Origin of the sequence: Vogesella oryzae (genome assembly GCF_902829295.1) — a bacterium.
GTDB classification, from domain to species: Bacteria; Pseudomonadota; Gammaproteobacteria; order Burkholderiales; family Chromobacteriaceae; genus Vogesella; species Vogesella oryzae.
The window spans coordinates 57672-113437 of record NZ_CADEPL010000053.1; the positions used below are offsets into that span (position 1 = coordinate 57672).

Below are 55766 nucleotides of genomic sequence, written 5' to 3' on the forward strand. Positions count from 1 at the left end.
TGCTGTCAGCAATTCTTGCCGGCATCTGCCATTGCTTATTCGAACCTTCCGTCACCCCGAATACAAGCGAATGGCTGGCGCTACTGATCATCGGAATCGGCCCATTAGGCATGGCGTTTTTCCTGTGGGATAAAGCAATGAAGCAAGCAGACCCTCGCCAAGTAGGCGTGCTGGCCTACCTCACCCCCTTGCTGTCCACGCTCCTGCTTGCGCTGAGCGGGCTAGGCGAGATGACTAGCACCAGCTGGCTGGCCGGCGCACTCATACTCGGCGGCGCAACCATCGGCAGTCTGAAACTCAAACCGCGCCAACGGCTAACCACACTGCCCACTAGTCAGTAATACGGATTCAATCCTTGGAGGCGACAGAATAGCGTCCAGAGAGCAACACCAACGCGGCCAACCTGGCCGCGTGTCGTTTGAGCATTCTAATGATTTACAAACAGAACAAACACTGCAGTCACTACAGGGTTATTTACCCTGGTGATGATAGACACGCTGTACACCGCGCACTGCATGTAACGGCACGGTAGACAAGCGAGTAGAAGCGAAATGATGGATTTGACGCGAAGCACGGCTGGCAATCAGGCAACCGGACAAGCCGGCCTCCAGCGGCATGAAACAGGGCAAGACCTGTCGCGGCAAAACTGCAGTGTACTGTTGCCAGCTTTTCTGTTGCCGCCCCAGCCAGCGCTCGCCGAGCACCTGCAGATCATGATGCATATCCGCCGAGGCCCGTAACAGCGACGCGCCAGATGTCAGGGAGCTTTCCAGCTGCGATGACAAATGCTGGCGACTTCCAAATAATGGTTGCACGCGCCATAGCTGCTGCCAGTAATCACCATTAGCATCCAGCCAGCGCTGCTGGGCGCTCTGAAAAACATCCAGGTACTGCTGCAGCACATTTGCCATAGCGCCTCCTCTTGCCTACACATTCGCCATTCCAATGCAGCAACACCGATTGCTACAGTTCTGGCACCCTAATCTGCCACACCGGCTCCAGCTCGCCTACCAGCGCCTGCAGCACAGGATCTGCAGCCTTGTCGGCCGCAAAGACAAATTGCAATTCCGCCGTTTTAACCAGGTCCGGCCACAGCTCCAACTCTCCCGCAGCCTCGGCAGCCAGCGCATCCTCTTCCCGTAGCAGTGCGATACCGACCCCGGCTTTAATCAACTCCATCGAGGTCAGAAAGTAGTCGCTTTCGGCCACTTTCTTCGGCGAAATGTTCAGTTCACGCCACAATTCGCTGACGATCTTGGACAAGCTGGAAAACTGCGACACACCAACCCAAGGCAAGCGTCCAAGCTCCTTTGGATTGTCGACTTGCACGCGGGACAACCAGCCAAGCGGCATGGCGACGCGCAGCCGCATATTGTCGAGCAGGACCGTATGCACGTTTGCATACGGGTTCTTGCCCAGATAAAAACCGCCATCCAGTTCCTTCTTGCGCACGGCGTTGAGAACATCGCCGGTAACGCCCTGATGGAGGCAGATTTCAAGCAAAGGATAACGCTCGGTCAGGCGTGCCACCCAGGGGCCGATCCGCAGCAGCGCTGGCATCAGGGTAATACCCAGCTGAGCCTTGCCAGTAAGCTGTCCTTTCAGGCTGCGCGCCTGGTTCAGCAGCTGTTTGGCAGCGGCAAGAATCTCCTGGGCTTGCGGCAGCAGTTCCTGCCCTGCTCTGGTCAACACCACACCACCTGCGGTGCGTTCGAACAGCGGCATGCCAACCTCTTCCTCCACCGCCTTGATCTGGGCGGTCACTGCTGGTTGTGACAAATGCAGTACTTCAGCGGCCTGAGTCAGGTGCCCTTGCTGGGCCACGGTGACAAAGGTTCTCAGCTGATAGATTTCCATCCTGCTACCACCCTCCCGATGGGGCCTGCCTATATGTGGCGGCCTGCCAAATTATTGACACCCATTCTGTACAAGCCACCGGTTCGCGAAAAGGGAAACTACACAATATCTGGATAAGATTCACTTATACGCGGCATAAATAAAGCAAATGCTCGACTGCAAGCAATTGAATTTGCATCATTTTTTTGACGCGACAGACCAAACGTTATCCGCCACATCAAAAAAAACGATTAGCCCGACACTTTCCTGCGTCTTAATTTCCCAGCACGCGATCAAGGTCTTTCGGCCTGTCGCGATGACAAAGGAGGAAACAATGAACGAGGACATCCTGCAACGGGTGCAAGCCAATCCGAAGTTCGCAGAACTGGTACACAAGAAAACCAGCTTCGGATGGCTGCTCAGCATCATCATGCTGGCAATCTACTACGGTTTCATTCTGGTACTTGCCTTCTCCCCGGCCACACTTGGCGCCTCGCTTTCTGGCGGCGTGACTACCGTTGGCATCCCTGTCGGCATTGCCATCATCCTGTCGGCCTTTGTACTGACCGGCATCTATGTACGCAAAGCCAACACCGAGTTCGATGAACTCACCCAACAGATCGTTGAGGAGGCAAAGCAATGAACAAATGGCTGAAATTTGCAGCTTATGCCGCACTGGCCACCCTGCCCGGGCTGGCCATGGCCAGCGGCGCCATTGAAGGCGAGGTACAAAAGCAGGCCACCAACTGGACAGCCATTACGCTGTTTGTCCTGTTTGTCGGCGTTACCCTCGGCATCACTTACTGGGCAGCACGCCGTACCCGTTCCGCGTCCGACTTCTATACCGGCGGCGGCGGCATTACCGGCCTGCAGAACGGTCTGGCCATTGCCGGTGACTACATGTCTGCGGCATCGTTCCTGGGTATTTCCGCCATGGTGTTCGACAAGGGCTACGACGGCCTGATCTACTCCATGGGCTTTCTGGTCGGCTGGCCGATCATCCTGTTCCTGGTCGCCGAGCGCTTGCGCAACCTGGGCAAATTCACCTTTGCCGACGTGGCCTCCTATCGCCTGCAACAGGGACCAGTACGCACTTTCGCCGCCACCGGCACCCTGGTGGTGGTAGCGCTGTACCTGATCGCGCAGATGGTCGGTGCCGGCAAGCTGATCCAGCTGCTGTTCGGTCTGGAATACAGCGTGGCGGTGGTACTGGTAGGTGTACTGATGGTGATGTACGTGATGTTCGGCGGCATGCTGGCCACCACCTGGGTACAGATCATCAAGGCGGTGATCCTGCTGTCCGGCGCTTCTTTCATGGCCTTCATGGTGCTGGCTTCCGTTGGCTTCAGCCCGGAAATGATGTTCCAGAAAGCGACCGAAATTCACGCCAAGGGCATCGCCATCATGTCTCCGGGCAAGGCTGATCCAATCGACTCCATCTCGCTGGGTATTGCGCTGATGTTCGGTACCGCCGGCCTGCCGCACATCCTGATGCGCTTCTTCACCGTCTCCAACGCCAAGGAAGCCCGTAAATCGGTGTTCTTCGCCACCGGTTTCATCGGCTACTTCTACATCCTGACCTTCGTGATCGGCTTCGGCGCCATCATGCTGCTGCTGAACCAGCCGGGTCTGATGGAAACCGTGACCAAGAACGGCAAGGAAGTCACCCAACTGGTTGGTGGTAGCAACATGGCCGCCATCCACCTGGCTCACGTCGTGGGCGGTAACGTGTTCTACGGTTTCATCTCCGCTGTGGCCTTCGCCACCATTCTGGCAGTGGTTGCCGGTCTGGCACTGTCCGGCGCTTCCGCGGTATCGCATGACCTGTACGCTTCGGTCATCAAGAAGGGCAAGGCTGACGAGAAGAGCGAAATGCGCGTTTCCAAGATCACCACCCTGTGCCTGGGCGTGCTTGCCATCGTGCTGGGTCTGGTGTTCGAGAAACAGAACATCGCCTTCATGGTAGGTCTGGCGTTCTCCATCGCCGCCTCGGCCAACTTCCCGGTACTGTTCCTGTCCATGTTCTGGAAAGGTCTCACCACCCGCGGCGCGGTCATCGGCGGCTTCATCGGCCTGATCTCCGCTGTCGGCCTGATCGTGGTCGGCCCGACCGTGTGGGTAGACGTGATGAAGCACGAAGCTGCCATCTTCCCGTACAAGAACCCGGCACTGTTCTCCATGACCATGGCCTTCTTCTTCACCTGGCTGTTCTCGGTACTGGATACCTCCAAGGCCGCAGCAGAAGAGAAGCAGAAGTTTGATGCCCAGTTTGTCCGCTCCATGACCGGCATTGGTGCCTCCGGTGCGTCCAAACACTAAGTAAGCAATACGCAGTAATGGCCGCACCGTTCTCGGTGCGGCCAACCAAGAAAGAACAAAGGAGCCAAATATGTCTACCCTCGAATCGATCCTCAAGGAAACCCGCAGCTTCCCGCCCAGCGAAGACTTCCGCCGCAAGGCCAGCATCTCCGGCATGGATGCCTACAACGCGCTGTGCGAACAGGCTGACGATCACTACCTGTCCTTCTGGGGTGATTTGGCTCGCGAACTGATTACCTGGAAAAAACCGTTCAGCCGCGTGCTGGACGATAGCAACGCCCCGTTCTTCAAGTGGTTCGACGACGGCATGCTGAACGTGTCCTACAACTGCCTGGACCGTCACCTGAACGAGAACGGCAACAAGATTGCGCTGATTTTTGAAGCAGACGATGGCGATGTCACCCGCGTGACCTATGCCGAATTGCATCGCCGCGTCTGCCAGTTTGCCAATGGCCTGAAGAGCCTGGGCATCGCCAAAGGCGACCGCGTGGTGATCTACATGCCGATGGTGATCGAAGCCATCGTCGCCATGCAGGCCTGCGCCCGTATCGGCGCCATCCACTCCGTGGTGTTCGGCGGCTTCTCTGCCGGTGCGGTACGTGACCGTATCCAGGATGCCGGCGCCAAAGCCGTGATTACCGCCAATGAAGGCCTGCGTGGCGGCAAGACCGTGCCGCTGAAAGCCACCGTTGACGAAGCGCTGGCCCTGGAAGGCTGCGAATCCGTCGAGCATGTCGTGGTCTACCAGCGCACCAATGGTGGCGCCAACTGGACCGAAGGCCGCGACGTATGGTGGCACAAGCTGATCGAAGGCCAGGCCGAAACCTGCGAACCGGAATGGATGAATGCGGAAGACCCGCTATTCATCCTGTACACCTCCGGCTCCACCGGCAAGCCCAAGGGCATCCAGCACAGCAGCGCCGGCTACCTGCTGGGCGCCATGAACAGCTTCCGCTGGGCTTTCGACTACAAACCGAACGACGTGTACTGGTGCACCGCCGATGTGGGCTGGATTACCGGCCACTCCTATATCTGCTACGGCCCGCTGGCCAACGGTGCTACCCAGATCGTGTTTGAAGGCGTACCGACCTACCCGGATGCCAGCCGCTTTTGGCGCATGATCGAGCAACACAAGGTCTCCATTTTCTACACCGCACCGACCGCCATCCGCTCGCTGATCAAGCTGGGTGCCGACCTGCCCAAGCAGTTCGACCTGTCCAGCCTGCGCATCCTCGGCACCGTGGGCGAGCCGATCAATCCGGAAGCCTGGATGTGGTACTACGAGGTGGTGGGCGGCGGTCGCTGCCCGATCGTCGACACCTGGTGGCAAACCGAAACCGGCTCGGCGATGATCGCGCCGATCCCGGGCGCAGTACCGACCAAGCCGGGCTCCTGCACCCTGCCGCTGCCAGGCATCATGGCCGACATCGTCGACGAATCCGGCGCCCAGGTCGAACCGGGCCGTGGTGGTTTCCTGGTCATCAAGAAGCCGTTCCCGTCACTGGTGCGCACCATCTGGAACGACCCGGACCGCTTCAAGAAAACCTACTTCCCGGACGAGTTCAACGGCCAGTACTACCTGGCAGGCGACTCGGCCAACCGTGACGAGAACGGCTACTTCTGGATCATGGGTCGTATCGACGATGTGCTGAACGTATCCGGCCACCGTCTGGGCACCATGGAGATCGAATCGGCGCTGGTGGCCAACCCGCTGGTAGCGGAAGCCGCCGTAGTGGGCAAGCCGCACGAGGTGAAAGGCGAAGCCGTGGTGGCTTTCGTGGTGCTGAAAGGCGCCCGCCCACAAGGCGACGATGCCAAGAAGATTGCCGCAGAACTGAAGAACTGGGTGGCGCACGAAATCGGCAAGATCGCCCAGCCGGACGACATCCGTTTTGGCGAGAACCTGCCCAAGACCCGTTCCGGCAAGATCATGCGTCGTCTGCTGCGCTCCATCGCCAAGGGCGAGGAAATCACCCAGGACGTATCCACGCTGGAGAACCCGCACATCCTGGAGCAACTGCAACAGGCTGCGATCTAAACCGCACGGCGGCGGATGTTTCCCCTAGTTTCATCCGTCGCCACGGTAAACAAGTAGTACCCTGCTGAAGTAGTAGTAACAGTACCCTCCTTCGCCACACGCGTGCTGCAATCACCGTGTGGCGGTTTTTTTGGGGCTACTTGTCTCTGCACGATATAAATCCCGGTTATTAAAGATGCGGCCAACCTCGCCATGTCGGCATGAAGGTTGAAGCCATGCCAGCGAACACGGATAATTCGCGCATTCTTCGCTGGCAATGGCATCGATGGATTTCTCGCACTACCTGCTGATTCTGCTCAGCACCGTACTGGTCAACAACGTGGTCCTGGTACGCATATTGGGTCTGTGCCCGTTCATGGGGGTATCCAAGAAACTGGAGGCCTCCATCGGCATGGGCGCCGCCACCACTTTCGTGCTCACCCTGGGCGCCGGCAGCAGCCACCTGATCAACCTGTTGCTTGAGGCAGCCGGACTGGAGTACCTGCGCACACTGTCCTTCATCGTGGTCATCGCCGGCATCGTGCAGTTCACCGAGATGGTCATCCACAAGACCAGCCCGGTGCTGTACCAGGTGCTGGGCATCTACCTGCCGCTGATCACCACCAACTGCGCGGTGCTGGGCATTCCGCTACTCAACGCGCAGGAGGGCCATACCTTTGCCGAATCGCTGATCTTCGGCTTTGGCAGTGCACTGGGCTTTTCGCTGATCCTGATCCTGTTCAGTGCCATGCGCGAACGGCTGGAAGGTGCCGACGTGCCGGAAGCCTTCAAAGGCACACCGATCGCACTGGTTACCGCGGCGCTGATGAGCCTGGCCTTCATGGGTTTTGGAGGCCTGGTGAAATGACAACGCTGCTGCTTGCCCTGCTGATCATGGTTGCCCTGGCGCTGTTGCTGGGCGCGGTGCTGGGGTTTGCCTCGGTACGCTTTCGCGTTGATGGCGACCCGCTGGTGGAAAAGATCGACGCCATTCTGCCGCAAACCCAGTGCGGCCAATGCGGCCATCCTGGCTGCCACCCCTATGCCGAGGCGATTGCCGACGGCAGTGACGACATCAACAAGTGCCCGCCCGGTGGCGAAGACGGCATCAGGAAACTGGCCGAACTCCTGGGCGTGGAGTTCAAACCGTTTGCTGCCGATGCGCCACAACCCAAACCCAAGGCGGTAGCCCTGATCGATGAGGCCACCTGTATCGGCTGCACGCTGTGCATCCAGGCCTGTCCGGTGGATGCCATTCTCGGCTCGGCCAAGATGATGCACACCATCATTGCCGACGAGTGCACCGGCTGCGAGCTATGCATCGCCCCCTGTCCGGTGGATTGCATCCGCATGATTCCGCAAGGTACCGACCTGACCAACTGGAAGTGGCGCTATCCCACCATTCCGATCAAGGCACTGAAAACCGCACCGGAGTCGCGCGCATGAGCCGGCTGTACGACTTCCACGGCGGCATCCACCCGCCGGAAAACAAGCAGCAGTCCAGCGCGACACCGATCCGCCAACTGCCATTGCCGCCACTGCTGCATATCGCGCTGGGTCAAAGCGTGGGCAATGCCGCACTGCCCTGCGTACAGCCGGGCCAGCGGGTCCTGAAAGGCCAGTGCATCGCCGAAGCGGACGGCCGGCTGTCCTCCGCGGTACACGCACCGACCTCCGGCAACATCATCGCCATCGGCGAGCATGCCTTTGCCCATCCGTCCGGCCTGCCTGCCGCCACCATCACGCTGCAACCGGATGGTCTGGAGCAATGGCAACCACGGCAAAACCTGCCGCACTGGCGCGATGCCAGCGGCAGCGAATTGCGCGACTTTCTGCAGCAGATGGGCATCGTCGGGCTGGGCGGCGCGGTATTCCCCACCCATCTGAAACTGGCCGCCCGTGAGCTGCAAACTCTGGTAGTAAATGGTGCCGAGTGCGAGCCCTACATCAGCTGCGACGACCGCCTGATGCAGGAGCGTGCCGCCGACATCGTCGCCGGCATCGGCATTGCCGCCCACGCCCTGCGCGCTGGCGAGGTCCTAATCGGCATCGAGGACAACAAGCCGCAGGCGATTGCCGCCATGCAGGCCGCCTGCCACGGCACCCCATTCCGCGTCGTGGCCATCCCCACCAAATACCCCAGCGGCAGCGCCAAGCAATTGATCCGCGTGCTGACCGGCAAGGAAATCCCGCATGGCGTGCGCGCCACCGAACTGGGGGTGCAGTGCCTCAATGTCGGCACGCTGTACGCCATCGCCCGCGCCGTACTGCATGGCGAGCCGCTGCTCAGCCGCATCGTTACCCTCACCGGCGCGGTGGCCGATGCAGCCAACGTCGAAGCGCTGATCGGCACTCCGCTGGACTGGCTGCTGGCACAAGCCGGGCACACCACAGCAGCAGAGGTGATCATGGGTGGCCCGATGATGGGCTTTACCGTGCCGGATCTGGCCGCCGGCCTGAGCAAAGCCGGCAACTGCCTGATCGTGAAAAGCCCGGCCGAATTCCCGCCCCGCCCTGCGGCCATGCCCTGCATCCGCTGCGGCGAGTGCGCCACGGCCTGCCCGATGGAACTGCAGCCGATGGACCTGTTCTGGTTCGCCAAGGCCAGGAACTTTGGCAAGGCACAGGAATGGCACCTGTTCGACTGCATCGAGTGCGGCGCCTGCAGCTATGTCTGCCCCAGCCAGATCCCGCTGGTGGACTACTACCGTTTTGCCAAGAGCGAAATCTGGGCCGCCGAGCGCGACAAGAAAGCCGCCGACCTGGCACGCCGCCGCCATGACTTCCGCCAGTTCCGCATCGAACGCGAGAAATCGGAAAAAGCCGAACGTCTGGCGGCCCGCGCTGCCGAGCAGGCCGCCAAGCTGGCCGCCAGCCAAGCGGCCACGACTACCGTGTCCAGCGCCCAGGACGACCCGAAAAAAGCCATCATCGCCGCCGCCATGGCCCGCGCCGCCGAACAGCAGGAAAGTAAGCCGCTGCCGGACAGCCATACCCAGGCGCTGGACGATGCCAAACAGGCCGCCATCAAGGCGGCAATGGAACGCGCAGCTGCCCGCAAGGCGGCAGCGCAGCAAAGCAGCGACGACAGCAGCAACGCTGCGGCCAACCCTGCCGGCAGCACCGGCATCGACAACGCCAAACAGGCTGCCATCCAAGCCGCGATGGAACGTGCTGCGGCCCGCAAGGCTGCCGCTCAGCAAAGCAGCGACGACAGCGGCAACAACGCTGCGGCCAACCCAGTCAGCGCCACCGGCATCGACGACACCAAGCAGGCAGCTATCCAGGCGGCGATGGAACGTGCTGCGGCCCGCAAGGCGGCCGCCCAGCAGAGCAATGACGCTAGCGGCAACAACGCTGCGGCCAACCCAGTCAGCGCCACCGGCATCGACGACGCCAAACAGGCTGCCATCAAGGCGGCAATGGAACGCGCGGCTGCCCGCAAGGCGGCAGCTCAACAAGACCAGCAAGACCCGACATGACCCTACACGCCACCCACATTGCCAAACCCGCTACCGTCTCCGCGGTGATGCTCAAGGTACTGGCCGCCATGCTGCCGGGCATCGCGCTGTCGGTGCATTTCAACGGCATCGGTGTACTGGTGCAATTGTTGCTGGCCAGCGTTACCGCCTTGCTGGCAGAAGCGGCCATGCTGCGCTTGCGCGGTGTGCCGGTAACACCCTTCCTGAAAGACCTGTCCGCCATCGTTACCGCCTGGCTGCTGGCGTTGGCGATGCCGCCGCTGGGCGCCTGGTGGCTGATCGTGGTGGCCACACTGTTCGCCATCGTGGTGGCAAAACAGCTGTACGGCGGACTCGGCAACAACCCGTTCAACCCGGCGATGGTCGGCTTTGCCGTAGCCATCATCTCGTTTCCGGCACAGATGGCCGCCTGGGGCAGCCCGCTGGCGCCACTGGATGCCGCTGCCCAGCTGCAATGGATCTTCAGCCATACCCTGCCGGCCGGCAGCGCGCTGGATGCGGTGTCCAGTGCCACACCGCTGGACCTGCTGAAGACCGGCCTGCTGCAAGGCGGCCGCGACGTATCGCAGCTGCTGGCCGGCGACCGCTTCGGCCAGCTTGGCAATGCCGGTGGCGAGTGGATCGCCCTCGGCTGGCTGGCCGGTGGCCTGTGGCTGTGGCAGCAGAAGCTGATTCCATGGCAGACGCCGCTGGCGACGCTGGCCGGCGTGGTCGCCATGTCCGGCGCGCTGTGGTTGGCCGCGCCGGCACACTACGCCAGCCCGCTGTTTCACTTATTCAATGGCGCCACCCTGCTGGCCGCAATGTTTATCGTCACCGATCCGGTATCCGGCTCCACCACGCCGCGAGGACGCTTGATTTTTGGCGGGCTGGTCGGCGTGCTGACCGTGCTGATCCGCGTGTTCGGCGGCTTTCCGGATGCCGTGGCGTTTGCGGTGCTGATCATGAATATCGCGGTACCGTTCATCGACCAGTACACCCAGCCGACCGTGTTCGGCCACAAGGGAGGTCGCCGTGCGTAGCGCCCCGCGCCAGGCGCGCCGCAGCGCCCTGATCCTGGCCAGTTTTGCCGCCGCCATCACCCTGCTGCTTGCCGGCACCTGGTTGGCCACGCGGGCGCAGGTCGCGGCCAACCAGAGTGCCGCCCGTGCCGCGCTGCTGACCCAGGCACTGCCGGCGGCGCTGTTCGATAACGACCTGGCCGCCAGCCGCCAGCCGCTGCCGGAAGCGGCGGCCTGGCTGCTCAACGGCCGTGCTGCGGCCAACGTCTACCGTGCCAGCAAGGCCGGCCGGCCCAGTGGCGTGGTGTTCGAGGCGGCAGCCCCTAACGGCTACGGCGGCCGTATCGACCTGCTGATCGGCATTGCCGCCGATGGCAAGCTGCAGGGCGTGCGCGTGGTCGGCCACAAGGAAACCCCGGGGCTGGGCGACTATATCGACCAGTCGGTCAGCAGCTGGGCGCGCCAGTTCAGCGGCCGCGACACCGCCAGCCACCGCGACTGGAAAGTGAAAAAGGATGGCGGCGATATCGACTATGTCAGCGGCGCCACCATCTCGGCGCGCGCGGTCGCGGCTGCCGTTGGCCGCGTGAGCGGCTATTTCCGCGACCACCGCGCCGCCTTGCTGCAAGGAAACCCATGAACAACTGGCAAGAAATTTCCCGCAACGGCCTGTGGCGGCAGAACCCGGGGCTGGTACAGCTGCTGGGACTGTGCCCGGTGCTGGCGATCAGCAATAACGTGGTCAACGCGCTGGCGCTGGGGCTGGCCACCACGCTGGTGACCGCGCTATCCGGCACTGCCGTGGCCAGCGTACGCAACCTGGTGCCCAACGAGATCCGCAACCCGATTTTCATCATGATCATCGCCGGGCTGGTGACCTGCGTCGACCTGGCAATGAATGCCTGGCTGCACGAGCTGTACCTGGTGCTGGGCATCTTCATCCCGCTGATCACCACCAACTGCATCGTGATGGCCCGTGCCGAGGCGTTTGCTTCGCGCAACAGCGTGACAGAAGCCGCGCTGGACGGGCTGATGATGGGGCTGGGGCTGACCGGCGTGCTGATCGCGCTGGGCGCGCTGCGCGAACTGGCCGGCAAGGGCACCTTGCTGGCCGGCGCCGACAAGCTGTTCGGCGAGGCCGGTCACGCCATGGTCTTGCACCTGGCACCGGCCAATTACCAGTTCCTGCTGGCACTGCTGCCGCCGGGTGCCTTTCTGGGGCTGGGCTTGCTGATTGCCGGCAAGAACCTGCTCGATGCCCGCCAGCGCCGTATCGCCGCCACCGCGGCCAACCCTGCCACTCATGCCGTCAGCCAGCCATGAACGCCGCCAAACGCCTGCAAATCTTCGAGCGCCTGAAAGCGCAGAATCCGCATCCGACCACCGAACTGGAGTACGACACTCCGTTCCAGCTGCTGATTGCCGTGCTGCTGTCGGCGCAGGCTACCGACGTCGGCGTCAACAAGGCCACCCGCGTGCTGTTCAAGGTCGCCCCCACCCCGGACAAGATGCTGACCCTCGGCGAGGAAGGCGTCGCCGACTACATCAAGACCATCGGCCTGTTCCGCACCAAGGCCAAGAACACGGTGGCCACCTGCCGCATGCTGCTGGAGCTGCACGGCGGTGAAGTACCGCAGCAGCGCGAGGCACTGGAAGCCCTGCCCGGCGTTGGCCGCAAAACCGCCAACGTGGTGCTGAATACCGCCTTCGGACAACCTACCATTGCAGTAGATACCCACATTTTCCGGGTAGCCAACCGCACCCGCATCGCCCCTGGCAAGGACGTGCGTGAAGTGGAGGACAAACTGTTACGTTTTGTGCCAGTAGAGTACAAACTTGACGCCCATCATTGGCTTATCCTGCACGGACGTTATGTGTGCAAAGCGCGCAAGCCGGAATGCGAGCGCTGCGTGATAGCCGACCTCTGCGAATATCCGGCAAAACCGCTATGATGGACCCCTATCTGTTGATTTTTGCGACTTTACCGCCACTTACCGGTTACATGCGCCTGCCGCGTTAATCGCCATCCGGCGTCGCGGCGTCCACTTCAGTAAAAAAAGGATGTTTCAGGTGAATAGCTATACCCGCGTGGCCATCGCCAGCGCGCTGCTACTGGCCCTGGGGGGCTGCGGCAAGATTGAAGCCCTGTTCAAGGATGACAAGGGCGCACCGGTTGCGGTGCCGGCCAAGGCGGACGGCAGCGTGGCGATGCTGTTGCCCGACTTTACCCAGCTGGTTGAGCGCGAAGGCCCGGCCGTGGTCAACATCCAGGCCGTCCGCGCCGAAACTAGCCGACAAGCCACCCCCAGCAACGATCTGCCATTCCCGGTACCGGAAGATGACCCGTTCTACGAATTCTTCCGTCGCTATATGCCCAACCCCAACCAGCAACAGGAACCGCAACCTTCCGAAAGCGTCTCTTTCGGCTCCGGTTTCATCCTGTCGGCTGACGGCTACATCCTGACCAATGCCCACGTAGTGGCCGGCGGCAACCAGATCAAGGTCATGCTGACCGACAAGCGCGAACTGCGGGCCAAGCTGGTGGGCCTCGACAAGCGTACCGACGTGGCCGTGCTGAAAATCGATGCGGCCAACCTGCCGACTGTCAAAATCGGCCCCCCGTCAGCACTGAAAGTCGGCGAGTGGGTGGCCGCCATCGGCGCCCCGTTCGGCTTCGAGAATACCGTCACCGCCGGCATTGTCTCGGCCAAGGGCCGCAGCCTGCCGGATGAAAGCTATGTGCCGTTCATCCAGACTGACGTGGCGATCAACCCCGGCAACTCCGGCGGTCCGCTGTTCAACCTGCGCGGTGAAGTGGTCGGCATCAATTCCCAGATCTACAGCCGCTCCGGCGGCTTCATGGGGATTTCCTTTGCCATCCCGATCGACATCGCCATGAAGGTCGCCGACCAGCTCAAGAGCAATGGCAAGGTAAGCCGCGGCCAACTCGGCGTTCACATCCAGGAAGTGACCCAGGAACTGGCACAGTCTTTCGGCCTGGATCGTCCGCGCGGTGCGCTGGTCGTACGGGTGGAGCCTAACGGCCCGGCCAGTCGCTCCGGCATCCAGGTCGGCGATATCATCCTGCGCCTGAACGGCCAGACAGTGGAAAGCTCGCGCGACCTGCCGCGCATGGTTGGAGACCAACCCCCGGGCAGCCGCATCAAGCTGGGGGTATGGCGCAAAGGCAACGAGCAGAATGTGGAAGCCACCCTGGCAGAGCTGGCCGCCGAACAGGCCGCATCGGCCAGCGAGCCCGCAACTCCGTCGCAACCGCAAAGCTACCAGTTCGGCAAACTGGGCCTGACCCTGGCCGAACTCACCGCCGACGACAAGCAAACCCTTGGTGTGCGCGGCGGACTGGTGATCCAGAAAGCGCAAGGGCCGGCCGCCCAGGCCGGGCTGACCAACGGCGACGTGATCATTGGCCTTAACCAGACCGAGATCACCAACATTGCTTCGTTCGAGCGGGCACTGTCTGCGGCCAACGGCAATATTGCCTTGCTGGTTCGGCGCCAGGACAGCACGCTGTTCGTTCCCTTACGCATCAACTGAAACACACCGCCCCACGGGGCGGTTTTTTTTCGTCCATCAAAACAAAAGCAACGCAAAGGAGTAACCATGACTTTTCTGACCACGGATTTGTACGACGCCAACGAAGGCAACGTCGCCGTACTGGCACCGATGCTGCAAAGCTACGGCGCACGACCACGTTTTTGCGGCCAGATCGTGACCTTGAAGCTGTTCGAGGACAACACCCTGGTACGCGAGGTGCTGGGCGAACCCGGCAAGGGCAAGGTGCTGGTGGTGGACGGCGGCGGCTCGTTGCGCTGCGCCCTGCTGGGCGACCAGATCGCCGAACTGGCGGTGAAGAACCAGTGGGAAGGCGTGGTCATCCACGGCTGCATCCGTGACTCGGTGGCCATCAATGCCCTGCCGCTGGGTGTCCGCGCGCTGGCAACCAATCCGAAGAAGTCGGTTAAGCGCAATGAAGGCAGCCGGAATCTGACGGTGAACTTTGGTGGCGTGGATTTCGTGCCGGCGCAGTGGCTGTACGCCGACGAAGACGGCGTGCTGGTTTCTGCCACCGCCCTGCTGTAAACCGGCAAGCGGGCCTTGCTGGCCCGCTTGCGTCAGGCACTGCGGTCGTACTGGCGGTGACGACGGTGACCGGCCAGCAGTGGCAGCATGCGTATCCAGCTAAGCATGTCCTGGGTCCAGGTATGATCCTCCGGCGCCACCAGCTCCGGATTTTCCAGCGTTGCCGCGGTCAGATCGATTTCATCCGGCGACGCCTCGTGGCGGTAGCTCAGCGTGGTCCCGCACCGGGGACAGAAGCCACGATCCACCCCCATGGACGAGCGATAGTGCCGGACTTCGCCGCGCCACTCCAACTCCAGCTCGCGCACGGTAAACCAGGTAACAAACGGCGCGCCGCTGGCCAGCCGACACGACAGACAGTGACAATGGGTGACATGGTAAGGCTCACCCCTGATCCGGTAGCGCACGGCACCGCACAGACATCTTCCTTGCATGGCCGGAACTCCCTGTCGAATCAGCTGGTTAGAAAACTATAGCCTGCTTGCCGCCAAAATCCAGAATGTCGCGACGCCTTCCCACATGGCGGCAATGCCAACTGTTGCGATAACCGCCCGATGCGCTGATATCACCCGTTTGGCACGATTCGCACCATGGCAATATCCATCGCCAGCAAGCACTCGGCGGCAAAAAAAAGCCCGGCACTATGGCCGGGCCTTTTGCATACTGGGGAGCAGCACTTATGCCGGTTGCACCGGCGTCGCGCCCTTCAGTTCGGTGATCACGTTTTTCTCGTCCACGAACACCAGCTTCGGCGAGTGGTTGGCCAGCTCGCTATCTTCATAGGCGGCAAACGAGGCGATGATCAGCAAGTCGCCCGGGGCGGCACGGCGTGCGGCCGAGCCGTTTACCGAAATCACGCCGGAGCCACGCTCGGCGCGGATCGCGTAGGTAGCAAAACGCTCGCCGTTGGTCACGTTCCAGATCTGTACTTCTTCGTATTCCTTGATATCGGCGGCTTCCAGCAGGTTTTCGTCGATAGCGCAGGAGCCGATGTAGTGCAGTTCGGCATGGGTGGTGGTGACACGGTGGAGCTTGGATTTCAGCATGGAACGCTGCATGGCGGTCTTCCTCGGCGCGTTTCAGCGCGTTACTTCAATATTGTCAATCAGGCGGGTCTTACCCAGACGGGCTGCGGCCAACACCACCAGGCGCGACTCACCGGCGTGGGCGACCTCCAGGGTATCGGCCTGGCGGATCTCCACGTAGTCCACACGCCAGCCGTTGGCAGCCAGGTCATCGCAGGCGGTCTTTTCCAGGGCGGCATAGTTGCTGTCGCCCGCCTGCAGCGCATCGCGGATTGCCGCCAGGTGGCGGTACAGTCGCGGCGCCTCGGCGCGCTCTTCAGCAGTGAGGTAGCCATTGCGTGACGACAGCGCCAGACCATCGTCGGCACGGCCGGTATCCACCGGTACGATCTCGATCGGCATGTTCAGATCGTCCACCATGGCGCGGATCACGTGCAGTTGCTGGTAATCCTTCTTGCCGAAGCAGGCCACATCCGGTTGCACGATGTTGAACAGCTTGCTCACCACCGTGGCTACGCCGCGGAAGTGTCCAGGACGGAAGGCGCCGCATAGTTCGTTCTGGATATGCGGCGGCTCGACATTGAAATCCTGCTTGATACGCGGGTACAGCTCGCGCTCGTCCGGGAAGAACAGTACGTCTACCCCGGCAGCTTCCAGCTTGGCGCAGTCGGCATCGAAAGTACGCGGATAGGCATCGAAGTCCTCGCCCTGACCGAATTGCAGGCGGTTGACGAAGATACTGACCACCACCTTTTCGGCACGCTGGTGGGCCTCGGCCACCAGCGCCAGATGCCCGGCGTGCAGGTTGCCCATGGTCGGCACAAAGGCGATACGCCCGGCGCTGCGGCGCCAGGCACGGAGCTCGGCAATGCTACGGATAACTTGCATGCAAACCTCAGAAGCAGTGTTCGGGAGCCGGGAAGGTCTTGCCCTTCACCGCGGCAACATAGGCGCTGACCGCGCCCTGGATGCTGTGCGCTTCGGCCATGAAGTTCTTCACGAAGCGGGCTTTCTTGCCCGGGTACACGCCCAGCACGTCGTAGATCACCAGCACCTGGCCGGAGACATCCAGACCGCCACCGATACCGATAGTCGGCACGGCCACCGCCTCGGTGACCGCCTTGGCCAGCGCGGCCGGCACACACTCCATCAGCACCAGACTGGCACCGGCATCGGCCAGTGCGCGGGCATCGGCCAGAATACGCTCGGCATCGGACTCGCTGCGTCCCTGCACCTTGTAGCCGCCAAAAGCGTTGACGAACTGCGGCGTCAGGCCGATGTGCGCGCACACCGGTACACCGCGCTCCACCAGGAAGCGCACGGTATCCGCCATGAAGGCACCGCCTTCGATCTTCACCATGTGGGCCCCGGCCTGCATCAGACGGGCGGCATTGGCAAAAGCCTGCGCCGGGCTTTCCTGGTAGCTGCCGAACGGCATGTCGGCCAGCACCAGCGCCCGCTTGGCACCACGCGCCACGCAGCGGGTGTGGTATTCCATTTCCGGCATCGACACCGGCAGGGTCGAGTCTTCACCCTGCATGACCATGCCCAGCGAATCGCCAACCAGCAGAATGTCTACACCGGCTTCATCCAGCAGGGTGGCAAAACTGGCGTCGTAGCAGGTCAGCATGGCAATTTTCTGACCTTCCGCTGCCATCTGTTGCAGCGTGTTGACGGTGACTTTCATTTTTTTGTGTGTCCTCGTTGCTTCCAGTGGCGAAACGCCGCTTGTGGCTGCGGTCGCGCACCGGGTTCAGAGCCCCTTGTTGAAGTAACTGCGCTGACCACGCATCTCGGTGATGCAGCGCAACAATAGCTCGAAATCTTCGGTACCTTCAACCAGATCGAGGTTGTCGGTATTCACAATCAGCAGCGGCGCCGCCTCGTAACCATGAAAGAAGGCGCTGTACGCCTCGTGCATACGTTGCACATAGCCTTCGGGCATCGGCGGCAATTCGCTGCTGGCAGCCCGTGCGGCCAACCGGCTGGCGACCGTATCGGCCGAGGCCTGCAAATAGATCACCAGATCCGGCACTGGATATTCGGGCAGGAAACGCTGTGCCACACGGCGATACAGTGCCAGCTCGTCGGCATCCAGCGTCTTGCTGGCGAACAGCTCGTCTTTGTCGAACAGGAAATCGGACACCAACGGCGCGGCCAGCAGATCGCCGTGCAACATGCCGTGGGCGGCATCGGCGCGCTGCATCAGGAACGACAACTGGGTGGCCAGCGCATGGTATGGCGGCTGACGGTAGAAGCGCGCCAGAAACGGATTCTGCTCCGCGGCCTCGGCCAGCAGGCGTACCGACCAGTGGTCAGCCAGGCGGCGGGCCAGTTGCGATTTACCGGCGCCGATCGGCCCCTCCACTACCACATAGCGCAAGTGGGACATCAGTTGCTCTCCTGCAAGAAAACTCAATCCAGGCGGATGACTCCGCTGGCGTCAAGGTTGGCCGCAATAGCGCCAGCCGTGCCGTGGGCACCGATCTGCCACTCCGGCGCCATCTGCGCCAGCGGCACCATCACGAAGGCACGCTCGTGCATGCGCGGGTGCGGCAGGGTCAGGAACGCGTCCTGCTGGCTGACACCTTCCACCAGCAGCAGGTCAAGGTCCAGCACGCGCGGTGCATTGCGGAAGGTACGTACGCGGCCAAATTCCTGCTCCAGCTGCAACAGCGCGGCCAATAAATCCGACGGTGTCAGATCGCTCGCCACCTCGCACACCGCATTGATGAAATCAGGCTGGTCGGCGAACCCTACCGGTGCGGTACGGTAGCAGGCCGAGCGGCGCAGCAATTGCACCCCCGGTAAAGCAGAAATGGCGGCCAGCGCCGCCTCGATCTGTGCTGCCGGGTTTTCCAGATTGCTACCCAGCGCGATCACAGCCCGCTTCACGCGTCGCCACCCTCGCTCGGGCGCGCCGGCTTGCGACGGCGACGGCGCTTCTTGCGCTGGGCATCGCTGCCCTCGCCGTCACCCTTGGCCGCAGCCGCCGCTTCGGCAATCAGTGCCTGGCGTTCGGCATGATCGGCGTCCTGGAACTCCGACCACCACTGCACCATCTCCTTGGGCACCTCGCCCACTTCGGCACGCAGGCTATAGAAGTCGAACGCAGCGCGGAAACGCGGCTGCTCCAGGAAACGGAACGGACGGGCTCCGCCACGGCTTTCAAAACGCGGTTGCAGCGACCAGATCTCGCGCATGGTGGCGGAGAAGCGGCGCGGAATAGCGAAATCGTTGTCCTGCAGGGTTTCCACTTCGGCCATCGCCAGCATCAGCGCCGGCAGCGACTTGTCGCCACGCGCGATATGGCTCTGCCAGCGGTTGTTGACCTGCGCCCACAGCAAGGCGGCCAACATGAAACCCACCGATACCGGCTTGTCGGCACGTACGCGCTCGTCGGTATTGGCCAGTGCCAGTTTGAGGAAGGCTTCGCCACCGTCTTCGTCCAGCACCGCGTCCAGCAGCGGGAAGATGCCGCGCGACAGGCCCTCGTCACGCAGCTTCTGCAGGCAGGCATAGGCGTGGCCGGAATGCAGCAGCTTGAGCAGCTCGTCGAACAGCCGCGCCGGCGGCTCGTTCTTCAGCAAGCCTGCGTGCGAGGCAATCGGCTTGCGGGTGTGTTCGTCGATCTCGAAGCCCAGCTTGGCCGCCAGGCGCACCGCACGCAGCATGCGCACCGGGTCTTCCTGGTAGCGGCGTGCCGGCTGGCCGATCATCACCAGCTTTTTGGCGTGCAGGTCTTTTACGCCGTGGTGATAGTCGATGATGGTTTCGTCGGTCGGGTTATAGAACAGCGCATTGACGGTAAAATCGCGGCGCTGTGCATCCTCGGCCTGGCTGCCATAGGTGTTGTCCGCCATAATGCGGCCGCTATCGCTGGTCTTGCCGATGTCGCCGCCGCGGAAGGTGGTTACCTCGATGGTTTCCGGCCCCATCATCACGTGCACGATGCGGAAGCGGCGACCGATGATGCGCGAGCGGCGGAACAGGTGATGCACCTCCTCCGGCGTAGCGCTGGTTGCCACATCGAAATCCTTGGGCGTCACGCCCAACAGCAGGTCGCGTACCGCGCCGCCCACCACATAGGCAGCATGGCCGCCTTCCTGCAGGCGCGACACCACGCGCAGGGCGGCACTACTCAGGCCGTCGCGGCGCACGCCGTGTTGCGCCAGCGACAGTACTCGCGGCTTGGTTTTGCTGGTGGCGCGGTTGCCGGACAAGTCGAAAACGCGACTGAACAATTTGCGGATCATGGGAATGGTATCTGGAGGTAGTAGCTGCGCGGCGCATGCCGTCGTGGACTTGAGCGCGGGATTATAGCCCGATACCGCCCTTCTTCTCCAGCTTCGTGCCAAAGTCATGCTTGACAGCATGCGCGCTCTGCTCTAATTTTCGGGCTTGCGCCGATTTTTGCTGCTTGCGGGCGCCTGATAAATACCAGCTAAGAGCGCACCGCCTAACCCGCTGTTGCCCTTAATTGGTCACAGCGGGTTTTTGCATTGCAGCAGCCAGAAGCGGGCACAAGGTTCATGCGCCGAGTTAATCGACAACTTGCAGGGCGCCATCGAAATTCTGCTAAAGCGTCGCTCGGCTTTTCCGGGCGCGCATCACGCTATGGAGACTGCCATGTACGACTGCCAGGAAGACCGCTACACCGAGTTCAACGCCGCCCCGCACACCGCCACCCCGGCACTGCGCGGCAAGCTCACCGCCCGCGTGCTGGACAGCGCCCACAAAGCCCGCCTCACCGAACTGGCCGCCTACGCCACCGAGCGCCAGCTGGATATTTCCCTGCAGCAAGGCACGCTGGGCATCGACGACCTGACCCTGACCGAAGCCCTCAACATCAACGCCCGCTTCGGCAACGAGCTGATCATCAGCTGCCACCTGCGCTGCGACCCGCCGGCACACTTCGACTAAGGCGACACCGCGTTACAGCCTGCGGCCAACCCTTCATGCCGCCGGCAAAGCTGCGCTTATAATGGCGCTCCTTTAGCCTGCCGGTGTTTTCCATGCTGTTTGAACTGAACCGTAGCCCGTGGCGCAGCCTGCGCCACGAAGCCTTGCTGCTGATCCAGCTGGCGCTGCCGATGATGGTGGCGCAGATCGCCCAGGTCGCCACCGGTTTCGTCGACACCGTGATGGCCGGCCGGGTCAGCACCGATGACCTGGCCGCGGTATCGCTCGGCGCCAGCGTGTTCATCACCGTATACGTCACCCTGATCGGCATTGCTGCAGCGCTGAACCCGATCCTGGCGCAACAGCATGGCCAGGGCGAAACCACCACGCTAGGCGACACCGCGCGACAGGGACTGTGGTTCGGGCTGCTGCTGGGCATTCTCGGCGCCTTGCTGATGCTGGCGGTGCAGCCACTGCTGCGACTGTGGCTGGACCTGCCCGCCACGGTAGAAGACAAGGCGATGCTGTTCATCGACGGTGCGGCCGTCGGCATGCCGGCGGCGATCCTGCATCGCGCACTGGGCGCCTTTGCCTCCAGCCTGGGGCACACCCGTCCGCTGATGGTGGTGAGTGTCACCGGCCTGCTGCTGAACATTCCGCTCAATTACGCGCTGATCCACGGCCTGTTCGGCCTGCCGGCACTGGGTGGCGCCGGTTGCGGCTGGGCCACCGGTGCCGTGTTCATCTTCAACGCCAGCGCGCTGTTCCTGTACATCAAGCATCATCAGGTCTTCCGCCAGTACGGTCTGTGCGGCCGCTTCGTCGCCCCGCAATGGCGGCGCTTCCCCGCCTTCCTCAAGCTGGGGCTTCCCATCGGGCTGTCGTTCTTTGTGGAAGTGAGCCTGTTTTCCTTTATCGCCTTGCTGGTTGCCAAGCTCGGCACCACCGTGGTGGCCACCCACCAGACGGTGATCAACTTTTCCAGCGTGATCTACATGATTCCGCAAAGCATCGGCACCGCTGCCACCATCCGCGTCGGCCAGAGCGTGGGCGCCGGCGATTACCGCCAGGCGCGACTGGTGTGCGGCGTCAGCCTGGCAGTGGGGCTGGCACTGGCCTGTGTCACCATGCTGTGGGTATTGCTGGATCGCCACGACATCATGCGGCTGTATAGCGCCGACCCGGCGGTTATCGCCCTCGGCGCGTCGCTGATGCTGTTTGCCGCCTTCTACCAACTGACCGACGCGATGCAGACCATCGCCTCCAGCGCCCTGCGCGGCTACAAGATCACCAGCATCCCGATGCTGATCCATATCGTGTCGTTCTGGGGCTTCGGTCTGCTGCTAGGCGCGTGGCTGGGGCTGGGCACACCACAGATGGGAGTACACGGATTCTGGGCGGCACTGGTGATCAGCCTGAGCACCGCCGGCCTGCTGCTGGTAAGCTACCTGTCGCGTGTCAGCCGCCAGCGGCTGCACCGTCAAACTGCGTGAAAGACCGAATGAATCCCGTAATCCATCCCAATTATCCGCTACGCGAACTCAACACCTTCGGCATGCCGGTGCATGCGGCCAACTTCTGCGTGCTGGCAGACCTCGCCGAGCTGCCAGCCCTGCTGGCCAGCGCTGCGTTCCGCCACGGCCCGGTGCTGTGGCTGGGCGGAGGCAGCAACCTGCTGTTTACCCGTGACTATCCGGGTCTGGTCATCAAGGTCGCGCTCAAGGGCATCCGTGTGCTGGCCGATGATGGCGACAACGTACTGGTCGAGGCCGCCGCCGGCGAAAACTGGCACGATTTTGTGCAATACACCCTGACCCAGGGCTGGAGCGGACTGGAAAACCTCAGCCTGATCCCGGGCACCGTCGGTGCCAGCCCGATCCAGAACATCGGCGCCTACGGCGTGGAGGTAAAAGACCACCTGGCGCAGGTGGTCTGTGCCGACCTGCAGCAAGCCGGCCGCGAAGTAGTGCTGGACAATGCCGACTGTCACTTCGCCTATCGCGACAGCGTGTTCAAGCAGGCGCTGGCCGGCCGCCTGCTGGTAACGGCGGTGCGCTTCCGCCTGCAGCGCAGCTTCCGGCCGCGCATCGGCTATGGCGACATCCAGCAGCAACTGCAGGCCATGGGGGCCGGCGACGCGCCCAGCGCACAGCAGGTCAGCGCCGCGGTGATCGCCATCCGCCAGAGCAAACTGCCGAACCCGGCCGAGCTTGGCAATGCCGGCAGCTTCTTCAAGAATCCGGTCGTCAGCCAACGCGAAGCCGGGGCACTGCTGGCACGCTTCCCCGCCCTGCCGCACTACCCGCAGCCGGATGGCAGCGTGAAGCTGGCCGCCGGCTGGCTGATCGATCAGGCCGGCCTGAAAGGCTATCGCGACGGCGATGCCGGTGTGCATGCGCGGCAGGCACTGGTCCTGGTCAACTATGGTCACGCCAGCGGCAGCCAGATGTGGGCACTGGCGCAAAAGGTGCGCGATACGGTGCGCGCACGCTATGGCGTAGAGCTGGAACCCGAACCTATCGTGCTCTGAGCCCACGCCGGAAACAACAACGGCCAATCTGCTACAGGTTGGCCGCATTGTTTCTAGCGGCAGTTACAGCAGATGTGCCGCCAGCAGGAACAGGTACACCACGGTACTGAAGCCCAGCAGCCACAGCAGCGAGCGCAGCGTGGCCTTGTCCGCCACATAGCAGAAGCCGTGCGCCACCCGCGCCAGCAGGAACACCAGTGCCGCGGCATCGATACGCTCCGGTGGCACCTGCTGCAAGGTGGCGATGATGACCCCGGCGGCAAACGGCGTCAGCGCTTCCCAGGCATTCTGCTGCGCCCACTGCGCGCGCTGGCGCCAGCCGGTGAGCTTGTCCAGGTACTGTCTTGGCGCATGATTGTCATAACCGCCGCCGGATTTGGCCACCCCTGCCCACAATATCGGCAGCACCGCGGCAACCAGCACCGCCCAGAACGCAAAGTGCATAGCTCTTCCCCTTTTGTTGTTAACCGCTACTGTCGGTCCAGATAGCGGGCATCATCGAACGTTGCCACCCACTGCGGCCGGTACACGATCAGAATCGCCATCACCAGCCCGCTGGTAAAGGCCTCGGACCAGGCCAGCAGCCCATAGTAGGGCAAGGCATTTTCCAGCAGATGCTCCAGCGGATAGGCGCCGGCCAGCGCCAATGCCGCCAGTCCGCAACAAGCGGCCAGCAACATGCCGCCGGCACCGGCAAGAAACGCGTTCACGAACACATACACGAACACGTTGGCCGCGAGCCGGCGCTGCGCCACCCGCAATAAAAGCGCAGTCAAAGCAACTTGCGGCACCAGACTCAACAGATAGTCCAGCCCCAGTGCCGGCCACTCCAGCTGCCCGCCTGCCGCCAGCCCCAGCAACACCACGGCCAGCGCCGGCAAAGCCAGCGCCGGTCCCATCAGCAAGGTGAACACCGTGCCCCCCAGCAGATGGAAACTCAGCCCCGGCTGCAAGCCGGCACGCCCCAGCCAGAAGCCCAACAGCAGCACGCAGGCGCCCAGCCAGGCATTGACGGCACCGCCTTCCAGCGCGCGCCAGCGCACCTGGGTGAGCGCCACGCCCAGCAACAGCAAAGCCAGGACATCGCCAAGCCACAGCGCCCATTGCGGAAACTGACCGGCCACGAAATTCATGGTTCCCTCGCACGTCGAATACGCGGCCAGCATGCCGCCTGCGGCATGATAACAGCGGCAACACCCCGCCAGCAGGCGCGGCGCGACGGCAATCGCGGTAAAATGCGGCCAACTTATGTTCTGGATGATCGACTCATGTTCACGCTTCCCGCCTTTCACCACATTTCCCGCCTGGTCAGCGATGCACTGGCCGAGGACATCGGCCAGCAGGACTGGACCGCGCTGCTGATCGCCGCCGACAGCCAGGGCAGCGCCCGCGTCATCGCCCGCGAAGATGCGGTGATCTGCGGTATCGCCTGGTTCGACGAAGCGTTCCGCCAGGTGGACAGCCGCTGCGAGGTGCGCTGGCAAGTGGCCGAAGGCGAGCGCGTAGCGGCCGACCAGTGTCTGTGCGAGATCAGCGGCCCGGCGCGTGCCTTGCTGACCGCCGAACGCACCGCACTGAACATGCTGCAAACCCTGTCGGCGGTGGCAACCGAAACCCGTCGCTATGTGGACATTATCGCCGGCACCCGCGCCCGCATCCTCGACACCCGCAAAACCTTGCCCGGCATGCGTCTGGCGCAGAAGTACGCAGTCACCGTCGGTGGCGGCATGAACCAGCGCATCGGCCTGTACGACGGGGTGCTGATCAAGGAAAACCACATCATGGCCGCCGGCAGCATTACCGCCGCCCTGGCCAACGCCCGTGAGCTGGTGCCGGCCGGCGTCAGCCTGCAGGTGGAAGTCGAAAACCTGGCCGAACTGCAGGAAGCGCTGGCCGCCGGCTGCGAGCTGATCCTGCTGGACAATATGTCACTGGACGATATGCGCGAGGCGGTGCGCCTGTCTGCCGGCCGTGCCCAGCTGGAAGCCTCCGGCGGCGTGGAACTGGCCAGCGTGCGCGCCATTGCCGAAACCGGCGTCGATCGCATCTCGATCGGCAAGCTGACCAAGGACGTGCGCGCAGTGGATCTGTCGATGCGCTTTGCCGGCTAAGGTGTGTCTTGCATGGCAAAAGCCGGTGCTAGTGCACCGGCATTTTTGTGGTAAACGCTACTTACCTTACCGCCAGCGTTAAGCGCTAAAGGTTGGCCGCATGATGCCGTGCCAGCCGGCGCAACATCGCCGCCGTCGCCCCCCAGATAAAGTAGTCGCCATAGCGCAGCACGTAGTAATGACCGGCAACCCCATCGCGCACATACGGCTGCCGCTCGTACACCGCCTCATCCAGCGCCAGCACGAGCGGCAGCGAGAACACCTCGGCGACTTCGTGCGGTGATGGTCGCGGCTGGAACGGCGCAGTCAGCAGTGCCAGCACCGGCGTCACCCGATAGCCGGTCACCGTGTCGTAATGCGGCAGCGTGGCTACCACCCGCACCAGCGCTGGCGGCAGACCGACCTCCTCCTCCGCCTCGCGCAACGCGGCGACCTCCGCGCTGCCGTCCTCCGCCTCGATTCGCCCGCCGGGAAAACTGATCTGTCCGGCATGGCTGCGCAGGTGCGGCGTACGCCGGGTCAGCAGGATGTGCCAGTCATCGGCATGCCAATGCACCGCCACCAGTACGGCAGCGCTCTTGGCCGGCACCTGACGCAATCCCAGACCCTCCTCGTCGGCCACTTCCAGCCCGGCAAAACCGGCCAGCCAGCCAGCCATCTGCTCGGCATCGCGCAGCAGGTTCATCGTCGCCTAGCCTCCTTTGCGCCCGGCAATCTTGGGCAGGGTCAGTTCGCTCCAGTGCGCCAGCAGACGCAAGGCCACCCCGCCGGCAAATACCAGCTGCACGGCGACCAGATGATCCCACCCCAGCTCGGACAACACATACAGCACCGAGGCCACCAGAATGGACACCGTACCGTAGAAGTCCTTGTGCAGGATGAACGGCACCTCGTTCACCATCATGTCGCGCACGATGCCGCCCCCTACCGCGGTGACAAAGCCCAGCAGAATCACCCCGAAGGCATTTATGTGGTACTCCACCCCCAGTTTGGCACCCGCCAGGCTGAACGCCACCAGCCCGATGGAATCGGCGATGATGAACAGCCGCGTCAGCACCTCGTACTCGCGCTTGTGCAGGCGGGCCGCCAGCGCAAACAGCATGGCGCCGGCAATGATCACCAGGCTGGTATTACCCAGAAACACTTGCGGCATGCGGCCAACCAGTACATCGCGAATGATGCCGCCACCAATGGCAGTCAGCAGCGTGACAATCACCACGCCCAGCAAGTCCAGATGCTTGCGCACCCCCAGCAGATAACCGGAAATGGCAAACGCCACCGTACCGATGGCGGCATAACCGTCGAAATCCAGCAGATAGCGCCAGACAGGATCCATATTTTTCCTCGCAAAAAACAAACGCCAGACCCGCGGGCCTGGCGTCTGGAACGGTAACCGTATTCCCTTAGCGGCGCATCGAATCGAAGAACGCCAGATTGGACTTGGTTGCCCGCAGCTTGTCGAGCATGAACTCCATCGCTTCCAGATCGTCCATCGGGTACAGCAGCTTGCGCAGCACCCAGATGCGTTGCAGCTGTTCTTGCGGAATCAGCAGCTCTTCGCGGCGGGTGCCGGATCGGTTGATGTTGATGGCCGGGAAAATCCGCTTTTCCGCCATGCGGCGGTCCAGATGGATTTCCATATTACCGGTACCCTTGAATTCTTCGTAGATCACATCATCCATCCGCGAACCGGTATCGACCAGTGCGGTGGCGATGATGGTCAGCGAACCGCCTTCCTCGATATTGCGGGCAGCACCGAAGAAGCGCTTCGGACGCTGCAGCGCGTTGGCATCGACACCACCAGTCAGCACCTTGCCGGAAGCCGGAATCACGGTGTTGTAAGCGCGAGCCAGACGGGTAATCGAGTCCAGCAGGATCACCACATCCTTCTTGTGCTCCACCAGGCGCTTGGCTTTCTCGATCACCATTTCGGCAACCTGCACGTGACGGGTAGCCGGTTCGTCGAAGGTCGACGACACCACTTCACCCTTCACCGAACGCTGCATCTCGGTCACTTCTTCCGGACGCTCGTCGATCAGCAGCACGATCATTTCCACTTCAGGATGGTTGGTGGTAATGGCGTGCGCAATGTGCTTGAGCATCACGGTCTTGCCGGACTTCGGCGGTGCCACCAGCAGGCCGCGCTGGCCTTTACCGATCGGCGCAATCAGGTCGATCAGGCGGCTGGTGATGTTTTCCTCGCCGCGGATATCTCGCTCCAGACTCAGGCGCTCGGTCGGGAACAGCGGAGTCAGGTTCTCGAACAGGATCTTGTTCTTGGCCTGCTCCGGCGGACCGCCGTTGACCTTGTCCACCTTCACCAGCGCGAAGTAGCGCTCGCCCTCTTTCGGGGTGCGGATCTCGCCCTCGACGGTATCGCCGGTGTGCAGGTTGAAGCGGCGGATCTGCGACGGACTGACGTAGATGTCGTCCGGGCCGGCCAAGTACGACGAATCCGGGCTGCGCAGGAAACCGAAACCGTCCGGCAGCACTTCCAGCGTACCTTCGCCGTAGATGCTTTCGCCTTTTTTGGCCTGGTTTTTCAGAAGCGCAAAGATCAGGTCCTGCTTGCGCAAGCGACTGGCAGCGTCGATCTCGTTGGCGATGGCCATCTCTACGAGTTCGCTTACATGCGTACGCTTAAGATCAGAGAGGTGCATAGTATTTGCGGTGTCGGACGTTTGTGTCACAGTGTGCGGCGCTGACGCCGGTCGGGAAAATACGTGAAGGGATGCTGCATGTGATTCGAGCGGCCTGAGCCGCTCGTAAGGACTATCGTGAAGATAGTGGAACAGGTGGCGGCTGTCAATGCCGGCCACCTGTGAAGATGGACCGTCGCTACAGGCGACTACCCATCACGCCACAGCTTACAGCTGGGCGTTCAGGAACTCGATCAGCTGGGTCTTGGACAGCGCGCCAACTTTGGTGGCAGCCACTTCGCCATTCTTGAACAGCATCAGGGTCGGAATGCCGCGGATGCCGAATTTCGGCGGGGTGGCTTCGTTCTGGTCGATGTTCAGCTTGGCGATGGTGAGACGGCCTTGGTATTCCTTGGCCACATCGTCCAGGATCGGGGCGATCATCTTGCACGGACCGCACCACTCTGCCCAGTAATCCACCAGAACCGGACTTTCTGCTTTCAGAACGTCTTGCTCAAAAGAATCGTCGGTTACGTGCAGAATCAGCTCGCTGCTCATGGAGTAGTCCTCTCGATGGGATGTCGATTATTTATGATTGACCGATGTTAACAACTCACCCCATGAGCGGCAACCCTGATTCCGGCACGACTATTGCCGGCAACATAGAGAAACGAGACTGTCTGACAATTGCTGGTTATAATGCCGCGCTAAATCGGATTGAAAAGGATTCAATATGGGTTTCCTGCAAGGCAAAAAGATTCTGATCACCGGGATGATTTCCAATCGTTCCATTGCCTACGGTATTGCTCAAGCCTGTCATCGCGAGGGCGCTGAACTGGCGTTCACCTATGTTGTTGACAAGCTGGAAGACCGCGTGCGCGAGATGGCTGCCGACTTCGGCAGCAGCCAGGTATTCCGCTGCGACGTACAGAATGACGAAGAAATCAACCAGCTGTTCGTCGACCTGGGCAAGTCCTGGGACGGCCTGGATGGTCTGGTGCACGCCATTGCGTTCGCCCCGCGCGAATCGCTGGAAGGCGACTTCCTGGACGCCCTGTCGCGTGAAGCATTCCAGACTGCACATGACGTTTCCGCCTACAGCTTCCCGGCGCTGGCAAAAGCTGCCCGCCCGATGATGCAAGGCCGTAACGGCGCCCTGCTGACCCTGTCCTACCTGGGCGCGGTACGTGCCATCCCGAACTACAACGTGATGGGCCTGGCCAAGGCCAGCCTGGAAGCCTCGGTACGCTTCATGGCAGCCAGCCTGGGCAAGGACGGCATCCGCGTAAACGGCATTTCCGCCGGTCCGATCAAGACCCTGGCCGCTGCCGGCATCTCCGGTTTCGGCAAACTGCTGAGCATGGCTGCCGGTCAGTCCTGCCTGCGCCGCAACGTTACCACCGAGGAAGTTGGCAACACTGCCGCCTTCCTGCTGTCGGATCTGTCGTCCGGCATCACCGGCGAGATCACCTACGTTGACGCCGGCTTCAGCATCAACTCGCTGAACGTACCGGACGCATAATTGCAGCATCAGATCGCGGCTGGCAGCCTTGCCAAGCCGCACTGAAAAGCCCGCCATCACGGCGGGCTTTTTCATGCGCCAACAGCACCGGTCCTAATGACACAATGCCTCGCATGGCACGCCATCCTTGTTGGCATCCAGCCGTGCGACACCGCAAACCTGCAGGTGATAGCGCGCCTCGTCACAGCTTTGCATCTGGCTACAGCGCTGCTTGCTACCGCAAACCCAGTTGGCGCCGTCCGATGCATCTTGCGGCCGAGACTCCGCCGGGGCCTTGGCAGGCGACTGCGGCGTGCGACCAACCCGTACCCCGCGCCGCCACTCCCACGGCGGCACCGGCGCTGCCTCTTGCCACAGCCCGGCCAGATTGCTGCGTGCCTCGCGCTCGGCAGCATAATAAGCCGCCTCGCGTGCATACTGGCGATACACCCACGCCCAGCCCGCGCGCACCTGCTGCAAGTTGATATCGGCACCATCCAGCAGCACCTTGGCCACCAGCCGGCCATACTTGTCCTGCTCCTGCCGCTGCAGGGTGACATCGCGGCCAAACACCCGGGCCGCCAGCGCGTACTTGGCACGTTGGCCGTATGACTGGCTTTTCTCCGGTGCATCGATCTGCCCCAGCCGTACGGTGATCTCGCGCCAGTTACTCAGGCATTTGAGGGTATCGCCATCCAGTACCGCCACCACGCGGCAGTTGGTGGTTGCCGGCGCCGCCAGCACCGGCTGGTAAATCAGCGCCAGAAGCAGCACCATCCAGTATCGCATTGTCGGTTTCCTGTCAGTCGGGGCTATCCGCCAACAACTGGCGGCGGTAGCGCTCCGGCGTAATCCCGGTCTGTTTGACGAACATGGCAATGAAGGCAGAAGGCGTGGCATAGCCCAGATCCGCAGCGATGTCACTGACCGACCTGCCCTGCTTCAGCCCCACCAGCGACTGCAGCAGCCGCAAACGGCTGCGCCATTGCACAAAGCTCATGCCCAGTTGTTGCCGGAAGCGCCGTGCCAGTGTGCGCTCGGTGCTATGCACCTGCTGCGCCCAGGCCGCCAGCGTGGTGTCGTCACCCGGCTGCGTGCGCATCGCCAGCAGAATGGGACGCAGCAGGCGGTCATCGCTGTCCGGCAGATAATCTTCCACACTGCCGGCTTCACGCAGGCGTTGCAGCAACAGCTGCGCCTGGCAGACATCCCATTCCTCTTGCAGGCTGGTAATACCGCGCTGGCAGAAGTCGTCCAGCAGCGCGCGGATCAGCGGCGTCTGCGCGATCAGGCAGGGCCGGGATGGCAAAGTTGCCGCCTGCTCGTCCGACACATACACCGACACATAGTCCAGCGACTGGCGGATGTGCGCCGCATGCGGCAAGCCCGGCGGAATCCACACCAGATACTCGGCCGGTGCGGCCAACGTGCGTTGCGGCAGCTGCAGCTCCAGCAGACCGAGGCTGATGCGGTTGAGCTGGCCCCACGGGTGGCGATGCCAGTCGAACTCGGTATCGGCCTGATATTTTTCGTGACGGAAGGACAGCGGTGCCGGCGCCGGCAGGGACAGATCCACAGCGCTGAATGGCAGTTCGGTCATGGCAGACTTTCGTTTGTCGCAAGTACAGCATCGATTTGTCTTATTTGCATTATATGCCACTAATCAGACAGCCTTACACTGTCGGCAGTGCATCTACCGGAGGCCATGATGGCTACCCTGTTTCCCCTGCTGGCGGTATTGATCTGGTCAGCCAATACCGTGGCATCCAAGGCCGCTGCCACCGTATTCGACCCCGCCGCCATCTCGCTGTACCGCTGGCTGCTGGCGTTCGTGGTGCTGACGCCGCTGTTCGCCCGCCCGCTGTGGCAAAAACGTGCCCTGCTGCGCCGCCACCTGCCACAGCTGGCAGTGCTGTCGCTGCTGGGCATGGTGGCATCGCAAAGTCTGGCCTACTACGCCGCCCATCTCACCAGCGCCACCAATATGGGCGTGATCACCGCGCTGATTCCGCTATCCGGCCTGCTGCTGGGCGCGTTGTTCTTCCGCCAGCCCATCAGTGCCCAGGCCGCCGCCGGCGTGGCACTGTCGCTGAGCGGGGTGTGCTACCTGATGGGCGCCGGCAACCCGCTGTTCATGCTGCAACAGGGTGTCAACATCGGCGATGCCATGGTGCTGCTGGGCGGCTTTGCCTACGCGCTGTACAGCATTCTGTACAAGCGCTGGTCGCCGCCGCTGGGGCAATGGCTGAACCTGTATGCCCAGGTCATGCTGGCGGTATTGATGCTTCTGCCGCTGGCCGCCGGCGCCAAAAGCCTGGCCATTCCGTTGGCGGGCATTCCGGTACTGCTGGTGGCGGGGATCGGCTCTTCCATCGTCGCCGCCTATCTGTGGATGCTCAGCATCCAGCGCATCGGCAGCGAGCGCACCGCCATCTTCATGAACCTGTTGCCGCTGTTTACCGCGCTGCTGGCCAGCGCGCTGCTGGGCGAAACCATCCACGCCTATCACTGGATCGGTGGCGGTCTGATTCTGGCCGGCGTCAGCCTGAGTCAACGCAAGCCGCTGGCGGCACGTGCGCCACAGGCGGCCTGAAGCAGGCATGGAAAACGGCCCTTGCACCACGCGCTGTGGTGCAAGGGCCGTTTTCATTTTATGGGCGTGGACTCAGCCCGGATAATCCGTCTCACCGGCATCGGTAATCACGATCATCACGCCGGCCAGCAGGGCCAGCAGGCAAAACAGGATGGCGACTGGCATCACCGTCTCTCCTTGTTCTTGTTTACTGCTGCTTTATCGCCAGCAGCGGACAGAACTTGAGCCGGCCCCGTCTTTGAGACAGGTCGCCAGCGGACACTGCGGCCAACTAGCGGCCGACAAACGCCGCGATGCGCCGGTAGCTGGCGGCGCAAACCTCCGGCACCAGAGCTTCCAGCAACAGGAAGGCATGAATCTGCGCCGGCTCGCAGTGATACTCCACCGCTACCCCGGCAGCGGCCAGCTTTTGCGCATAAGCGGCCCCCTCATCCAGCAGCGGATCGAAGCCGGCGGTGATCAGCAAGGTCGGCGGATGGTTGGCCGCCACCTCGCCCAGCAGCGGCGAGGCCGCCACGCGGTCGCCGCCACGCCGGAAGTAATGCGCGAAGTACCAGCCGATGCGCTCGCGCTCCAGCAGATAGCCCTTGCCGTTACGCTGCAGCGACGGCTGCGCCAGGGTGTAATCGACACTGGGATAAATCAGCACCAGCCGCTCGCAGGCCAGTGCCGGATCATGCTGCCCGCGCTGCGCCAGCGTCGCCGCCAGCGCGGCACCGCCGGAATCGCCGGCCAGCGTGCGCTCGCGGCGATAGCGCACCGCGGCGCCATCCAGCGTCTGCCACAACTGGCGCAACACCTGCGCCACATCCTCCAGTGCCGCCGGATACGGGTTCTCCGGCGCCAGCCGGTATTCCACCGCCACCACGATGTGGCCGCTGCTGGCGGCCAACCTGCGGCACAGCGGATCGTAGCTGCTGACGCTGCCGGCCATGTGGCCGCCACCGTGACAGAACACGATGACCGGCCGCGCCTCGTCCGGCGCCGGATGATAGATGCGCAGCGGCACCGGACTATCGCCGCCCTCCACCAGCGCCTCGTTCACCCACGGCAGCGCCGGCCCCGCCGGCAGCATGGCGGCAATCAACCCGGCCAGCGCCTCGCGCACACCGATCGGCGTCGCCACCCAGCCGGCAGCCAGACGCTCGGCCTGCGCCGCATTCACTTTTTGCAGCCAGGCCGCTACCGCGGGATCGAGTTCAGCCATGTCTGGGTTCCTGCATATGATCGCGCTGCGCCAGCGACGGGAACCAGCGCATCCACAGCATCACCACCAGCAGCGTGCCGGCACCGCCGGCCACTACCGCCGGCACGGTGCCGAGCAGGGTCGCGGTCACGCCGGACTCGAACTCGCCCAGCTGGTTGGAGGCGCCGATGAACAGCGAGTTGACCGCATTGACGCGGCCGCGCATCTCGTCCGGCGTTTCCAGCTGCACAAACGTGCCGCGAATCACCACGCTGATGATGTCGGAAGCGCCCAGCACCACCAGCGCCAGCAACGACAGGCCGAAGTGGCTGGACAGGCCGAAGCCGATCGTCGCCAGCCCGAACACCGCCACCGCGGCAAACATGGTGCGGCCAACCTTGCGCTCCACCGGGTTACGCAACAACCAAGCCGACATCGCCAGCGCGCCCACCGCCGGCGCCGCCCGCAGCAAGCCCAATCCCCACGGGCCGGTGTGCAGGATGTCGGCAGCAAACACCGGCAGCAAGGCGGTGGCTCCGCCTAGCAGCACGGCAAACAGATCCAGCGAGATGGCACCGAAAATATCCGGCCGGCTGCGAATGAAACGCACCCCGGCCAGCAGCGAGTCCAGCGTCACACGGCGGCCATCGCTGACATGGCGCGGCAGTTTCAGCCCCAGCACCATCACCACGCCGGTGACGAACATCAGCGCATCCAGCCCGTAGGTAAACGGTGCGCCGATGGCAAACAGCAGACCGCCCAGCGCCGGCGCCACGATAGTGGCCACCTCGTTGGCCGAGGCCGAGGCCGCCACCGCCGACGGCAGCAATGCCGGCGGCACGATATTGGGCAGCAGCGACTGCATGGTCGGCATATCGAAAGCGCGGCAGGTGCCGATCAGCACCGACAGCACAAAGATCAGCTCGCGCGTCACCGCCAGGCCGATACCGGCGCTGCCCAGCAGCAGCAGCAATGCGGCCAACGCCTGCACCGCCATGCTGCAGGCCACGATGATGTGGCGCGGGTAACGGTCGGCCACGGTGCCGGTGACCAGCACCAGCAGGATACGCGGCAGAAACTGCAGCAGGCCCACCAAGCCCAGGTCCAGCGTGCTGCCGGTCAGGCTGTAAACCTGCCAGCCGATGGCCACGCCCATGATCTGGAAACCGCCGGTCAGCAGCAGGCGTGCCAGCCAGAAACGCCAGAACGGTTTGCAGTGACGCAGGGAAGAAGGGGAATCGCTATGGAAATTCATGAAATGTAATGCACATGGACAGGCGGGGCGAACAGCCTACTCTCCCTTGCTGCGCTGCGCCATAGTTGGCCGCAGCACACTCTGTTCAGCCACAAAAAACCCCGCCGCACAAACACTGTGGGGCGGGGTGCCAAAACACGGCGCGGCTAGGCGTGGGCCAGCCAGTCAGCCGTTTCGGCAAGCGCCCTTGCCAAGACATCGACGATGAAATCGATATGCTCGCGCGTCACGATCAGCGGCGGGCAGAGAATGATGTTGTCGCCGCCATTGCGCACGATCATGCCGTGCGCCTGACAGCGGCTATTGAAATAGCTGCCGGCCTTGCCCGGCGGTGAAAACGGCTGCTTGGCGGCCTTGTCCGCCACCAGCTCGATGGCCGCGATCAGCCCCTCGCCGCGAATTTCCCCCACCAGCGGATGATCAGCAAAGCGCTGCAGCTGGCTGTGCAGGTAATCACCCAGTTGCGCCGCCTGCGCCACCAGATTGCGCTCCTCGATGATGTTGATATTCTCCAGCGCCACCGCCGCCGCCACCGGATGACCACCGGCAGTAAGGCCGTGGCCGAGAGTGCCGATCTCGCCACTGTAGTCGCGGATCACGCGGTACACCTTGTCGTTCAGCAGCAGCGCCGAGATCGGCATGTACGAGGACGACAGTTGCTTGGATAACGACATCATGTCCGGGCGGATGCCGTACGTCTGGCAACCGAACATCTGGCCGGTACGACCGAAACCGCAGATCACCTCGTCCGCGACCAGCAGGATGTCGTAGCGCTGGCACAGCGCCTGCACCCCCTGCCAGTAACCGCGCGGTGGCGGGATGATGCCGCCGGAACCCATCAGCGGCTCGCCGAAGAAGGCGGCGATGGTGTCAGCACCCTCGTGCAGAATCTGCTGCTCCAGTTCCTGCAGCAGGCGGGTGCTGAACTCGTCCTCGCTCTCGCCCTCGCGACCGTAACGGTAAAAGTGCGGGCAGGCGGCATGCAGGATGCCGGCCAGCGGCAGATCGAAACCGCGGTGGTTGTACGGCAAGCCGGTCAGGCTGCCGGAGGCAACGGTCACCCCGTGATAGGCCCCCAGCCTGGCGATAATCTTTTTCTTCTGCGGCAGCCCGCGTGCGTTGTGGTAGTACCAGATCAGCTTGATCGCGGTGTCGTTGGCCTCGGAGCCGGAATTGGCAAAAAACACCTTGCTCATCGGTACCGGCGCGATGTCGATCAGCTTCTGCGCCAGCGCCGCCACCGGCCCGTGGGTCTTGTGGGTAAACACATGGTAGTAGGGCAAACGGTTCAGCTGTTCGGTGGCAGCAGCCACCAGTCGCGGCTCGCTGAAGCCCAGCGCCACGCTGAACAGGCCGGACATGGCCTCCAGGTAGCGCCTGCCGGCCTGGTCATACACATACACGCCCTCCCCGCGCTCGATCACCATCGGCCCGATGTCCTCGTGGCGGGCGGCATTGGTATAGCCGTGCAAATGGCAGGCGATATCGTTGGCAACTACTGACATGCTTTCTCCCGATAAAAACGGTGCGGTGGCGCCTTATTTCAGGCTGCCGGCCAGAAACTGCTGCAAGCGTTCGCTGCGTGGCTGGCGCAGCACGATGGCCGGATCACCCTCTTCTTCTATCCGTCCCTGGTGCAGAAAGATCACGTGGTTGGACACCTCGCGGGCAAACGCCATCTCGTGGGTAACCACCACCATGGTGCGCCCCTCCTCGGCCAGCGCCTGCATCACGCGCAGCACCTCGCCCACCAGCTCCGGGTCCAGCGCCGAGGTCGGCTCATCAAACAGCATCACCTCCGGCTCCATCGCCAGCGCGCGGGCAATCGCCACCCGCTGCTGCTGGCCGCCGGACAGATGGGCCGGATATTTGTCCTCCACGCCGGCGAGGCCAACCTTGTCCAGATACTTGCGTGCCCGCGCCACAGCCTCCTCGTGCGTCACCTTCAACACCCGCAGCGGCGCTTCGATGATGTTCTCCAGCACCGTCATGTGCGCCCACAGGTTGAAATGCTGGAACACCATCGCCAGCCGCGTGCGCATGCCCTGCAGCTGTTTCTCGCTGACCGGCCGCAGCATGCCGTCGCGGGCGCTAAACAGCTGCAGCTCTTCGTCATTGACGTAGATGCTGCCCTCGTGCGGCCGCTCCAGCATGTTGATGCAGCGCAGAAAGGTACTCTTGCCGGAGCCACTGGAGCCGATGATGCTGATCACATCGCCGGCGCGGGCTCGCATCGACACGCCTTTCAGCACCTCGTGGTTGCCAAAGCGCTTGTGCAGCCCGTTCACCATCAACTTGCTTGCTTCTTGGGTATCCATATCAGGCTCCACGCGGGCGCAGATGGGCCAGCCACTTGCGTTCCGCCAGTTTGAACAGTCCGAGGACGATAAAGGTCAGCAGCAGATACATCAGGCCGGTAAAGACGAATGCTTCGAACGGCGCGTAAAAGCGGGCATACACGGTACGGCCGGCACCGGTCAGGTCGTTGAGCGTCACCGCGCTGGCAATGGCCGAGCCTTGCAACATCAGGATCACTTCGTTGCTGTACGACTGCATCATGCGGCGGAAGGCACCGGGCAGGATGATGCGGCGCATGCGCAGGCTCCAGCTCATGCCCATGGCCTTGGCCGCTTCAATCTCACCCACCGGCGAATTGCGGATCGCACCGGCAATGATCTCGGCGGTGTAGGCGGCGGTGTTCAGCGAAAACGCCAGACAGGCGCAGAAATACGGCTCGCGGAACAGCAGCCAGAAACGGTTTTCCGCATCCCACTGCGCCTGCAGCCATTTGAACTGGCCAAAGCCGTAATACACCATCAGCAACTGCACCAGCATCGGCGTGCTGCGGAAGAAATAGGTATAGGCACCGACCATGCGCCCCAGCCACGGGTACTCCATGGCACGGATCACCCCTAGCGGCAGCGCCAGCAGCATGCCGCAGGCCAGCGCGATGGCCACCAGCTGCAAAGTAGTGCCCAGCCCGCGCAGGTACAGGGGAAAGGTCGTGACGATGATATTGACGTCGAATTCCATCACAGCTCTCCTTTCACCACGCCGGCGTTGTAGCGCACATCCACGCGGCGCAGCACCACGCCCGAACAGGCGGTCAGCAGCATGTAGAGCACGCAGACAATCAGATAGAACAGGAACGGTTGCCGGGTGGAGCGGCCGGCCTGGTCGGCAAGCCAGGTCATGTCGGTAAGGCCGATCATGGACACGATGGCGGTACTCTTGAGCAATACCAGCCAGTTATTGCCCAGCCCCGGCAGCGCAAAGCGCAGCATTTGCGGCACCAGAATGCGGCTGAATACCTGCCACGAGCTCAGGCCGAAGGCGGCGCCGGCCTCGAGTTGGCCGCGCGGCACCGCCATGAAGGCGCCGCGGAAAGTCTCGCCGAAATAGGCGCCGAAAATGAAACCGATGGTGACGATGCCGGCCCAGAACGGGTTGAATTCGATCGGTTCCAGATCGTAGCGGTAAGCCACGTCATTGATCAGCATCTGGCCGCCGAAGAACACCAGCAGCATCAGCACGATATCCGGAATACCGCGGATCACGGTGGTGTAGCCCGCCGCCAGCCAGCGCAGCGCGGCAACCGGCGCCAGCCGGGCCGATGCCGTCAGCAGGCCGAAAACAATGGCGCACAACAGGGAAAGCAGGGACAGCTGCAGCGTCAGCCACGCCCCTTCCAGGATCGAGCCCAGGTAGTCATACCACATGCACGGGTTCCTTCTGCAGGGAGAATCTTGCCGCTCGGGACAAGCGGAGCGCCACCGTACCGGAGGGACGGCGGCGCCGTTTGCAGCAGGCGGGGACAGCGCCGGATGACGGCGCCCCCGCTACGCATTACGAACCCGACTTCGGCCAGATGTCGTAGGCGAAGTATTTCTTGCGGATCTTGTCGTAGGTGCCGTTCTTGTGCAGGGCATCGACGGCATCGTCCAGACGCTTGCGCAGATCGCCGTCTTCCTTGCGCACGGCAATGGCGGCGCCTTCACCGAACCACTTCGGGTCCAGCAGCGGCTTACCGGCCATCACGTAGCCCGCGCCATCCTTCGAAGCCAGGAAGGTGTCGTTTTCTACCGAACCGAACAACACCGCGTCCAGACGACCGGCTACCAGATCCATGTACACCTGGTCCAGCGACTGGTAGGCAGTCACCTCGGCACCGGCCTTCTGGTAAAACTCGTTCACATAGTTCTGGTGGATGGTGGCTGACTGTACGCCAATACGCTTGCCCTTCATCGCTGCCGGGCTATCCACATTCAGGTTGGAGCCTTTCTTGATCACGAAGAACGCCGGGGTGTTGTAGTACGGGCGGGTAAAGGCGATTTTCTGTTTGCGCTCCGCGGTGGAAGCCATGGAAGAAATGATGGTGTCGAAGCGACGCGACATCAGCGCCGGAATCATGCCGTCCCAGTCCTGGATCACGAAGGTGCACTTGGCCTTCAGGTAGCTACAGATGGCATCGGCCATGTCCTTGTCGAAGCCGACCACCTTCTTGTCCGGCGTCAGTTCATTGAAGGGAGGATAAGCCGCCTCGATACCGACCCGGATCAAGGTCCAGTCCTTGGCCTGAGCCATGCCACTTACCAGCGTTGCGCCCAGCAGGGCGATTCCCAGCAGTTTCTTCACATCCTTCTCCTTTGTTTGGTCTTGCCGTATCGGCCACCACCGCTCGGGCGGCGGCTTCTTTTATTAGGCGCTGAGCAGATGGCCGCTGCGCCGGATCTGTTTGCCGCTGACAAAAGCGATGCTTTCGCCGCGACGGGTAAAACGCTTGTCGGAACGCGCATACAGCAGGCCACGCTGGCTGGCGCGTACGGTCTGCCGCTCGCCGCTGACCGGATTGATGATGTCGGCCACCGCGTCGCCGGCTTCCAGCCAGCTTCCCGGCGCGACATGGAATGACAGCAGGCCGGCGACCGGCGCCTGCAGATCCTCGCTACCGGCCAGCGGGCAGGCTTCGGCACGCGGGTGCGGGCCGGTCAGACCGCGCTGGCTGAATACGCCGTACTCCGCCAGCCAGTCCATCAGGCCGGCGGCATCGTGCGCCGCCACGACATCGCCGACATCGCACTGTCCGCGCAGCTCCACCGTGGTGGCAAAGCAGCCGCTGCCCAGTGGCAATTCGGCACCAAAGTGCGTGCGCAGCCGGTCCCAGGTAGTGCTGCAAGCTTCGTCGAAGGCATTGCCGCCGCTGACCTCGGCCAGCAGCAGCACGCTGGCTCCCAGGTGCCGCGCCAGCGCTTGTGCCTCAAGCTCGCCGGATGGAGTGGAATACAGATGCAGCACCGCCTCCAGATCGCAGTGCAGATCCAGCACCGCATCGGCATCGCAGGCCAGTTGCAGCAACACGCGGCGCAGCGAGGCCAGCTCGGTCTGCGGCTGCAGCTCCTGCAGCAATGCCTGCATGTTCTGGCGCACCAGCGCACAGTTGGCCGCAGCATCGCTGCCCAACCGGCCAGTCAGCGCGGTCACCAGCTGCGGATACAGATCCGGGTAATGGCGGTTGAAGTTCTCGCCGCTGTGCAGCTCGAAACGGCCGATGCCCTCGCCGTAAAGCGCCTGCGCCAGCCCCGTCGGGTTGGCGCACGGCACCACCACCACCTCCCCCGTCAGCCGGCCTGCGTCTTCCGCCTGCTGCAGCAGCGGCAGCAGATGCCACAACACCAGCTGCCCCGGATGTTCGTCGGCATGCAGACCGGCCTGCAGATACACCTTGCGACCGCTGCCGGGCTGGCCGAAGTGGTGGCTGATCACACAGCGCTCGGTACCGGGCACATCGGAAATCAGGGGATGCCGTTTTGTCTGCATGGGTATGTTCCGCAATTTTGTCTATACAGTTAGTTCGCTTTACGAACGGAAGTTCGTGTGACAAAAATATCTACCCATAGAATCGCTTTGTCAAATGCTAATACCCGATTCTTCTAAGCCGAAAACTGCAAGAAAGTGAGAAAAACCACATGGATGCGTACATCGTTGACGGCGTTCGGACGCCATTTGCCCGCTTTGCCGGCAGTTTGTGCGATGTAAGAACAGATGATCTGGCCGCCAGCATCATTGCTTCGCTGCTGGCGCGCCAGCCGCAGCTGGACAGCGGCCATATCGACGAAGTCTTCATGGGCTGCGCCAACCAGGCCGGCGAAGACAACCGTAATGTGGCGCGCATGGCGGCACTACTGGCTGGATTGCCGGTTTCCATTCCCGGCGTCACGGTGAACCGGCTGTGCGCCTCGGGACTGGAGGCGGTGATCCAGGCGGCAAGGGGCATCCACGCTGGCGATATGCAGTTGGCAATTGCCGGCGGCGTGGAAAGCATGAGCCGTTCGCCCTACGTGATGGCCAAGCCGGACAGCGCCTTCGCCCGCAACTGTGGCCTGGAAGACACAACCATCGGCTGGCGGCTGATCAACCCGCGCATGCGCAAGCTGTATGGCGTGGAAAGCAACCCGGAAACCGCGGAAAACCTGGCGCGCGAGCTGAACATCAGCCGCGAGGATCAGGATGCCTATGCCTGGCGCAGCCAGCAACGCACCGCCGAAGCGCTGGCCAGTGGCTACTTTGCCGACGAGATTGTCGCGGTTACGCGACAGGGCAAGCGTGGCGAACAGCTTGCCAGCAGCCACGACGAACACCCGCGACCGGAAGCCACACTGGAGGGGTTGGCCGCACTGAAGCCCATCGTCCACCCTGCCGGCACGGTCACCGCCGGCAACGCCTCCGGCATCAATGACGGCAGCTGCGCGCTACTGCTGGCCAGCGCGCAGGCACTGCAACAGCACGGCCTGCAGCCACTGGCTCGCGTCATCGGTGCCGCCTCTGCCGGGGTGGAACCACGGGTGATGGGGATCGGGCCGGTACCGGCCATCCGCCAGCTGCTGCAACGCTTCCGGCTGACCATGCAGGACATCGACCTGCTGGAAATCAACGAAGCATTTGCCGCGCAGGTACTGGCCTGCACCCGCGAACTGGGACTGCCGGACGACAGCCGCAAGGTCAATCCGAACGGCGGAGCCATCGCGCTGGGACACCCGCTGGGCGCCAGCGGTGCACGGCTGGTACTGAGCGCGGCGCGCGAGCTGCAGCGCCGCCAGGGACGCTACACCATCGTCAGCCTGTGCGTCGGCGTCGGCCAGGGGCTGGCGCTGCTAATGGAACGCTGCTGAGCGCACAGCAGTCTGCGGCCAACCTGGCAACAAGGTTGGCCGCAGTGGCTTGGCTGCCAGCTAGGCGCGCGCGGCGCTGGCGTGGCGGTACGGCAGCAGCGTCAGATCCAGTGCCGCCGGCCCCGGGCTGTCGGTATCGATGATGCGCGCCAGCCGCGCGGCAAAGGCGGCGCGGAAGTGGTTTTTCGCCTTCACGCACCACAACCCCACCGTGTCCAGATCGATGCCGTGCATGCGGCACCACGCCGGGTCGTTGGGCGAGCGGCAGGTTTCGGTGACTACCACACGGATGCGGCCGCTGCGCAGCACCACACTGCGCCCCCAGTCGCAGGCCAGCCCGCGCTCCATCGGCCCCTCGTTGACAAAGCGGCCATCGCATAGCCGCTCCACCGTGCCGCGAAACGGTACCGGCGCACCGTAAGCGCTGCTGACACGGCCGCCCAGCTGCACTTGCAGCGTCGCGCCCGCGCCCAACTCGCAGGCCAGCCGCACCACGGCCGGATCGTGAATGAAACAGAACACCGTCTCGCACGCCGGCGGTGCGGCCAACAGCGCCGCCAGCAGCGCCGGCGTATCGCCGATGCCGCCGGACATCGGGTTGTCGGCCGGTTCCAGCACCGCCACACAGCCGCCATGCTGCGCGCGCCACGCCAGCGCCTCGGCGATGCCCTGCTGCGGGTCCAGCAGGCGCACGCGAAAGCGCGCGGCCCGCTGGCGAATGTGCGCCGCCAGTTCGTCCGCCAACCGCCGCGCCTGCAGCGGATCGCCAGCCACACACACGCTGGCGCTGGCACCGCAGTGCGGGGTATCCGCATAGGCAAAACCGCCGAACGGCGTGGCATCCAGCACCCCCGGCAGTTGCCGCAGCTCCGCCGCCAGTTGCTCCAGCTCGGCCATTGGCCCGCTGGCGGTGGTCATGGCATGACTGGGCAGCAGCACCCCGGCCGGCACGATGGCGCTGCACGGCTTGTGACCGTCGCGGATCGCCTGCTGCAGCAACGAGATCGCCTGCCAGCCGGTGTCGTACATATCGATATGCGGGTAAGTCTTGTAGCCGACCACGATGTCGGCAAGGCCGGCAATCTCCGGCGCCAGATTGGCGTGCATGTCGAAGCTGGCCGCCAGCGGCAGCGTGTCGCCGATCAACGCTCGCACCGCGGCCAACAGTGTGTACTCCGGCGCCAGCTCGCCGTCGCACACCATGGCGCCGTGCAGCGAAAAATACACGCCATCGATCCGCTCGCGCGCCAGCAGCTCACGCAGCGGTTGCAGCAGGCTGAGCTGCAGCTGCTGCCAGTCGTCGGCAGCGATACTGCCGCCGGGCGCCGCCGCGGCGCACTGCAGCCAGTGAATACGGCAATCCGGCTGCTGGCGGGCAAACGCTTCCACCGCACCCATTTCTGTGGCGGTATCACGATAAAAAGCCGGTGCCTCGGCACCGGCTACCCATTCGCGGGCGCGGAAATCGTCCAGTCCGGTGGGCACCGGGCAGAAGCTGTTGCCCTCGAACCAGCAGCGCAGTACTGCGATGCGGCTGCCGGCGGCACTCATTCCGCGCTCCGCGGCTGCGGCCCCAGCGCGGTAACCGGCTGCAGACGGTGACCCAGCGCCTGCGACAGCGATGTCACCGCCTGGCGCAGCGGCGGCAGCAGCCGACGCACCATATCCTCCGGCGAGGTGGTGGCGCGCGAGGCGCTGATATTCACCGCCGCCACGATCTGGCCGGCGCTGTTGCGTACCGGCACCGCCAGCGAGCACAAGCCGGTTTCCAGCTCTTCGTCGATCAGCGCATAGCCCTGGCTGCGGTCGGCGGCAATGCGTGCGGCCAACATGCCCGGATCGGTAATGGTTTTTACCGTCAGCGCCGGAAACGGCCCCTGCGCCAGGTAACTGTCCAGTTGCGCCTGGGTGTAGCCGCCCAGCAACACCCGCCCCATCGAGGTAGCGTAGGCGGGCAGCCGCGTGCCCACCCCCAGCGAGATGGTGATGATCTTGCGGGTCGGCACCCGGGCGATATAGACGATGTCGTTGCCATCCAGCACCGACATCGAGCAGCTCTCCCCCACCTCCGCCGCCACCTGGTTGAGCACCGGTTGCGCCAGCTCCGGCACGCCCAGCGCCGACAGGTAGGCATAACCCAGCTCCAGCACCCGCGGCAGCAGGAAGAACTGGCGGCCGTCCTGACCGACATAACCCAGATGCACCAGCGTCAGCAGGATGCGGCGCGCGGCGGCGCGCGACAGGCCGCTGACCTCGGCCACTTCCGACAGCGTCATGGCACGCGATTCGGCACCGAAAGCCTTGATTACCGCCAGCCCGCGGGCAAACGACTGCACGTACTCATCCGACTGCGGCGATTTTTTTTCCGGCTCGACATTTGACAAAGACATCGGGGAGTCCTCAGAATCAATTCACTTTTTGAACAAATGTTCTTTCTGCGAACAATATTACCATAACATCATCAAGCGGGAGCAACTAATGCGGCCTGAGCGCGAGACAGTCTTACACAGCTGGTGCAAACAAACCGAGTGGCAGGCACCGACCATTGTCGGCGGCGCAGGTGCCCACTTCTGGGACGAAGCCGGCAACCGCTGGCTGGACATGTCCAGTCTGGCCGAATCCAACCACCTCGGACACCAGCATCCGAAAGTGGTTGCTGCCATCCGCGAACAGGCCGAGAAACTGTGCTTTGTCACCAGCAGCTGGGGCGCACAGCCGCGCGCCGAACTGGCCGAACAGCTGCTGGACAAGAGCGGTTTTGCCGGTGGCCGGGTGTTCTTTACCCTCGGCGGCGCCGATGCCAACGAAAACGCCATCAAGTTCGCGCGCTGGGCCTCCGGCAAAGCCAATGGCCAGGTGATTACCCGCCATCGCTCCTACCACGGCGCCTCGCCGGCCACCATCAGCCTGTCCGGCGACAGCCGCGCCTGGGCGCAACCGGCGATGCCCGGCGTGATCCACGCACTGCCGCCCTACTGCTACCGCTGCCCGTTCGGCCAGCAATATCCATCCTGTAACACCCGCTGCGCCGACCATGTCGCCGACCTGTTCGCCTGGGAACACCCGTCACGGGTGGCAGCGGTGCTGATGGAGGCCCATGCCGGCACCAATGGCATCGTGGCGCCACCAGACTACTGGCCAAGGTTGGCCGCGCATTGCCGCCAGCACGGCGTGTACCTGATTGCCGACGAAGTGATGGCCGGCTTTGGCCGCACCGGCAAGTGGTTTGCCTGGCAGCACCACGGCGAGGCCGGCCGCCCGGACATGATGACGCTGGCCAAGGGGCTGACCGGCGCCCACCTGCCACTGGGCGCGGTGGTGCTGTCGGCGGAGATCGCCGGGCAACTGGAAAACCAGCAGCTGTACACCGGCCTGACCTACTGCGGCCACCCGCTGTCCTGCGCCGCCGGCGTGGCGGCGCTACGCGCCTATCAGGAAGAAGGGCTGATCGAGCGCTCGGCGCGGCTGGGCGCGCAAATGCACGCCAGCCTGCGCGAGCTGGCGCGGCGCCACCCGGTAATAGGCGACGTACGCGGCGAAGGGCTGTTCGCCATCGTCGAGCTGGTGGCCGAGCGCGAGCGCCGCACACCACTGGCGGCCTGGCCGGACACCCCGGCCGCGCTGAAGCAGCTGGTGAAGGACGCCCGCGAGCAGGGCGTGTCCTTCGCCGTGCGCGGCAACCTGATTGTGCTGGCGCCACCGCTGGTAATCGCCGAGCAGGACCTCGCCGATGCGCTGGGCCTGCTCGACCGCCTGCTGGCACGCCATTTTCCGCAACCGGCTTGATCCGACTGTCCAAGGAGACACGGCATGAGCAGCTTCCGCCTGACCTATTCCACCATGTTCAACCCGCCGGACGAGCTGCACCAGGCCTTCGAGGCGGCACTGGCGCGCGCCCAGGCACAGCTTGGCCAACGCCACGGCCTGTTCATCGACGGCGAGGAGGTGTTCTGCCAGGCGCAGTTCGCCAGCCGCAGCCCGATCGACAGCGAGCAGGTGCTGGGCCACTTCCAGCTGGCCGGTAGCGAGGAAGTGGATGCCGCCATGCAGGCGGCACAAGCCGCCTACCCCGGCTGGCGGCGCACCCCGTGGCCGCAGCGGGTGGCATTGCTGCGCAAGGTGGCGGATCTGGTGGAGCAACGGGTGTACGACATCGCCGCAGTAGTGGCACTGGAAGTCGGTAAGAACCGCATGGAAGCGCTGGGCGAAGTGCAGGAAGTCGCCGATTTCTTCCGCTGCTATGCCGACGATTTCGAGCGCAACAATGGTTTCGACCACACCTTGCCGGATGACCCGGTAGCCGGCTACCGCAGCCACAATCGCTCCGTCCTCAAGCCCTACGGTGTGTGGGGCGTGGTGGCGCCGTTCAACTTCCCGTTCGCGCTGACCGGCGGACCGGTGGCCGCCGCGCTGGTCACCGGCAATACCGTGGTGATGAAGGCGCCCAGCGACACGCCGTATGCGGTACGGCTGCTGAGCGACTGCCTGCGCGATGCCGGCCTGCCGCGCGGCGTGTTCAACTTCATTACCGGCAGCGGTAGCGTGGCCGGCAAGGCACTGATCGAGCATCCGCTGCTTGCCGGCATCACCTTTACCGGCTCTTACCACACCGGCATGGCCATCTACCGCCACTTTGCCGCCGGCGCCTATCCGCGCCCGGCGGTGCTGGAGATGGGCGGCAAGAATGCCGCCATCGTCACCCGCCACGCCGACCTGGACCGCGCCGCGCTGGGCATCATGCGCTCCGCCTTCGGCCTCTCCGGGCAGAAGTGCTCTGCGCTGTCGCGGGTGTATGTGGAAGAGAGCGTGGCCGACACGCTGATCGACAAACTGCTGAGCCATATTTGCCAGCTCAAGGTCGGCAACCCGCTGCAAGCCGGCGTCTACATGGGGCCGGTGGCCACCCCGGCGGCTGCGGCCAACTACGAGCTGTACTGCGCCCAGCTGCATGCCAGCGCCAAGGTACTGTGCGGCGGCCAGCGGCTGCTCGATGGAGAGATGGAAAACGGACTGTTCTGCGCGCCGACGCTGGCGGAGGCGCCAGTCGACCACCCGCTGTTCAGCCAGGAAATGTTCCTGCCGATCCTGATGCTGGCCCGCGTGGCGGACAAGGAAGCGGCGCTGGCCGAGGCCAACCGCGTGGAGCTGGGACTGACTGCCGGCATGTACGGCAGCGAGGAAGAAGTGGCCTGGTTCCTCGACAACATCGAAGCCGGCGTCACCTACAGCAACCGCCCGCAGGGTGCCACCACCGGTGCCTGGCCAGGCTACCAGCCGTTTGGCGGCTGGAAAGGCTCCGGCAGCACCGGCAAGGCCATCGCCTCGTTCTACTACCTGCCGCTGTACATGCGCGAGCAATCGCAAACCGTCGTGGAGTAAAGCATGAGCCAATCCCTTTTCATGCCGCTGGCCGAGGCGGTACGCCACTTCGTGCATGACGGCGACAGCGTGGCGCTGGAAGGCTTCACCCACCTGATTCCGTTTGCCGCCGGCCACGAGATCATCCGCCAGGAAAAGCGCCACCTGACGCTGATCCGCATGACGCCGGACATTATTTACGACCAGATGATAGGCATGGGCTGCGCCGACAAACTGGTGTTCTCCTGGGGCGGCAATCCTGGCGTCGGTTCGATCCACCGTTTTCGCGATGCCTACGAGCACAGCTGGCCCCGGCCGCTGGCGATCGAGGAATACAGCCACGCCGCCATGGCCGCCATGTACCAGGCCGGTGCCTCCCGGCTGCCGTTTGCCACCCTGCGCGGCTTCATCGGCAACGACCTGCCGCAGTACAACCACAACATCCGTCAGGTGGAATGCCCGTTCAGCGGCGAAAGGTTGGCCGCAGTGCCGGCGCTGAACCCGGACGTAACCATCCTGCATGCGCAGCGTGCCGACCGCCACGGCAATGTGTGGATCAAGGGCATCGTCGGCGCCCAGAAGGAAGCCGCGCTGGCCGCCAAGCGGGTGATCGTCACCGTGGAAGAACAGGTGGACGAGCTGGAGGCACCGCTGAACGCGGTAATCCTGCCGCACTGGACGCTAGCCGCCGTGTGCGTGGTGCCGCGCGGCGCACACCCTTCCTACGCCCACGGCCACTACAGCCGCGACAACGCCTTCTGCATTGCCTGGGATGCCATCTCGCGCGAGCGCGACAGCTTCCTGGCCTGGATGGATCGCCACGTGATGCAGGTGCGCGATTTTGCCGAAACCCTGCAGCTGATCACCGCGGCACAACGCACGGAGCTGGCATGAACATTACCTGGACTGCAGATGAAATGATGACCGTGGCCGCCGCGCGGCGCCTCGGCAACGGCATTGCCTGTTTTGTCGGCATCGGCCTGCCGTCGGCTGCGGCCAACCTGGCACGGCTGACGCACGCGCCGGAGGTGGTGCTGATCTACGAATCCGGCACCCTGGGCACCCGACCGGACGTGCTACCGCTGTCGATCGGCGATGACGAGCTGGCGGAAAAGGCCGACAGCATCGTGTCGATGCCGGAGATCTTCCGCTACTACCTGCAGGCTGGCCGCATCGACGTCGGCTTTCTCGGCGCGGCGCAGGTGGACCGCTACGGCAATCTCAACAGCACCTTCATCGGTGGTGACTACGAACACCCCGCCACCCGCCTGCCCGGTGCCGGCGGCGCGCCGGAAATCGCCGCCAGCGCCGGCGAAGTGCTGATCGTGCTCAAGCAGGGCAAGCGCAGCTTTGTCGAGCAGCTGGATTTCATGAGTTCCGCCGGCTACTTCAGCGGCGGCGACAGCCGGGAGAAATCCGGCGCCACCGGCCGCGGCCCCAGTGCGGTGATTACCGATCTGGGCATCCTGACGCCGGACCCGGTCAGCCGCGAGCTGACGCTGACATCGCTGCATCCCGGCATCAGCGTGGAGCAGGTCATCGCCGCCACCGGCTGGCCGCTGCAGGTGGCCGCGCAGCTCGACACCACACCGCCGCCGACCGCACACGAGCTGAGCGTACTGCGCGATCTGCACGCCCGGACCAGAGCGGCGCACAGCCAGTCGAAACTGGCCTGAATCCGCGCATCACTCATAACAACACCGAGGAGAAACCCATGCAAAACCCGCACATCCGTACCGAACTGCCCGGCCCGCGCGCCCGCGCCCTGCTGGAACGCGACCAGCCGGTAGTGTCACCGTCCTACCCGCGTGACTACCCGTTCGTGATGGACCACGGCCGCGGCGCCGAAGTCTGGGACGTGGACGGCAACCGCTTTATCGACTTCACCTCCGGCATTGCCGTCACCAGCACCGGCCATGCCCACCCCAGGGTGGTGGCCGCCATCAAGGACGCCGCCGACAAATTTCTGCATTGCTCGTCCGACTTCTGGCACGAAGGCCAGGTGCAGCTGGCGGAAACCATCAACCGCCTGTCGCCAATGGGCGAGCCGGCGATGAGCTTCTTTACCAACTCCGGCACCGAAGCGGTAGAAGGCGCGCTGAAGCTGGCGCGCTACGTCACCGGCCGCAGCCGCTTCATCGGCTTCATCGGCGGCTTTCACGGCCGCACCATGGGCTCGCTGGCCTTTACCGCCAGCAAGTACACCCAGCAGCAGGGCTTCTTCCCCGCCATGCCGGGCGTCACCCACATCCCCTACCCCAACAATTACCGCCCGCTGCTGGCCGGCGACGACCAGGGCAAGGCGGTGCTGAATTACCTGGAAAACGTGCTGTTCCAGAGCAATGTGCCGCCCAGCGAAGTGGCCGGCATCCTGATCGAACCGCTGCAGGGCGAAGGCGGCTACCTCACCCCGCCGCCGGGCTTCCTCCAAGGCCTGCGCGCGCTGTGCGACAAGTACGGCATCCTGCTGATTGCCGACGAAGTGCAGACCGGGGTTGGCCGCACCGGCAAAATGTTCGCGGTGGAACACGAGGGTGTCCATCCGGACATCATGACCCTGGCCAAGGGCCTGGGCTCCGGCATGCCCATCGGCTTGGTGGTGGCGAAAAAGCGGCTGATGGAACAGTGGAAGCGTGGCGCGCACGGCAACACCTACGGCGGCAACCCGGTGTGTTGTGCCGCGGCCAACGCCACGCTGCAGCTGGTGGAAGAGGAACTGCTGGAGAACACCAACCAGGTCGGCAAGCACCTGATCGAAGCCATGCAGGGACTGGCCGCCAAGTACCCGATGATCGGCGAAGTGCGCGGCAAGGGGCTGTGGATCGGCATCGAGTTCGTAAAGGAGCGCAGCAGCAAGGCGCCGGCGCGCGAGTTCGTCGACAAGCTGTTGCACACCGCCTTCCACAATGGCCTGCTGCTGCTCAGCTGCGGCGTCTCCACCCTGCGGCTGATGCCGCCTTTGATGATCAGCCGCGAACTGGCCGACGAGGCGGTGGCAATTCTGGATCAATCGATCGCCGAAACCCTGCAGCAGCTGGGCAGCTAACGCGCCCGGCGCTGCCAGGCCATCCCCCGCCGGCGCGGGGGATTTTTCTTGCCTGCGGCCAACCTTGCCGCCGGCTGTCCCTCCGGCGGCTTGCAATGCCGGCCGGCCGGCATATCATGCTTCCTGACTACTCCCTGCTGCAGCCAGCGCGCTGCAGCCACCCACCCGTTAGCCAAGGATGCAATCAATGGAACTCCGACCACTCGGCCGCAGCGGCATCAATGTCAGCCTGATCTCGCTGGGCACCATGACCTGGGGCGAGCAGAACAGCGAAGCCGACGCCCACAGCCAGCTGGACCTGGCGCTGGAGCGCGGCATCAACCTGATCGACACCGCCGAGATGTATCCGGTACCGCCCAGGGCCGAAACCCAGGGCCGCACCGAGCAATACATCGGCAGCTGGCTGGCCAAGGGCGGCCGGCGCGAGCGCATCGTGCTGGCCACCAAGGCGGCCGGGCCGAGCAGCGACCCCAAGCGTCCGGGCCACATCCGCGACGGCAAGGTGCACTTCGACCGCGCCAACCTGACCCAGGCGCTGGACGACAGCCTGCGCCGGCTGCAGACCGACTATGTCGATCTGTACCAGCTGCACTGGCCGGATCGCAGCGTCAACATTTTCGGCCAGGCGCTGTACCCATGGCAGGACGACCCGGCCGGCAGCGTGCCGATCGAGGAAACCCTGCGCGTGCTGCAGGACTTTGTCGCTGCCGGCAAGGTGCGCGCCATCGGCGTGTCCAACGAAACCCCGTGGGGGCTGGCGCAGTTCCTGGCGCTGGCCGAGCGCCATGATCTGCCGCGGGTGCACAGCATCCAGAACGCCTACAGCCTGCTCAACCGCAGTTTCGAATCCGGGCTATCCGAGTTCAGCCACCGCGAACAGGTGGGCCTGCTGGCCTACTCGCCGCTGGCCTTCGGCGTGCTGTCCGGCAAATACCTGGGCGGGGTGCAGCCGCAGGGCGCGCGGCTGACGCTGTTCGACCGCTTTACCCGCTATACCAACCCGCAGGCGGCCGCCGCCACCGAGCGCTACGTGGCACTGGCGCGCGAGCGCGGGCTGTCGCCGGCACAGATGGCACTGGCCTGGGTCAACAGCCGGCCGTTCGTCACCAGCAACATCATCGGCGCCACCACGCTGGCGCAGCTGGAAGAGAACATCGCCAGCGCCAACGTGACGCTGGATGCCGACACCCTGGCCGCCATCGAGGCGATCCAGCGCGCCATCCCCAACCCGGCGCCGTAAGCACCGCTCAGCCACCTTAAAAAAAACGCCCCGGATCACGCGGATCGCGGGGCGCCCAAGGAGGCTTGAATCGGTTGATCAGCTGGCGGCGACACCGCTGCGGATCAGGTGGTCGAAGGCGCCGAGCGCGGCCTTGGCGCCCTCGCCCATCGCAATGATGATCTGCTTGTACGGCACGTCGGTGACATCACCGGCGGCAAACACCCCGGGCACAGTAGTGTCCTGGTGGCGGCCAACCATGATCTCGCCGCGGCTGGTCAGCTCCACGCTGCCACGCAGCCAGTCGGTATTCGGCAGCAGGCCGATCTGCACGAAGATGCCTTCCAGTTCGATGTGGCGTGCTTCGCCGCTGACGCGGTCAATATAGTCGAGGCCGTTCACCTTGCTGCCATCGCCGGTGACGGCGGTGGTCTGCGCCTGCAGGATCACTGTTACGTTGGGCAGGCTGCGCAGCTTGTTTTGCAGCACCGCGTCGGCACGCATGGCGTCACCGAATTCCAGCAGCGTCACGTGCGACACGATGCCGGCCAGATCGATGGCCGCTTCCACACCGGAGTTGCCGCCGCCGACCACCGCCACGCGCTTGCCCTTGAACAGCGGGCCATCGCAGTGCGGGCAGTAGGCCACGCCCTTGTTGCGGTATTCCTGCTCACCCGGCACGTTCATTTCGCGCCAGCGCGCACCGGTGGCGATGATCACGGTCTTGGCCTTGAGGCTGGCACCGCTTTGCAGCTGGATTTCGGTCAGGCCACTGGCGCTTTCGCTGGCGGCAATCAGCTTGCTGGCACGCTGCAGGTTCATCACGTCGACGTCGTATTCCTTGACATGCTGTTCCAGCGCCATCGCCAGTTTCGGGCCTTCGGTCTCTTTCACCGAGATGAAGTTCTCGATGCCCATGGTGTCCAGTACCTGGCCACCGAAACGCTCGGCGACCACGCCGGTACGGATACCCTTGCGCGCAGTGTAGATCGCCGCCGCTGCACCGGCCGGCCCACCGCCGACCACCAGTACGTCAAAGGCGTCTTTGGCGGCGATTTTTTCCGCCTCGCGCGCCGCGGCACCGGTATCCAGCTTGGCGACAATTTCTTCCAGCCCCATGCGGCCCTGGCCGAAGACTTCGCCGTTCAGGTACACGGTGGGCACCGACATGATCTGGCGAGCCGATACCTCGTCCTGGAACAGCGCGCCGTCGATCATGGTGTGACGGATGTTCGGGTTCAGCACCGCCATCAGGTTCAGCGCCTGCACCACGTCCGGGCAGTTCTGGCACGACAGCGAGATATAGGTTTCGAAGCTGAAGTCACCCGGCAGCTCCTTCACCTGCTGGATCAGCGCCTGGCCGGCCTTGGACGGATGGCCGCCCACCTGCAGCAGCGCCAGCACCAGCGAGGTGAACTCGTGGCCCATCGGCACGCCGGCAAACTGCACGCGGGAGGTCGGCTCGCCGATGCGGCCAACACTGAATGACGGTTTGCGGGCAGCGTTACCGTCAAAGCGGGCGCTGACCTTGTCGGACAGGGCGGCAATATCGGCCAGCAGGCCGCGCACTTCCTCGTGCTTGCCGCCCTCGCCCAGGCTGGCGACCAGTTCGATCGGGTGTTGCAGGTTAGTCAGGTAAGCTTGCAGTTGCGTCTTGATAGTGGTGTCCAGCATGGTGTGCTCCTTGGTATCGGGTACCCGGGAAAGCGGCTTTGACGGCTCAAAGGTTGGCCGCAAGGGCACTTTCCGGGGCACCCGGCATAAATGTCGGGTGGTGGGCAAACCAGCCGGGAGAGGCCGGCCGGTTTACCGGGATGCTGCCGTGAGGCAGCGCGGCGGAAACTTAGATCTTGCCAACCAGATCCAGCGACGGTGCCAGCGTGGCATCGCCTTCTTGCCACTTGGCCGGGCAGACTTCACCCGGGTGAGCCGCCACGTACTGGGCGGCTTTCACCTTGCGCAGCAGTTCGGCAGCATCGCGGCCAACGCCACCGGCGTTGATTTCCACGATCTGGATCTTGCCTTCCGGATCGATCACGAAGGTGCCACGATCGGCCAGACCGGCTTCTTCGATCAGCACGCCGAAGTTGCGCGAGATCAGGTGGGTCGGGTCAGCCAGCATCGGGTACTGGATTTTCTTGATGGTGTCGGAGGTGTCGTGCCACGCTTTGTGGGTGAAGTGGGTGTCGGTGGAGACGGAGTAGATTTCCACGCCCAGTTCCTTGAATGCCGGGTACAGATCGGCCAGGTCGCCCAGTTCGGTCGGGCACACGAAGGTGAAGTCCGCCGGGTAGAAGAACACCACCGACCACTTGCCCAGCAGGGTCTGGTCAGTCACGTCGATGAACTGGCCGTTGTGGAAGGCTTTGGTGGCAAACGGTTTGATCTGGCTGTTGATGATGGACATGCTTGGCTCCTTGCTTGGGTTAAGTGCTGCGTGGCCGGCTGCGGTGTCGTCTTGTTCAATCACCCCGCCCGGTGGCGTTGCAGCGTTACGTCGTTGTCGATGGGTGGATAGTGCCGGAGTGTGATAGTTAATTCCAATTGAATGTTTTTTTCGGATAGTTTTATTTTTCCTATCGCCGGTAATTTAGCGATTTGATCGCAAGGAGCGGAGTGCCGGCGCCACGGTGTCCGCCTACAGTCAGGACAGGATGACTTTGCGGAGTAACAGCATGAAACAGCAGCCCCCCCACAGCGCCAGCGACACCGCCGCCGACCCGCGCTGGCAGGCGGTGCTGGCGCGCGATGCCGCCGCTGACGGCCAGTTCGTGTACGCGGTGCACAGCACCGGCATCTACTGCCGCCCCAGCTGCCCGTCGCGGCATGCGCGGCCGGAGAACGTGCGCTTCTACCCGGACGCCGCCGCCGCGGCGCACGCCGGCTTTCGCCCCTGCCGCCGCTGCCGGCCGGATGGCCCGTCGCCGGCGGCCGAGCAGGCCGCGCTGGTTGCCCGCCTGTGTCGCCTGATCGAGGACGCCGAACAGCCACCGACACTGGCCGAGCTGGCCGTTGCGGCCAACCTGAGCCCCTACCACCTGCAGCGGGTGTTCAAGGCCGCCACCGGCGTCAGCCCCAAGGCCTATGCCAGCGCCAGCCGCGCCGCGCGCATGCGCCAGTCGCTGCAGGCCACGCCGTCGGTAACCGAGGCCATCTATCAGGCCGGCTACAACGCCAGCAGCCGTTTCTACGAACAATCCGCCGCGCTGCTGGGAATGACGCCCGGCGACTGGCGCGCCGGCGGCAAGCAGCAGAACATCCGTTTCGCGCTGGCGCAGTGCAGCCTGGGCGCGATCCTGGTGGCCCAAAGCGCGCGCGGCATCTGTGCCATCCAGCTCGGCGACGATGCCGACAGCCTGCTGCGCGAGCTGCAGGACCGCTTCCCTGCGGCCAACCTGATCGGCGGCGATAGCAACTTCGAACAGCTGGTGGCGCAGGTGGTGGGTTTTGTCGAGGCACCGCAGCAGGGACTGAGCCTGCCGCTGGACATCCGCGGCACCGCCTTCCAGCAGCGGGTGTGGCAGGTGCTGCAGACCATCCCGCCAGGGCAGACGCTGAGTTACAGCGAGGTGGCGCAACGTATTGGTTCGCCACGCGCGGTGCGGGCGGTGGCGCAGGCCTGCGCCGCCAACGCGCTGGCAGTGGCGATTCCCTGCCACCGGGTGGTGCGCACCGACGGCAGCCTGTCCGGCTATCGTTGGGGCGTGGCGCGCAAGGCCGAGCTGCTGGCGCGCGAGGCCGCCGGCCAGCAGAAAGCGCGCCAATGATGGACGACCTGTTTGCGCCGCCCGCCGGCGACGAGCCGCATGCCGAACGCCTCGCCGCCGGCACCGTGCTGTTGCACGGCATGGCGGCACCGTTGGCCGCAACGCTGCTGGACGACATCCGCGCCATCGCGGCGCAGGCGCCGTTCCGCCACATGGTGACGCCCGGCGGCTATCGCATGGGGGTGGCCACCACCAGCTGCGGCGAGCTGGGCTGGGTGTCGGACCCGCACGGCTACCGTTACAGCCGCCTCGATCCGGGCAGCGGCCAACCTTGGCCGGCGATGCCGGACAGCTGGCGCCAGTTGGCTGGCGACGCCGCCGCGCGCGCCGGCTTTGCCGGCTTCGTGGCGGATGCCTGCCTGATCAACCGCTATGAACCCGGCTGCAAGCTGTCGCTGCATCAGGACAAGGACGAGCGCGATTTCTCCGCACCTATCGTGTCGGTCTCGCTGGGGTTGCCGGCGGTGTTCGAGCTGGGGGGTCTCAAGCGCAGCGAGCGCTGCGCACGGTTGACGCTGCGCCACGGCGATATCCTGGTGTGGGGCGGGCCGGACCGGCTGCGCTATCACGGCGTGCTGCCGCTGGCCGGCGGCGAGCACCCGCTGCTGGGCGCCTGCCGCATCAACCTCACCTTCCGCCGCGCCGGCTGAATCCGGCCCTTGGTCGCGGTGACAAACGGTCCGCCGCCACGTAGCCTTGCGGCCAACCT

The 55766-nt window shown here is 63.7% G+C and carries 57 protein-coding genes (1 of these 57 only partly in view); 28 read left to right on the forward strand and 29 right to left on the reverse strand.

The features are described 5' to 3' along the window. A protein-coding gene (locus HU218_RS14310) for a DMT family transporter (RefSeq protein ID WP_174875619.1) crosses the window boundary here: on the forward strand, window positions 1–341 show its final stretch. 526 nt of this gene lie to the left of the window's left edge; only the last 341 of its 867 coding nucleotides appear in the window; its start codon lies off the left edge, out of view; it ends in the stop codon at window positions 339–341. Between the two features lie 129 nt (window positions 342–470). Here the strand turns inward: HU218_RS14310 and HU218_RS14315 are convergent, their stop codons facing one another. Next, on the reverse strand, window positions 471–911 hold the full coding sequence (locus HU218_RS14315) for a hypothetical protein (protein ID WP_174875620.1): 441 nt from the start codon (window positions 909–911) through the stop codon (window positions 471–473). Window positions 912–963: 52 nt separating this feature from the next. After that, a complete protein-coding gene (locus HU218_RS14320; RefSeq protein ID WP_174875621.1) occupies window positions 964–1857 on the reverse strand; it encodes a LysR family transcriptional regulator in 894 nt (297 codons plus the stop codon). A 313-nt stretch (window positions 1858–2170) separates the two neighbouring features. Between HU218_RS14320 and HU218_RS14325 the strand changes: the two genes are divergently transcribed. The 12 genes from HU218_RS14325 (at window position 2171) to rraA (ending at window position 14756) form a co-directional block, all read left to right on the forward strand. Beyond that, entirely contained in the window at window positions 2171–2479 is a 309-nt protein-coding gene (locus HU218_RS14325) for a DUF485 domain-containing protein (protein WP_174875622.1), read from the forward strand. Continuing rightward, a complete protein-coding gene (locus HU218_RS14330; RefSeq protein WP_174875623.1) occupies window positions 2476–4155 on the forward strand; it encodes a cation acetate symporter in 1680 nt (559 codons plus the stop codon). Before HU218_RS14325 ends, HU218_RS14330 begins: the two co-directional genes overlap by 4 nt. Before the next feature lie 70 nt (window positions 4156–4225). Further along, window positions 4226–6193, forward strand: coding sequence for an acetate--CoA ligase (gene acs / locus HU218_RS14335; protein ID WP_174875624.1), 1968 nt, complete (start codon window positions 4226–4228; stop codon window positions 6191–6193). Window positions 6194–6458: 265 nt separating this feature from the next. Continuing rightward, complete coding sequence (gene rsxA / locus HU218_RS14340; protein ID WP_174875625.1) at window positions 6459–7040, forward strand: electron transport complex subunit RsxA; 582 nt, start codon at window positions 6459–6461, stop codon at window positions 7038–7040. Next, window positions 7037–7618: an electron transport complex subunit RsxB gene (rsxB, locus tag HU218_RS14345; protein ID WP_217450842.1), complete on the forward strand. Its 582-nt coding sequence runs from the start codon at window positions 7037–7039 to the stop codon at window positions 7616–7618. The genes rsxA and rsxB overlap by 4 nt, the downstream gene beginning before the upstream one ends. After that, window positions 7615–9654, forward strand: coding sequence for an electron transport complex subunit RsxC (rsxC, locus tag HU218_RS14350; RefSeq protein ID WP_174875626.1), 2040 nt, complete (start codon window positions 7615–7617; stop codon window positions 9652–9654). Before rsxB ends, rsxC begins: the two co-directional genes overlap by 4 nt. Beyond that, complete coding sequence (locus tag HU218_RS14355; protein ID WP_174875627.1) at window positions 9651–10676, forward strand: RnfABCDGE type electron transport complex subunit D; 1026 nt, start codon at window positions 9651–9653, stop codon at window positions 10674–10676. The genes rsxC and HU218_RS14355 overlap by 4 nt, the downstream gene beginning before the upstream one ends. Further along, entirely contained in the window at window positions 10669–11295 is a 627-nt protein-coding gene (locus tag HU218_RS14360) for an RnfABCDGE type electron transport complex subunit G (RefSeq protein ID WP_174875628.1), read from the forward strand. Before HU218_RS14355 ends, HU218_RS14360 begins: the two co-directional genes overlap by 8 nt. Continuing rightward, entirely contained in the window at window positions 11292–11978 is a 687-nt protein-coding gene (locus HU218_RS14365) for an electron transport complex subunit E (protein ID WP_174875629.1), read from the forward strand. The genes HU218_RS14360 and HU218_RS14365 overlap by 4 nt, the downstream gene beginning before the upstream one ends. Next, window positions 11975–12607: an endonuclease III gene (gene nth, locus HU218_RS14370; RefSeq protein ID WP_174875630.1), complete on the forward strand. Its 633-nt coding sequence runs from the start codon at window positions 11975–11977 to the stop codon at window positions 12605–12607. The genes HU218_RS14365 and nth overlap by 4 nt, the downstream gene beginning before the upstream one ends. 109 nt (window positions 12608–12716) lie before the next feature. Continuing rightward, complete coding sequence (locus HU218_RS14375) at window positions 12717–14210, forward strand: DegQ family serine endoprotease (protein ID WP_174875631.1); 1494 nt, start codon at window positions 12717–12719, stop codon at window positions 14208–14210. Window positions 14211–14276: 66 nt separating this feature from the next. Further along, window positions 14277–14756 (forward strand): ribonuclease E activity regulator RraA, encoded by a 480-nt coding sequence (gene rraA, locus HU218_RS14380; protein ID WP_174875632.1) that lies wholly within the window; start codon window positions 14277–14279, stop codon window positions 14754–14756. Between the two features lie 32 nt (window positions 14757–14788). Here rraA and HU218_RS14385 read toward each other — a convergent pair whose 3' ends face one another. The 7 genes from HU218_RS14385 to pcnB form a co-directional block, all read right to left on the reverse strand. After that, a complete protein-coding gene (locus HU218_RS14385; RefSeq protein ID WP_246211234.1) occupies window positions 14789–15190 on the reverse strand; it encodes a GFA family protein in 402 nt (133 codons plus the stop codon). A gap of 243 nt (window positions 15191–15433) precedes the next feature. Then, complete coding sequence (panD, locus tag HU218_RS14390; RefSeq protein ID WP_174875633.1) at window positions 15434–15814, reverse strand: aspartate 1-decarboxylase; 381 nt, start codon at window positions 15812–15814, stop codon at window positions 15434–15436. Window positions 15815–15835: 21 nt separating this feature from the next. Further along, window positions 15836–16669, reverse strand: a complete 834-nt coding sequence (gene panC / locus HU218_RS14395) for a pantoate--beta-alanine ligase (RefSeq protein WP_174875634.1) — start codon at window positions 16667–16669, stop codon at window positions 15836–15838. A 7-nt stretch (window positions 16670–16676) separates the two neighbouring features. Then, the gene (gene panB / locus HU218_RS14400) at window positions 16677–17468 is read right to left on the reverse strand and encodes a 3-methyl-2-oxobutanoate hydroxymethyltransferase (RefSeq protein WP_174875635.1); all 792 of its coding nucleotides are present in this window, start codon (window positions 17466–17468) and stop codon (window positions 16677–16679) included. A 66-nt stretch (window positions 17469–17534) separates the two neighbouring features. Then, complete coding sequence (locus HU218_RS14405) at window positions 17535–18173, reverse strand: deoxynucleoside kinase (RefSeq protein ID WP_174875636.1); 639 nt, start codon at window positions 18171–18173, stop codon at window positions 17535–17537. Window positions 18174–18196: 23 nt separating this feature from the next. Continuing rightward, entirely contained in the window at window positions 18197–18676 is a 480-nt protein-coding gene (gene folK, locus HU218_RS14410; RefSeq protein WP_174875637.1) for a 2-amino-4-hydroxy-6-hydroxymethyldihydropteridine diphosphokinase, read from the reverse strand. After that, window positions 18673–20037: a polynucleotide adenylyltransferase PcnB gene (gene pcnB / locus HU218_RS14415; protein WP_174875638.1), complete on the reverse strand. Its 1365-nt coding sequence runs from the start codon at window positions 20035–20037 to the stop codon at window positions 18673–18675. The genes folK and pcnB overlap by 4 nt, the downstream gene beginning before the upstream one ends. A gap of 373 nt (window positions 20038–20410) precedes the next feature. Between pcnB and HU218_RS14420 the strand changes: the two genes are divergently transcribed. From HU218_RS14420 to murB, 3 genes are all read left to right on the forward strand, one after another. Then, window positions 20411–20704, forward strand: coding sequence for a hypothetical protein (locus tag HU218_RS14420; protein WP_174875639.1), 294 nt, complete (start codon window positions 20411–20413; stop codon window positions 20702–20704). 92 nt (window positions 20705–20796) lie between these two features. Further along, the gene (locus HU218_RS14425; protein ID WP_174875640.1) at window positions 20797–22176 is read left to right on the forward strand and encodes an MATE family efflux transporter; all 1380 of its coding nucleotides are present in this window, start codon (window positions 20797–20799) and stop codon (window positions 22174–22176) included. Window positions 22177–22184: 8 nt separating this feature from the next. Continuing rightward, complete coding sequence (gene murB / locus HU218_RS14430; protein ID WP_174875641.1) at window positions 22185–23213, forward strand: UDP-N-acetylmuramate dehydrogenase; 1029 nt, start codon at window positions 22185–22187, stop codon at window positions 23211–23213. A gap of 63 nt (window positions 23214–23276) precedes the next feature. Here the strand turns inward: murB and HU218_RS14435 are convergent, their stop codons facing one another. Further along, window positions 23277–23657: an MAPEG family protein gene (locus HU218_RS14435; RefSeq protein WP_174875642.1), complete on the reverse strand. Its 381-nt coding sequence runs from the start codon at window positions 23655–23657 to the stop codon at window positions 23277–23279. Window positions 23658–23683: 26 nt separating this feature from the next. Next, the gene (locus tag HU218_RS14440; RefSeq protein ID WP_174875643.1) at window positions 23684–24346 is read right to left on the reverse strand and encodes an energy-coupling factor ABC transporter permease; all 663 of its coding nucleotides are present in this window, start codon (window positions 24344–24346) and stop codon (window positions 23684–23686) included. Window positions 24347–24481: 135 nt separating this feature from the next. On the opposite strand from HU218_RS14440, the gene nadC reads away from it, so the two are divergent. Further along, on the forward strand, window positions 24482–25324 hold the full coding sequence (gene nadC / locus HU218_RS14445; protein WP_174875644.1) for a carboxylating nicotinate-nucleotide diphosphorylase: 843 nt from the start codon (window positions 24482–24484) through the stop codon (window positions 25322–25324). An 85-nt stretch (window positions 25325–25409) separates the two neighbouring features. Here nadC and HU218_RS14450 read toward each other — a convergent pair whose 3' ends face one another. The 4 genes from HU218_RS14450 to trxA form a co-directional block, all read right to left on the reverse strand. Then, window positions 25410–26009, reverse strand: a complete 600-nt coding sequence (locus HU218_RS14450) for a CoA pyrophosphatase (protein ID WP_174875645.1) — start codon at window positions 26007–26009, stop codon at window positions 25410–25412. 6 nt (window positions 26010–26015) lie between these two features. Then, on the reverse strand, window positions 26016–26660 hold the full coding sequence (locus HU218_RS14455) for a trimeric intracellular cation channel family protein (protein ID WP_174875646.1): 645 nt from the start codon (window positions 26658–26660) through the stop codon (window positions 26016–26018). Window positions 26661–26727: 67 nt separating this feature from the next. Then, window positions 26728–27984, reverse strand: coding sequence for a transcription termination factor Rho (gene rho, locus HU218_RS14460; protein ID WP_174875647.1), 1257 nt, complete (start codon window positions 27982–27984; stop codon window positions 26728–26730). Between the two features lie 207 nt (window positions 27985–28191). Further along, window positions 28192–28521, reverse strand: a complete 330-nt coding sequence (trxA, locus tag HU218_RS14465) for a thioredoxin TrxA (protein ID WP_174875648.1) — start codon at window positions 28519–28521, stop codon at window positions 28192–28194. A gap of 175 nt (window positions 28522–28696) precedes the next feature. On the opposite strand from trxA, the gene fabI reads away from it, so the two are divergent. Beyond that, a complete protein-coding gene (gene fabI, locus HU218_RS14470; protein ID WP_174875649.1) occupies window positions 28697–29485 on the forward strand; it encodes an enoyl-ACP reductase FabI in 789 nt (262 codons plus the stop codon). A gap of 93 nt (window positions 29486–29578) precedes the next feature. On the opposite strand, the gene HU218_RS14475 is transcribed toward fabI, so the two are convergent. Both HU218_RS14475 and HU218_RS14480 read right to left on the reverse strand, forming a co-directional pair. Further along, window positions 29579–30253, reverse strand: coding sequence for a thermonuclease family protein (locus HU218_RS14475; RefSeq protein WP_174875650.1), 675 nt, complete (start codon window positions 30251–30253; stop codon window positions 29579–29581). A gap of 13 nt (window positions 30254–30266) precedes the next feature. Continuing rightward, window positions 30267–31064 (reverse strand): AraC family transcriptional regulator, encoded by a 798-nt coding sequence (locus HU218_RS14480; protein ID WP_174875651.1) that lies wholly within the window; start codon window positions 31062–31064, stop codon window positions 30267–30269. A 108-nt stretch (window positions 31065–31172) separates the two neighbouring features. Between HU218_RS14480 and HU218_RS14485 the strand changes: the two genes are divergently transcribed. Then, window positions 31173–32057 carry a DMT family transporter gene (locus HU218_RS14485; protein WP_174875679.1) on the forward strand — a complete coding sequence of 295 codons (885 nt, stop codon included), beginning with the start codon at window positions 31173–31175 and terminating at the stop codon, window positions 32055–32057. 271 nt (window positions 32058–32328) lie between these two features. On the opposite strand, the gene HU218_RS14490 is transcribed toward HU218_RS14485, so the two are convergent. The 8 genes from HU218_RS14490 to HU218_RS14525 form a co-directional block, all read right to left on the reverse strand. Next, window positions 32329–33264, reverse strand: coding sequence for an alpha/beta hydrolase (locus tag HU218_RS14490; RefSeq protein WP_246211236.1), 936 nt, complete (start codon window positions 33262–33264; stop codon window positions 32329–32331). Further along, window positions 33257–34498, reverse strand: a complete 1242-nt coding sequence (locus HU218_RS14495; protein WP_174875652.1) for an MFS transporter — start codon at window positions 34496–34498, stop codon at window positions 33257–33259. The genes HU218_RS14490 and HU218_RS14495 overlap by 8 nt, the downstream gene beginning before the upstream one ends. Before the next feature lie 146 nt (window positions 34499–34644). Further along, a complete protein-coding gene (locus tag HU218_RS14500; protein ID WP_174875653.1) occupies window positions 34645–36003 on the reverse strand; it encodes an aspartate aminotransferase family protein in 1359 nt (452 codons plus the stop codon). 33 nt (window positions 36004–36036) lie between these two features. Beyond that, complete coding sequence (locus tag HU218_RS14505) at window positions 36037–36816, reverse strand: ABC transporter ATP-binding protein (protein ID WP_174875654.1); 780 nt, start codon at window positions 36814–36816, stop codon at window positions 36037–36039. 1 nt (window position 36817) lies between these two features. Continuing rightward, on the reverse strand, window positions 36818–37531 hold the full coding sequence (locus HU218_RS14510) for an ABC transporter permease (protein ID WP_174875655.1): 714 nt from the start codon (window positions 37529–37531) through the stop codon (window positions 36818–36820). After that, on the reverse strand, window positions 37531–38217 hold the full coding sequence (locus tag HU218_RS14515) for an ABC transporter permease (RefSeq protein ID WP_174875656.1): 687 nt from the start codon (window positions 38215–38217) through the stop codon (window positions 37531–37533). Before HU218_RS14515 ends, HU218_RS14510 begins: the two co-directional genes overlap by 1 nt. Before the next feature lie 127 nt (window positions 38218–38344). Further along, window positions 38345–39133: a transporter substrate-binding domain-containing protein gene (locus HU218_RS14520; RefSeq protein ID WP_174875657.1), complete on the reverse strand. Its 789-nt coding sequence runs from the start codon at window positions 39131–39133 to the stop codon at window positions 38345–38347. A gap of 63 nt (window positions 39134–39196) precedes the next feature. Next, window positions 39197–40315, reverse strand: coding sequence for a M14 family metallopeptidase (locus HU218_RS14525; RefSeq protein ID WP_174875658.1), 1119 nt, complete (start codon window positions 40313–40315; stop codon window positions 39197–39199). 149 nt (window positions 40316–40464) lie between these two features. Between HU218_RS14525 and pcaF the strand changes: the two genes are divergently transcribed. Next, window positions 40465–41667 carry a 3-oxoadipyl-CoA thiolase gene (gene pcaF / locus HU218_RS14530; RefSeq protein WP_174875659.1) on the forward strand — a complete coding sequence of 401 codons (1203 nt, stop codon included), beginning with the start codon at window positions 40465–40467 and terminating at the stop codon, window positions 41665–41667. Between the two features lie 60 nt (window positions 41668–41727). Here pcaF and HU218_RS14535 read toward each other — a convergent pair whose 3' ends face one another. Continuing rightward, entirely contained in the window at window positions 41728–43218 is a 1491-nt protein-coding gene (locus tag HU218_RS14535) for a M81 family metallopeptidase (RefSeq protein WP_174875660.1), read from the reverse strand. Next, a complete protein-coding gene (locus tag HU218_RS14540) occupies window positions 43215–44057 on the reverse strand; it encodes an IclR family transcriptional regulator domain-containing protein (protein ID WP_174875661.1) in 843 nt (280 codons plus the stop codon). The genes HU218_RS14535 and HU218_RS14540 overlap by 4 nt, the downstream gene beginning before the upstream one ends. Before the next feature lie 88 nt (window positions 44058–44145). Here HU218_RS14540 and HU218_RS14545 point away from each other — a divergent pair, with 88 nt between their 5' ends. From HU218_RS14545 to HU218_RS14570, 6 genes are all read left to right on the forward strand, one after another. Further along, window positions 44146–45453, forward strand: coding sequence for an aminotransferase class III-fold pyridoxal phosphate-dependent enzyme (locus HU218_RS14545; protein WP_174875662.1), 1308 nt, complete (start codon window positions 44146–44148; stop codon window positions 45451–45453). 24 nt (window positions 45454–45477) lie between these two features. Continuing rightward, entirely contained in the window at window positions 45478–47046 is a 1569-nt protein-coding gene (locus HU218_RS14550; RefSeq protein WP_174875663.1) for an aldehyde dehydrogenase family protein, read from the forward strand. A gap of 3 nt (window positions 47047–47049) precedes the next feature. Further along, the gene (locus HU218_RS14555; protein ID WP_174875664.1) at window positions 47050–47919 is read left to right on the forward strand and encodes a CoA transferase subunit A; all 870 of its coding nucleotides are present in this window, start codon (window positions 47050–47052) and stop codon (window positions 47917–47919) included. After that, entirely contained in the window at window positions 47916–48701 is a 786-nt protein-coding gene (locus HU218_RS14560; protein ID WP_174875665.1) for a CoA-transferase subunit beta, read from the forward strand. Before HU218_RS14555 ends, HU218_RS14560 begins: the two co-directional genes overlap by 4 nt. 38 nt (window positions 48702–48739) lie before the next feature. Beyond that, window positions 48740–50071, forward strand: coding sequence for an acetyl ornithine aminotransferase family protein (locus HU218_RS14565; protein WP_174875666.1), 1332 nt, complete (start codon window positions 48740–48742; stop codon window positions 50069–50071). Window positions 50072–50258: 187 nt separating this feature from the next. Continuing rightward, a complete protein-coding gene (locus tag HU218_RS14570) occupies window positions 50259–51311 on the forward strand; it encodes an NADP(H)-dependent aldo-keto reductase (protein WP_174875667.1) in 1053 nt (350 codons plus the stop codon). A gap of 78 nt (window positions 51312–51389) precedes the next feature. On the opposite strand, the gene ahpF is transcribed toward HU218_RS14570, so the two are convergent. Together ahpF and ahpC are read right to left on the reverse strand one after the other, a co-directional pair. Beyond that, complete coding sequence (gene ahpF, locus HU218_RS14575) at window positions 51390–52964, reverse strand: alkyl hydroperoxide reductase subunit F (RefSeq protein ID WP_174875668.1); 1575 nt, start codon at window positions 52962–52964, stop codon at window positions 51390–51392. Window positions 52965–53133: 169 nt separating this feature from the next. Further along, window positions 53134–53697 (reverse strand): alkyl hydroperoxide reductase subunit C, encoded by a 564-nt coding sequence (gene ahpC, locus HU218_RS14580; RefSeq protein ID WP_174875669.1) that lies wholly within the window; start codon window positions 53695–53697, stop codon window positions 53134–53136. A 268-nt stretch (window positions 53698–53965) separates the two neighbouring features. On the opposite strand from ahpC, the gene ada reads away from it, so the two are divergent. Together ada and alkB are read left to right on the forward strand one after the other, a co-directional pair. Further along, a complete protein-coding gene (gene ada, locus HU218_RS14585; RefSeq protein ID WP_174875670.1) occupies window positions 53966–55057 on the forward strand; it encodes a bifunctional DNA-binding transcriptional regulator/O6-methylguanine-DNA methyltransferase Ada in 1092 nt (363 codons plus the stop codon). Further along, on the forward strand, window positions 55054–55707 hold the full coding sequence (alkB, locus tag HU218_RS14590; protein WP_174875671.1) for a DNA oxidative demethylase AlkB: 654 nt from the start codon (window positions 55054–55056) through the stop codon (window positions 55705–55707). Before ada ends, alkB begins: the two co-directional genes overlap by 4 nt. Window positions 55708–55766 lie beyond the last annotated feature (59 nt).

Coding starts and splice junctions, on each gene's coding strand:
- panC (WP_174875634.1), bottom strand. CDS start 16,669: ATGCAAGTTATCCGTAGCATTGCCGAGCTCCGTGCCTGGCGCCGCAGC.
- HU218_RS14500 (WP_174875653.1), bottom strand. CDS start 36,003: ATGTCAGTAGTTGCCAACGATATCGCCTGCCATTTGCACGGCTATACC.
- HU218_RS14505 (WP_174875654.1), bottom strand. CDS start 36,816: ATGGATACCCAAGAAGCAAGCAAGTTGATGGTGAACGGGCTGCACAAG.
- acs (WP_174875624.1), top strand. CDS start 4,226: ATGTCTACCCTCGAATCGATCCTCAAGGAAACCCGCAGCTTCCCGCCC.
- HU218_RS14480 (WP_174875651.1), bottom strand. CDS start 31,064: ATGACCGAACTGCCATTCAGCGCTGTGGATCTGTCCCTGCCGGCGCCG.
- HU218_RS14545 (WP_174875662.1), top strand. CDS start 44,146: ATGCGGCCTGAGCGCGAGACAGTCTTACACAGCTGGTGCAAACAAACC.
- HU218_RS14320 (WP_174875621.1), bottom strand. CDS start 1,857: ATGGAAATCTATCAGCTGAGAACCTTTGTCACCGTGGCCCAGCAAGGG.
- panB (WP_174875635.1), bottom strand. CDS start 17,468: ATGAAAGTCACCGTCAACACGCTGCAACAGATGGCAGCGGAAGGTCAG.
- HU218_RS14475 (WP_174875650.1), bottom strand. CDS start 30,253: ATGCGATACTGGATGGTGCTGCTTCTGGCGCTGATTTACCAGCCGGTG.
- HU218_RS14525 (WP_174875658.1), bottom strand. CDS start 40,315: ATGCAGACAAAACGGCATCCCCTGATTTCCGATGTGCCCGGTACCGAG.
- HU218_RS14435 (WP_174875642.1), bottom strand. CDS start 23,657: ATGCACTTTGCGTTCTGGGCGGTGCTGGTTGCCGCGGTGCTGCCGATA.
- pcnB (WP_174875638.1), bottom strand. CDS start 20,037: ATGATCCGCAAATTGTTCAGTCGCGTTTTCGACTTGTCCGGCAACCGC.
- murB (WP_174875641.1), top strand. CDS start 22,185: ATGAATCCCGTAATCCATCCCAATTATCCGCTACGCGAACTCAACACC.
- HU218_RS14450 (WP_174875645.1), bottom strand. CDS start 26,009: ATGAACCTGCTGCGCGATGCCGAGCAGATGGCTGGCTGGCTGGCCGGT.
- HU218_RS14440 (WP_174875643.1), bottom strand. CDS start 24,346: ATGAATTTCGTGGCCGGTCAGTTTCCGCAATGGGCGCTGTGGCTTGGC.
- rsxA (WP_174875625.1), top strand. CDS start 6,459: ATGGATTTCTCGCACTACCTGCTGATTCTGCTCAGCACCGTACTGGTC.
- HU218_RS14420 (WP_174875639.1), top strand. CDS start 20,411: ATGTACGACTGCCAGGAAGACCGCTACACCGAGTTCAACGCCGCCCCG.
- rsxB (WP_217450842.1), top strand. CDS start 7,037: ATGACAACGCTGCTGCTTGCCCTGCTGATCATGGTTGCCCTGGCGCTG.
- HU218_RS14425 (WP_174875640.1), top strand. CDS start 20,797: ATGCTGTTTGAACTGAACCGTAGCCCGTGGCGCAGCCTGCGCCACGAA.
- alkB (WP_174875671.1), top strand. CDS start 55,054: ATGATGGACGACCTGTTTGCGCCGCCCGCCGGCGACGAGCCGCATGCC.
- HU218_RS14490 (WP_246211236.1), bottom strand. CDS start 33,264: ATGGCTGAACTCGATCCCGCGGTAGCGGCCTGGCTGCAAAAAGTGAAT.
- HU218_RS14510 (WP_174875655.1), bottom strand. CDS start 37,531: ATGGAATTCGACGTCAATATCATCGTCACGACCTTTCCCCTGTACCTG.
- panD (WP_174875633.1), bottom strand. CDS start 15,814: ATGCAGCGTTCCATGCTGAAATCCAAGCTCCACCGTGTCACCACCACC.
- HU218_RS14485 (WP_174875679.1), top strand. CDS start 31,173: ATGGCTACCCTGTTTCCCCTGCTGGCGGTATTGATCTGGTCAGCCAAT.
- HU218_RS14325 (WP_174875622.1), top strand. CDS start 2,171: ATGAACGAGGACATCCTGCAACGGGTGCAAGCCAATCCGAAGTTCGCA.
- rho (WP_174875647.1), bottom strand. CDS start 27,984: ATGCACCTCTCTGATCTTAAGCGTACGCATGTAAGCGAACTCGTAGAG.
- HU218_RS14355 (WP_174875627.1), top strand. CDS start 9,651: ATGACCCTACACGCCACCCACATTGCCAAACCCGCTACCGTCTCCGCG.
- HU218_RS14385 (WP_246211234.1), bottom strand. CDS start 15,190: ATGCAAGGAAGATGTCTGTGCGGTGCCGTGCGCTACCGGATCAGGGGT.
- HU218_RS14455 (WP_174875646.1), bottom strand. CDS start 26,660: ATGGATCCTGTCTGGCGCTATCTGCTGGATTTCGACGGTTATGCCGCC.
- HU218_RS14555 (WP_174875664.1), top strand. CDS start 47,050: ATGAGCCAATCCCTTTTCATGCCGCTGGCCGAGGCGGTACGCCACTTC.
- rsxC (WP_174875626.1), top strand. CDS start 7,615: ATGAGCCGGCTGTACGACTTCCACGGCGGCATCCACCCGCCGGAAAAC.
- nadC (WP_174875644.1), top strand. CDS start 24,482: ATGTTCACGCTTCCCGCCTTTCACCACATTTCCCGCCTGGTCAGCGAT.
- HU218_RS14570 (WP_174875667.1), top strand. CDS start 50,259: ATGGAACTCCGACCACTCGGCCGCAGCGGCATCAATGTCAGCCTGATC.
- nth (WP_174875630.1), top strand. CDS start 11,975: ATGAACGCCGCCAAACGCCTGCAAATCTTCGAGCGCCTGAAAGCGCAG.
- HU218_RS14315 (WP_174875620.1), bottom strand. CDS start 911: ATGGCAAATGTGCTGCAGCAGTACCTGGATGTTTTTCAGAGCGCCCAG.
- HU218_RS14540 (WP_174875661.1), bottom strand. CDS start 44,057: ATGTCTTTGTCAAATGTCGAGCCGGAAAAAAAATCGCCGCAGTCGGAT.
- HU218_RS14560 (WP_174875665.1), top strand. CDS start 47,916: ATGAACATTACCTGGACTGCAGATGAAATGATGACCGTGGCCGCCGCG.
- HU218_RS14375 (WP_174875631.1), top strand. CDS start 12,717: ATGTTTCAGGTGAATAGCTATACCCGCGTGGCCATCGCCAGCGCGCTG.
- rraA (WP_174875632.1), top strand. CDS start 14,277: ATGACTTTTCTGACCACGGATTTGTACGACGCCAACGAAGGCAACGTC.
- ahpF (WP_174875668.1), bottom strand. CDS start 52,964: ATGCTGGACACCACTATCAAGACGCAACTGCAAGCTTACCTGACTAAC.
- ahpC (WP_174875669.1), bottom strand. CDS start 53,697: ATGTCCATCATCAACAGCCAGATCAAACCGTTTGCCACCAAAGCCTTC.
- HU218_RS14495 (WP_174875652.1), bottom strand. CDS start 34,498: ATGAATTTCCATAGCGATTCCCCTTCTTCCCTGCGTCACTGCAAACCG.
- pcaF (WP_174875659.1), top strand. CDS start 40,465: ATGGATGCGTACATCGTTGACGGCGTTCGGACGCCATTTGCCCGCTTT.
- ada (WP_174875670.1), top strand. CDS start 53,966: ATGAAACAGCAGCCCCCCCACAGCGCCAGCGACACCGCCGCCGACCCG.
- HU218_RS14515 (WP_174875656.1), bottom strand. CDS start 38,217: ATGTGGTATGACTACCTGGGCTCGATCCTGGAAGGGGCGTGGCTGACG.
- trxA (WP_174875648.1), bottom strand. CDS start 28,521: ATGAGCAGCGAGCTGATTCTGCACGTAACCGACGATTCTTTTGAGCAA.
- fabI (WP_174875649.1), top strand. CDS start 28,697: ATGGGTTTCCTGCAAGGCAAAAAGATTCTGATCACCGGGATGATTTCC.
- HU218_RS14550 (WP_174875663.1), top strand. CDS start 45,478: ATGAGCAGCTTCCGCCTGACCTATTCCACCATGTTCAACCCGCCGGAC.
- HU218_RS14565 (WP_174875666.1), top strand. CDS start 48,740: ATGCAAAACCCGCACATCCGTACCGAACTGCCCGGCCCGCGCGCCCGC.
- HU218_RS14330 (WP_174875623.1), top strand. CDS start 2,476: ATGAACAAATGGCTGAAATTTGCAGCTTATGCCGCACTGGCCACCCTG.
- HU218_RS14405 (WP_174875636.1), bottom strand. CDS start 18,173: ATGTCCCACTTGCGCTATGTGGTAGTGGAGGGGCCGATCGGCGCCGGT.
- HU218_RS14365 (WP_174875629.1), top strand. CDS start 11,292: ATGAACAACTGGCAAGAAATTTCCCGCAACGGCCTGTGGCGGCAGAAC.
- HU218_RS14535 (WP_174875660.1), bottom strand. CDS start 43,218: ATGAGTGCCGCCGGCAGCCGCATCGCAGTACTGCGCTGCTGGTTCGAG.